Origin of the sequence: Moritella sp. F3 (assembly GCF_015082335.1) — a bacterium.
GTDB lineage: Bacteria > Pseudomonadota > Gammaproteobacteria > Enterobacterales > Moritellaceae > Moritella.
The window spans coordinates 57,672-115,342 of sequence record NZ_BLRL01000003.1 but is presented as its reverse complement, the minus strand read 5'-3'; the positions used below and the strand labels follow the sequence as shown (position 1 = coordinate 115,342).

Here is a 57,671-nt window from a genome sequence, read left to right as displayed (position 1 = left end):
GCTCCACGCGTAGTTTGAAGCTAACTCAAGCAGGTGAACGCCTTTATCAAGAGTGTGAGAAATCCATCAACGGAATAGATCAAGCCTTGATTGCAGCAGTCGATGATACCGAAGAGGTGCGTGGACTTATTAGAGTGAGTTGTGTAGGGGGTTATATTGGTGAAAGTATCATATCTAAGTACCTTGCTGACTTTATGCTGGAATACCCGTATATCCAAGTTCACCTCGATTTTAGTAGCCATCGAATAGACTTGATCCAAGACGATTTTGATATTGCTTTTCGTATGGGACAGCTAGAGGATTCAGGCTTTATTGCCAAGAAATTAATGGATATCGAGATCATAACGCTGGCAAGCCCAAGCTATATCAAGCAATACGGTAACCCTGAACACCCTAAAGAGCTGGGTGATCATCGATGTCTTACAGGCTCTGTTAAGCGTTGGAGTTTCCAATCAGTTGAAGATCAAAATGAACAGCTTGATGTTACCGTCGAGGGGCATTTAGTTACGAAGAACGGCCATGCACTTATTACCAATGCGCTAATAGGAAACGGTATTATCCGAGTGCCTCGCATGTATTGTCGTGATGCGATACGTGACGGGGAACTAGTCGAAATTCTACCTCAATGGCATATACCCTCCGTTTTATTTTCAGCTGTATACCATAGAGATAAATATCAACCTAAGCGGCTCAGAACATTTATTAATTTTATCAAGCAGCGCTTTGAAGCCGATTTATATTGATCGATTTCAAATAAGGCAGCCCTAAGTAGCACAAATTAGAGAGTATAAGTTATATTTATTGTTGAGTTATACTCAACACAGATTTGCATTACCAGCTATATATCAACAATGAAACTCTCCATATAATTCGTCTTGTTTTCAAAACAGCCTGAATTTAATTGGAGAATAAAATGAAAAAGCTTAAATCAATTAGTCTATCTTTAGTAGCAGCAGCGATGCTTAGTGCAACCCCTGTCATGGCTGATACCTTCCTTGGTGCTGAATATCAGCAGGGCAAGAACAAAGTATCTTTTTTAAGTGAAAATGTACGTGTCGCAGGTAACGTATTCTTACCTCCTCACTATGATGCAAATAAGAGCTACCCTGCGATTGTTGTTATCACGCCTGCAAGTGGTGTTAAAGAGCAGACGGCTGGTATTTATGCAGAGAAAATGGCGAAGGAAGGTTACATTACGTTAGCATTCGACCACCGCACATACGGTGCAAGTGGCGGTTATCCTCGCGGCATGGAAAACGCACCAATGAAAGTTGAAGACATTAAGAATGCCATCACTTTCTTAAGTAACTTCCCTGGCGTAGATCCAGAACGAGTGGGTGAACTCGGTATTTGTTCTGGCGCTGGTTACAGTATACAAGTAGCAACACAAGACACGCGTTTAGATTCAGTGGCGACAGTCAGTGGTTTTGTTGATTTTACTGATTATGGCATGGGCGGTGCAACCCAGTACATGGATCAACTCACTGGCGACCCAATCGAGCAATACCGTCAACAAATTCAAATGGCGAGCGATGCACGCCAAAAATACTATGAAACAGGTGAAGTTGTTTTAGTTGATGGTATTCCGTCAGCTGAAAAGGCCAAAACAATGAACGAGTTTTGGGTTCGAGCAGCTGACTATTACCGTAATCCTGAGCGTGGTGCAGCAGCGGTGAACTACACGCCACTGCGAGCAGCGATGTCATTGGATACGCGTTATGCCTATAACCCATCAGAAAACATGAAGCTAATTGGTGATACGCCATTCCTAGCGATTGTTGGTACGGAAGCACTGTCAGCTTACTTTAGTGAAGTAGCTGTAACACGAGGCCTTGAAGCAGGTAAAGATGCAGAACTATTTAAAATTGATGGTGCGCAACACTTCGACCTTTATGACCAAGAGAAATACGTCAACCAAGCGGTTACTAAGCTTGATGAGTTTTTCTCAAAAACACTACGCTAATTAAATTCTGAACGACAAAAAGCCATCGTGACAGACTAAATACATAAAAAAAGCACGCTATAAATAGCGTGCTTTTACTTACCCAATTACTTTTTCATCAACACCCAATTAAGGTGTAACGATATTAAACACACCTTCAGGTTGATCAAGTAATGAGAAGAAGTTAACTAAACCAAGTTTACTGCCTTCAATACTCAAGTCATCTGAAAGTAATACTTCAGATACGCCTGCTACACCAATAACCAAATCAATAAACAACTCATGGCTAATGTTTAGTGTTGCATCCGCAGCCTTATCTTTAGGCGCAAGTTCATGGCGTAATACGGCGTTATCAAGTTTTAACACATAGTTTTTATCTAAATCAGTGAAATTAATGTTCAACGTAAACTCTTCACCAAATGCTTCAGGACCAATCAATCGCGCAGCCATACTTTCAAAGAACTTATCAACTGGCGTTTCTAGCATAATCACTTTCATCGATGCTAAGTCGATCACTTTGTCTGCCGCACCATGACGTAACTCGTAGGCTCCAGATAAGTAAACATCACGCCAAGGCGCTGATTCAGCTTGATAACCTAACTGATCATAACTACTCGCAAGTAATTCTTTTGCAGCTTTATTGTCAGCATCTGCAAACACAAGGTGGTTTAATAGCTCAGCACTCCAACGGTATTCACCTTTATCATAAGCCGCTTGTGCATTAATGATAACCGCTTCTGCACCGCCCATTAATTTCACATACTTAGCCGCAGATTCATATTCAGGTAATGGATCTAAGTTAACAGGGTTTGCATCGTACCAACCAAGATAAGCCTGATAAATGGCTTTAGCATTATGTTTCACTGTACCGTAATAACCACGGCTAGAGAAAGTATTAGCCAGTTTTGGTGGCATTTCGATTTCTTCAGCAATTTCTTTCGGTGTTAAACCTGCATTCATCATACGTACAGACTGATCGTGAATATATTGGTAAGTATCTCGCTGAGTCACCAAGAATTCATTGATATTATCTTGTCCCCAGACAGGCCAGTGGTGAGAGCCAAAGTAAATATCAGCTTCTTTTTGTTCTTCAATGGCTTCATCAATCGACTTACTCCACAACACAGCATCACGTACATGTGCACCACGTAGGGTATACAAGTTATGCATCGTCTTAGATACCATTTCGGCACCACAATATGCTTTCATTGCTGGTAAGTAGAAGGTGAATTCCGATGGCGCTTCTGTGCCAGAGACGATTTGGAATTCAAATTCAACACCATCAATAATTTGTGTTTCATTACTACTAACCGTTAACGTTGGCGCTAAGATACTGAAAGTGCCAAATGGGACTGCTTTACCTAGACCTGCATCAACGTGGCCCCTTTCTGAGCGTGGTAATAAATTACCATACATATAACTTGCACGTTTACTCATTGCAGGACCAGCAATGATATTTTCATTGGTCGCTTCTTCCATAAAGCCACCCGGAGCAACTACTTCAATATCTGCAACATCATTACCAGCCGCTTCAAGTAATCCATTCACACCACCAAAATGATCCATGTGGCTATGGGTAAATACGATGGTCGATACAGGGCGGTAGCCCAGTTGCTTATTCACAAAATCGAGGGCTTTTTTCGCCGTTTCTGACGTTGTTAGCGGATCAACAATGATCCAACCGGATTTACCTTCAATGATTGTCATATTGGCCAAATCGAAACCACGAATTTGGTAAATGCCTTCCGTTACTTTAAACAGACCATTGATATTGTTTAGTTTAGCTTGGCGCCACAGGCTTGGGTTGACACTGTTTGGCGCTTGCCCATTAATAAAGTCATAAGCAGACAAATCCATGATTGTTGTGCCATCTGTGTACTTAACAACAAACTCTGGCAGAGTTGCAATAAAGCCACGGTTAGCATCGGTAAAATCTTGCTTGTTTTCGAAAGGAAGTTCTTCTAATACTGATTGATTCAGTTCAGTGGTATATTCAGAGGCTGGCGTAAAACCGTATTTATCTGGGTTAGTGCTCGCGAATTTCTCATCATCGCTTTGTCCGCAAGCAGCTAAAAATAAACTACCTGAAGCAATAACTGCTAATGGTAAGTGTTTCTTTAAATTACAATTGTTGTAGATCGTGTTTTGAATACGTCTGCTTAAGTTCTTTTTATTAAACATGTCCATCTAGCCATTAGTAGTTATGATAATGACAAGGTATCACAACTTATTAACAAGCTGTTTATCATTTTGCGCCCACTTAGTATTTGAATCTAAGCGCGCTGTCAATGAACTTATTTTTACGATAATTGTTTACGATGATCTTCACGGTATTGCGACGGCGATTGGCCGAACCAGGCTTGGAATGCGCGGGTAAAGTTACCCATATTTTTATAACCTAAGTTTTCTGAAATGATTAAGATTGGCTCTTCTGTTTTCGTCAAATAATGTACTGCCAATTCTTGGCGCTTGTGCTTTAAGATATCTCTAAAACTCAAACCTTCTTCTTTCAAACTACGACTAATTGAACGCACACTCATGTTTAACATCACCGCGATTTCGTCCAGAGTCGGTTCACTATGAGCAATTGAACTGTGTATAAGGCGCTCAATCTTTTCAGTTAATGACATTTTATCGAGGTCAGAATTAATGGCCATTTTCTTTTCAAGCATGAGGCTTTTTACTGAGAACTGCGTTAACACAGATTTATTCAACCACAGACAATTAACTTCCTGAGCAAACTTGGTCTCACAGTTAAAACTATCTGACCAAGGACGTGTACTTTTAGGCTTATTACGCACAAAATCAACGTGATGTATAAACGAATCGGAATCAACAAAGTCATTAATGATACTGACAAAAGAAGAGAAAAACGCATCAATAGACATATCACTGATTTCAACACCTTCCAGTGGTGAGATAGTTACGCCCAGTAAATGCGGGGTATTATTCAACGTAAGACACACTGAATTACTTAACTTACCGTAATAACTCGGCAAGCCTTCAAGGACTTGCAGCAAAGAGTCCGACTTTTTGATAAGGTGATTATAAATATGATTCTTTTTTATATTTGAGTATTGACCGACAATCAGGCCAAAGTGTGGCATCTGCGTGATCAGTGCGACTTCTTTCCACAATGCCGTCATCTGTTTTATATCAAGCAAGGAATTCGGGTCATCCTGTATATCCGTTAATGAGATACCAGCATTTTTAAACACCTCATTAGGATTAAACCCTCTCGCATCTAGCGCATTAGCGATAGATAAACTCCATGCCGCGATCGTTGTATATTTAATTGCTTGATTCATAATCTATAAACCTTTGAAATTACGTATTTATTATTTAAATATAAGTTATTAATACTCATCCGTTTAAATTAACAATTAATATACTAAATTTAAAGGGGCTTACCAACATAATCAAGTTTAGGCCTATACAATCAAGCCAACTGCTTAAAGCATCAGCGTTTCATCCATCAACATTAATACCGAGTACATTAAATAAGTAGTCAATTAACCAATTGCTTCGGTGCTAGAACCAAGTAATTATGTTTAACACCCTAAAAGCTGTCATACTATGGCGATAAAATTTAGTATTTTGATGACGAAGAATAAAGTGAGACAAAAATGATCAATATTTACCGCGTATCTTTTCCTGATGGCAGTGTTTATATCGCAGCAAAGAAAACACCACCAGCAAACGCAATTAAAAGCTACGAGTGGGCAAAAGGTCACGCAGACCCAACACGTCCATTAGTTGCAGCATACTTAAAAAGTAAAGGCCAAAGTACATTAGAATTATTACATTCTGATCTAACTCCAGACATGGCTAAGAAATTAAAAAGAAGATATATCGTTGAAGCAAGACAAGCAAAACAATACGTTGTTGTGTAACGTTTAATGAAGCGATATAGCGTGTAGCGATACACGCTAAAAACACACATAACAATGGATCTGTTTGTGTGTTTCTTATGATGACTACAACTCCCAGCCTTTACACCCGTTTTAGTTAAAGATCTGCAAGCGTTATGTCATCGAATGTATACAGTTGGCCACCGAATTCCTGCACAAAAATCTCCGCATCTGATTTAGCACTAAAACTACCTAACGTCTGCCCCATCGCGCCTTTTTTACTTGAGCCGATGACAAACCAAGCTGCTTTAGCATCGATAAAATGCTCATCGTTCGGTTGACCCCAAGGGGATTTACTCATGTCATGCACAAACACTTCTTTCACTTGGCGTTTGTTTTCAGGCTGTAGAATAAAGCCAAACAGATCCCGCGTAGAACAAAATTTATTAATATTGTCTTGGTTGGCGGTATAACTTTCGCCTTTAGGCCCAGGGAAGTTACTGATTGTCATGCCACATAAATGACAGCTATCCGCTTGTTCAATCTTTACTGCTTGTTGCACCATGACTTGCTGCTCTGTTGGTTCACTGCAGCCGACAGAAAATGCCAGAAATAAACCGAGAGACAACACTTTTAGTTTCGAGTTAAACATAGATATTCCTTCATTAATTTAATGCGATTTAGAGTTTGGGTTATCATGTTGATTATGAATAAAATCTTGGTTATACATAAAACGTTAAGAATAGCTACAGGTTTTTATTGGCAAAGACGACTCTCGCCACTGTCAAAGGCACGAATACCCACGCTACCATGATTGTCATTAATACGGTGATAGACTGGCTGGAGTTAATTGCCACTGCAATCACGCCATTTACATCGCCACTATCGAGCGCCGCTAGGTTAATCAAGCGAAACACATCGGCAGGATTAAACATCATCACATTGACTAATCCCTGCTGGGTCAGCCCATCGTCCACGCCCACTAATGCCGCCAGCAACGCCAAATCAAAAACCAATACAAAGAAAAACCACACCAATAAGGCGATACCTGCGGCTTTAGATTTTTCATTAACAGCAATGCTGATGACGTAAGCCACACTGATAAATACCAGCCCCAGCAAGGTGGCGGTAACAATGAATAATCCAAAAGCAGCAAATACACCATCAAATCCAGATTGAAAACCAATCATAACCGCGGCACTACCAAACCCCAGTACGGTCGCTAAGGTGATAATCGCGCCTTGACCAACAAACTTGCCAAATAACAACTGCCCTTTACTCAGCGGATATGTCAGTAACAACAATAAGGTACCCGCTTCCTGCTCACCGACAAAACTGTCGTAACTCAGTAACAACGCAATGAGCGGGATCAAAAACACTGCCAGACTAGACAAACTAGCAATTGTTGAAGACAGCGAAGCGCCCCCTTCTCCGCCAGAGGCTGCAGCACCGTAATAACTCAAGCCTAACGATAAAATGGCGAACACCGCCGTAATTGACACGAACCAGCGGTTTCTTAAACCATCTTGAAACTCTTTACTGGCAACCGCTAAAATAGCATTCATGATGCGACTCCTTCATTGATTGCTGTCGTCGTGGCGATGGCATTGGATAAGCCTTGAATGACGCTAGCACGAGTACCAGACATGCCTTTAATAGCAGCGGCATGAGATAAATAATACTGATACAACACCTCTAAACTGGCGGCTTCTACACTTATATCAGTCAGCCCGTCATATGACATAACTTGCTTTAACACATTGATCTTTTCATGTTCCTGCACATGCAAACTGCCGTCGCCTTTAATGAAACCGCTTAATAACGGGTCAGCATTTAATTGCGCAGCAATACCTTGCGTCTGAATAATCACAGGTAAACAGGCTTGCTCACGTAACTGCGCCAAACTGCCAATCGCAATAGCTTGCCCGCCCGATAAGATCATCGCCCGTTCGATATGTTGCTCAACACCAGGTAATACATGTGAGCATAAAATAATGCTAGCACCACGCTGCTTTAAACTATCGACAGAGTGATAAAATTCTTGCGTCGCAGTGGGGTCTAAGCCGACTGTAGGCTCGTCAAGTAACAACAATTTAGGCTCACCAAGAAAAGCTTGCGCAAGTCCTAACCGTTGTCGCATGCCTTTAGAGTAGGTTTTTACCTGGCGATTCATCGCATGGTTCAGTCCCACTAACGTCAACAATTCAGTAACTTGTCGGCGTGGCACCGATTTTAACTTGGCAAAGTAACTCAATACTTCGACACCGGTTAGGTGATCATAAAAACTAACGTTTTCAGGTAAGTAACCGATGTGACGACGGTCTTGCCACGCTTGCTTGGATTGCGGATCACGACCAAAAATAGCGACGTCACCACCGCTGGCTTTTTCAATACCTAAGATGATTTTCATCATGGTTGTTTTGCCAGCACCGTTGTGACCAAACAGCCCTAAAACTTCCCCTTCGGCAAGCTGTAATGAGATATTATTTAACGCTTTTAATTGCTGAAAATGCTTACTGACATTGGTCATTGCTACAATTGAAGAGGTCATAATGAGTCTGTTGCCTCGCTAATTTTTGTGGACGTATTGTGAATACTACTCGGGGTCATTAATGGGTGACTATCTTTTACACCGCCGGGTTTTAATATCGGAAATTGATTTTGCACCCAACGTAATAGCAATACCGCCGGACTATCGAGTAACACTTTCGCTTCAGGATATTCCCATATCATCTTATCAATACCGTCATTGGGCTCAAATACAGTATCACCTTTGCCGTCACCATCAAGATCCCAGCCTAGATAGTTGCTCCAGTAATTACCGATACCATCAACACTCCATTCTTGGCGTTTGTTAGATACGTATTTCACTTGGATAGGGTTATTAATAAAGTTGTTACCGTATACCTTTGAATGCTCTGAACCCGCGGTTAAATGAATGCCAATTTCAGCGGTATCAACAGTATTGAATTTTATGGTGTTGTAACCTGAGTTGTAGATGAATAATCCTTTACCATCACGTCCTAATACCTTGTTTTCAGGTTTGGTCCAAACATCTTTTATGTAATTATTGGAAATTTCTGAAAAAGTAATGAAGTTGAGTAAAAATCCATAGTCTTCGGTATTCAAACTGCGGTTACCTGATACAGTTAATTTACGTGAGCTCATTAAGGCATAACCCACTCGGGCGTTATATGAAAAATTATTCAATACCTTGTTATTATGTGAATACATATAGTGGATACCAAAACGCAGATCATGCAGGGTATTGTTTCTAAGTTCATTTTCTTGGCTGGAAATAATATACAAGCCATCACGTGTTTCGCTTACCGTATTGCCTTCTACTAAGGCTTTTTTTACCATAGAAAGCTGAATACCATTACCACGATCTGAGGTGCGTAATGCGGCATTACCCGTCACACTATTATTCTTGATTAATACATTTTGGCTACGTTGGATCCAAATACCGAAGCCATCACCCGTTAACGTATTACCTTGCACTGTGATGTCAGTGGATTTTTTATCGCTATAAATACCTGAGTTCTGCTCTGTTAAGTCATTTCCCCAATTGTTAATGGTCAGGTTTTTAATGGTGATATTTGAATTACGTAACTCAATACCATGACCGCTACCGCTGGCATTAATCACAACATTATTTTTACCCGTCACAGTCCCTATTTCACCAGTAACAGTAATGCGTTTGTTAACGATAAAATTACCTATGTATTCGCCTGCGGCAATAATGACAACATCACCACCATCAGCACCGTTTAATGAGGCTTGGAGATCGTCATCAGGCGTAACATGAATGTTTTTCGCCAAAGCAGCCAACGGCAAACAGATCAATAATATAAACCATGTAAATACGGTAAATGCACTTTTAGCCATTAACATTCTCTTTCAGTCATAAAAAGATAATAACAGAGAGTCTTTGCTGTGCGACTCTCTGTTATTTAATAAGACCTATACCTATTGTGGTCTAAGCCTTATCGCCTTTATTAACGCTACGCTTCAACCAGCATACGACCACGCATTTCCATGTGTAGCGCATGACAGAACCAGTTACAGTAATACCACTGCACGCCGGGTTTATTGGCAATAAAGGTGATTGAAGCAGTCGCTTGTGGACCGATCTCCATTTGTACACCATGGTTGGTCATACAGAAACCATGAGTAACGTCTTCAACCATATCCAAGTTAGTGACGACAACCGTGACTTCATCACCTAATTTAACCCTGAATTCATTCATCCCATACACGGGCGCAACAGAGGTCATGTACACTCGCACCTTGTTACCATCACGAATAACTTTGTTATCGGTCATTGTGTTAACACCATCGGCTTTCGCCATTGCCAGTGTATCGGCGAACATAGGATCATCACGTGTCCACAATTTCTGTGGTTTCACTTTACTACGGTGCACGATCATACAATCATGTGGTTCAGCGAATGTAGGACCATCGTGTACCAGTTTCATTTCATCACCAGAAATATCAATTAACTGATCATTTTCAGGACGTAAAGGACCTACAGGTAAGAAACGGTCTTTCGAGAATTTACATAAAGAAATCAGCCACTTACCATCAGCGTCACGGGTCTCACCTTGTGACGTATGGTTATGCCCTGGTTGATAATGCACATCGAGTTTTTGCTTAAGGTAATTTACTTTTTCGCCGTTGTGCGCACGGATCGCTTCTTCCACATCCCATTTGGCAATTTGGCTATCAAGGAATAACGTTGTATAAGCGTAACCACGGTTATCAAAGGCAGTATGCAGTGGACCTAAACCCAGTTCAGGCTCTGCCACTACGGTATCGCGCGGTTCAATTTTGTTATCGAACAAGGCATCAAGTTTATCAATCGCAATAATCGATACTGTTGGCGATAGCTTACCGTTAGCCACAAAGTATTTACCACTTGGCGAGGTATTCATGCCGTGTGGTGATTTTGGTACAGGGATATAACGCGTAAGCTCTGAACCTTTACGACCATCAAGTACAGGTACGTCATTACCATTATAAGTTTTGAATTTACCGGCCTTTAGCGCCGCTTCACAACGTGCCAAACTGAATACCACAACATGATCACGTTCAGACGCGATCATTTCACCTAAGCTCATGCCCATCTCTGAGTTGTAACAAGTCGAGGCGAAATACTTACCGTCATAATCGGCATCGGTATTATCTAAATTACCGTCGACCATAACTTGGAATGCCATTTCCATGGTGTCGGCATTAATAACATTGAACAGCGAACGATAAGTACTAACGTCTTCCATTGATGCTTTACCATCATTGTTCATTGGAATTTCAAACTCACCATTACAGATCACGTATTTAGTGTACGGTACTTTTTGCACTCGCAGGCCATGTACGGCTTGTACATTGGGCACTGTTAGCATTTTATCTGTTTTCATCACATCACAGCGAATACGTGCAACGCGTGAATTGGCTTTATCATTAATGAACACATATTTACCGTTATAATGGCCATCAGTCATGCTCATGTGAGGATGATGTGAATCTCCCGCTAAGATATGTGCACTTTCGCCTTTAATGCGTTTACTTTCGTTTGTTAAGCCCCAACCTGTCGCGCTATCAATATTAAACACCGGAATACGCATTAATTCACGCATTGAAGGTAAACCCATAATACGGACTTCGCCAGAATGACCACCACTCCAGAAGCCATAATACTCATCCAATTCGCCAGGATGAACCACAGGACTATTGGCATATTCAACACGCTTGGCTTGCGCCATTGATGAGAACATTGCTGCAGACATCGGGGCTAATACCGCGCCAGCGCCTAACATAGCGGTTTTGCTAAATAGACTACGGCGCTCTGCATTTTCTAATGTTGTTTCTTCTGACACTTCAATATTGTCGTTATTTTTATTATCAATCATAAGACTCTCCGTGATATTAAAATTGTTTTATTTTGATTCGACTAGGTGCTTTATTCTATTTTTGATTAAGCGTTCTTTATTCCGTGTTGGTAATAGCAATGATTTGCTCATCACTGATTTTTCTTTTCTTTCTTGCCAGTTTTTTCAATGGTGGACATTTTTCCTCATTAAAATATGTCACCTGACAATCTAGGCAGTAATGACACTCGCGCATATTGATCACGCCGTTTGGCTGTATGGCTTGGATCTCACACTCTTTGGCACAAGTTTTACACGGTTGACCACATTCAGAACGGCGTTTTAGCCACTGGAATAAACTCAATTTGCTCGGCACAGATAAGGCCGCGCCTAACGGACATAAATAACGACAAAATGTTTTGCGGTTAACTAGGCTGGTTAAGATCATCAAGCTTGCCCAGGCAATGAATGGCCACTCCCGATCAAATTTTAATAAGAAGGTTGTTTTGAAGGGTTCGATTTCTGAAAATTGTTCAGCCATCGCTAATGAGTCCAACGAGATACCAAACAAGGCTAATAAAATGAGGTATTTGATTGCCCACAAACGCTCATGCACGGCATAAGGTAATTCCAGTTGCGGTAATTTAATAAACCGACCAAACACATTCACCAATTCCTGCAAAGCGCCAAACGGGCATAACCAGCCGCAATAAACCGCCCGTCCCCATAACAGCATGGTGACAGCTGCGGCACACCACAAAATAAAGATGATCGGATCAAGTAAGAACAGATCCCATGAAAAGTCATGCATCAAGGCTTGTAAAAAAGTGAATACATTGACAATCGATAGCTGACCGCCCCATGACCAACCGATCAATACGACGGTAACAACTAGAAATCCATGACGTAAGTTGTGCATAAATTTAGGGTGTCGAACCAACACATCTTGGAAGAACAAGATCAGTAATAATACGACCAGCAAAGCAATCAGCACCACGACCTCGACATTTTTGTCTTGCCATACTTGCTGGGTGAGGCTTAACTCAGGTTCTGGCATAATTTCTGGCGGCGTATCAACGTATTTTTCCAGCATGTCATACTGACCTTTAAAGCTGTTAAATAAGCTATCGACGGGCCCTGTTTGACGACGAACTAACAACTCAAACGCCCATTCTGCACCAGGGTCAAACTCGTGATGCGCTTCGATTTTAAACACTGACATTTCTTGAAACTGTGGCGCACCAGCAATAAAGATGTCCGTCACCCGTTCATGCTGTAAATCTCGAAACGAAATAGCGTTATCTTGTTGATGGATTTGGATACGATCAAAAATACCGCCACGTACATAACCCGAGCCTTTAAAAGAGTAGCCATTACCGAATACACCGATTAAGTGTTCACCGGGTTTCAAAGGGTCTGTTAACCATTGGTAATCTGCAGCACTAAATAAATTTTTACCTATGGTTGGAATATCAATGAGGGTGTAATAGATCTCGGCAAACATATCTTGTTTTTCATCTGCACTGGCTTCATCTACGTGCTCAGCTGCGGTACCAGCAAAGCTGTTATCTACTGCATTACGATCCAAATATAACTTACGAATAGAGCCATCACCCGTTAACTGAGTCCAACTAGCATCGGTAAATAGTTCCGTTTTAATGGTTGAGATAGGCTGAATTATGCCATTCGACTTTTCGATAATAGCCAATGCTTGCGCAACTTTTTTGGCCGCCTTGGTGATACCAACATTCATCACCATCACAGTCACAGTTGCACCTGAAAGACCATCAATGGCAACGTAGTTTTCGTTTTTATTACCACCGACCTTTAATCTATCGCGCACTGATAGGCCAGCGTATTGCTCGGTAAATGCCCATAATTTACTCTCAGGAATACCAGCTAGAATAATGGGTTCATGATGTTCTAATACTTTGGCAGTGAGGTATGTGCCTTGTGGGTCGATTGCCACCAGCATATTAACGGGCTCACCAGAATAAGCAGGGATCTTAGCAATATCGTTGGTTTCAAACGCATAACCTAAGATTTCATCATTTTTACGCACTGTCCAGATAGGGTAACCACCGACTAGTGTTGGGGTTTTATCCGAGATAGCAGTGGCATCGGGGAATTGCGCCTGAATAAACGGCATGGGATCTTTGGGCGGACTAACAAATAACGCATAACTTGGCGGAATAAAACACGAGATAACCAGCAGCATCATAGTGGTAATAGCTAAGGCTACTTGCTTAAACAAGCCTTGCTGAAATATAGCTTTTTTATTCACTAAAGAGTTAACACTAACCACAATAATCGTCCCCTAATTTACAACTCATCAGGAATAAGTTGCTATCCATTAGGGGGCATAGTAAATAGTCAATGAAGGTGAGCGAATGACTTTAGTCAATTTTGCACTAACAACAGTTTCATTCAATAGAATACATTCAAGTTAATTGATTTCGATCATGTGAGAGCAACACAACGCCAACACCTTGACACCAAACATCACACACAGATGTAACATCAAGGGGCTTGCCGACTAGTGATATTGACCTCGCGCTATAAAACCACCCGTTTGATTTATTTAAAAAACCTGAAAATCTCATACTTTTTTGAGCATTGCCATACCTGAATATATGGGCTAAAGTAGCGCTGAATTTCAACGTAACACACTGTTATTAAGGTTAAAAAGTAATTAACTAACAGTACTTTTGCATGAGACTAATTAGATAAAATCTAATATCGTATAATTAAACAAGGATGTATAAAATGAAAGCAAAATCACTCTACTCGCTATTATTATCGAACTTTCTGTAGCAGGCTGTAGCTCTTCGACAGTAAAGCGTAATGCAGACCAAGTATTCCCACTTGAAGTAACAACAGCAGCACCTGCATTTATCTTCCCAATCAGTCTTCATGGCGTTCCAGGTGATACAGCTGAAGTTGGTTTAGCCATATCTTCAGGTGCGTTAACAGAATACGGTGCATCAGTCATTTCTGGTCAACAGTTATATAGTGTTGTAGGTAACCTTTCTTGGACGCTGGGTGAAAACATGCGTCGTCAAGCAAGCCAAGATAAACTCGAAATGACAGGTTCTGCAGAGCAGTATGCAATTGAACTTGATAAGAAAATGAAAACACTGACCGGAAAACTAAAAGCGTCAGGAGTGCTAACGAATAAAGATTATAACTTCAAATATGTAGTTGTTTTGCACGTTGATTCTGCAGGTGGCATTCCAATTCCGATGATGACGAAAGTAACTGCATTTGGTGGTGTGATGGATATGGATACACGTAAGATTGTGTCTTATATTGAAAAAGACTTAACATTATCTCAAGACGCCATTCTTGCGCAAATGCCTATCGAAATGAACAAAATCATTGCTGAGTTATTAGATAAACCAGAAGAAGCATAATCATTTCGATTTAAATAGCTGCACTTAAAGAGCTGTACTCAATGCCCATTACCTCTGACGACTGTAATGGGCATTTTCAACTAAGTACTTTAGTTATCAAGTAATACTAAGCGTGAGCAACCTTTTTCTCTTCGGCGTGTGGCTGGTCACTTAACACTTCAGCAAGTGCAGTACGACATAAATGCCCTTCCACTTCACCTTCTTCATTTAATACCGGTAGCGGTAAATTATTATCCAGCATCTCAGGAATAACAGATTCGATTAACGCATCACTTTGCACTGCAGGTACATCTTCTAATAAAGAAGCATCAAGCACATTACTGTAATCATTTTTATCGACACCGTCTAAAGTATCTTGGGTGAGCACGCCTTGGTAACCGTCTTCGTTAACGACGTAGCCATAATCTTGTTTTGACTTACGCATTTGTAAAACAGCTTCACCGATTGTTTCTGCTGAAATACGGCAAATTTGCGGCTGCATTACCGTTTCAACCGTTAATGCGCGCGCGCGATTCACGTCTTTAACAAAGGCTTCAACATAGTCATCAACAGGATTTAGTAAGATATCAACCGGCGTACCTTGCTGGACTAATATACCATCACGTAAGATAGCAATACGGTCACCGAGTCTTAATGCTTCATCGAGATCATGGGTAATAAAGACAATGGTTTTATGCAGCTTTTCCTGCAATTGTATTAACTGATCCTGCATTTCACTACGGATAAGCGGATCCAACGCGGAAAATGCTTCGTCCATGAGTAGAATGTCAGCATCGGTACACAAAGCGCGGGCTAAACCGACACGTTGTTGTTGACCACCAGAGAGCTGCCCAGGATACTGTTTAGCATAACCATCCAAGCCAACAGTTTCTAGCCACTGCGTTGCGCTCTTCTTCCATTCTGCCTTTTTGACACCTTGGACTTGAAGACCATAACCAATATTGTCTAATACAGTGCGATGTGGCATTAAACCAAAGCGTTGAAATACCATCGACATCTTATTGCGACGGAAATCTTGTAGGTCTTTACTCGATAATTGCATCACATCGCTGCCAGCAAGTTCGATTTCACCCGCAGTCGGTTCAATAAGGCGGTTAAAGTGACGGATCAATGTTGATTTACCCGACCCCGACAACCCCATTATCACGAATATCTCACCCGGGTATACATCTAAGTTAATATTAGATAAACCAACGGTATGACCTGTTTCAGCTAAAATGGCATCTTTTGATTTACCGGCTTTTACCTGTTCGAGTACCTTTTTTTCATCTTTACCAAAAATTTTATACAAATTCTTAATGCGAATTAGCGGGCTTTTACTCGGACAATTAATGTCATTCGAACTGCTCTTGTTATGCGAATTCATATTAGTGCCCTCCTAAGTTTTGTAGTGTACGTTTTGCGTAGCTTTGCGAGATACGGTCAAAGATAATAGCAAGAACAACAATCGCTAAACCATTCAATAAACCCAGTGTGAAGTATTGGTTGGTAATGGCTTTTAATACTGGCTGACCTAAACCTTTCACACCAATCATCGATGCGATCACAACCATCGCTAGCGCCATCATAATCGTTTGGTTGATACCAGCCATGATATTAGGCATTGCCAGTGGTAACTGCACACCGAACAAGCGTTGCATCGGGCTAGCACCATAAGCGGTTGCGGCCTCTAATACTTCTTTGTCTACAAGACGTATACCTAAATTGGTTAGACGAATAACAGGCGGTACCGCGTAAATAATAACGGCGATAACACCAGGGATTTTACCGATGCCAAGTAACATCACCACAGGGATCAAGTACACAAAGGCAGGCATGGTTTGCATAATATCGAGGATCGGCGTAACGCTTGATTGCACACGATCTGAACGCGACATCCAAATCCCAATTGGGATACCGATTAATACCGCGAGCAAGGTCGAGACCAAAATAATACTCATGGTGCGCATGGTGTTATCCCACATGCCAAAGAAACCGATAAGGAAGAAAGCGACAACAACGCCTAAGGTTAATTTCCAAGAACGACTAGCGGCATAAGCAAAAACTGCTAATACGCCAATCACCAGCCACCAAGGGCTGCCAAGTAATAATTTTTCAAACCAAATAAGAAAAGTAAGTAAAGGATCAAAAAATGCTTCAATACTATCTCCGTATTCACGCGAAAAACTGCGATAAGCACCATCCAATGTTTTTCTAATATCAAGTAATTGGCGGCGGTCTAACTGCGGTATTTCCGAAAGCCATGAACTGTCTGACATAATATGTATTTCCTAAGCTGAAAAAGCCCGAATCGTTCGGGCTATATAATGAAAGGCTATAGTTCTGACACTGCTTTCTTGATTTTTTTTGCGGTAGCTGAATCAACCCACTGAGACCAGGTATCTTCATAGTTTGTTAAGAAATGTTCAACACTGTATTCACCATCTGCTTGCTCGTCTTCCATCCAAGCAAGTAGTTCATTCATTTGCGCATTCTTAAATGCACGCGCATTAAGATAAGCCAGTGCTTCAGGCGCTCTTGCTGCAAACTTTTCAGTCACAACAGTATCAACTGCAGAAGGTGGGAACATGGTCGGTTTAGGATCTAAACAATCGTCTTGAGTAATACATTCTTTAAAATGTTTCTCATCGATGCCTGAACCAAAATCAACTTTAACCATATTGTATTTACCCAATACAGCCGTTGGCGCCCAGTAATAACCAAACCAAGCTTCTTTACGTTCATACGCTTTAGCAATCGAACCTGATAAGCCCGCGCCGGAACCAGGATCAATTAAATCAAAGCCATCATCAGCAAGATTCAATGCTTGGTATAGGTTCGTTGTGGTGATTTGACAATTCCAACCCGATGGACAAATCATAAAGGCTGATTTTTCTGGGTCTTCAGGGTGTTTGAACAGTTTAGCGTTAGCTTTGATCCCTGCAATTGTCGCTAAGCTAGGATCTTTCTCAACCATGTAGGCAGGAACCCAAAAGCCCTCTTCACCACCATCAGTCAATGTCGCACCGGCATAACGAATACGGCCTTCTTCAACACCTTTATCGAGCGCTGATTTCATTGCATTGCTCCAAAACTCAGGGGCAATATCCGGCTGACCTTTTTCAATCATAGCCGTACCTGTTGCCATGGTATCACCAGGGACAAGTTCAGCATCACAGCCAAAGCCATGCTCAAGAATGAAGCGATCAATATTAGCGATAATAGTTGCTGAATTCCAGCTCATGTCGGCAATAGTAACAGTGCCGCATTCACTTGCATTAGCGAAGGTAGAAAGAGAGGTAGAAGCGAGAAATAGAGTCGTAGCGAAAGTCTTCCGCATATAAATAATATCCTTATTATTGTATGAAGTGTCACCAATACTACAGTAATTTGCTGCTAAAATCTTTTAAAGTACTAAAGAAGTACTAAAAACCGTAAATATTCGTAAAAAATGTATACAAAAATTCATGACGATATTCACGGTAATAATGTCTTTTTTTATTATGCATATCAGACAGCTAGTCGTATTATTCTTCGGCCTGTATTTGACCAACTAATAACACTGGCGCAGCATCTAATTTTTCTGCATCCATCATCGAGGCAATACGTTCGACAGCGGATAATAGCTGACTCTGTTCCCACTCTTCAAGGTTTTGATAACGCGTAATGAAGTGGTCCTGTAATGGTTTCGGTGAACTGCTTAGCAAAGTGATACCTGCTTCACTTAATGACAAATGCACTTTCCGTTTATCGGTTTGACTGCGCGTTCTGATCACCAATTCTCGACTCTCAAGGCGATCTATAATCGTCGTCACAGTCGCTGCACTGAGCGCGATTTCTTTGGCAATATCTTTCGCTAGTGGTGCATCGAGTAAAGCAATATTTTGCATTACCATGAGCTGTGGTCCGGTTAAACCCGATTGTTTATTCAACTTGCGAGAATGTATATCAATAGCTCTGATCACTTGGCGTAATGACACTAATAATTCTTCGTACTTTTCCATAAATATAGCCTAATTGGTAACAATATTGATAATTGATAACAGGTAACATGTCATTTTTGCCACCATAACAGAAATTGACACCAGACTCATACTGCAAATAAAAAAAAAGCAAAATAACGCCTAAACGCTATTTTGCTTGTTTCAGAATTAAGCACAATTGATATGCTAGTTAGCTAATTCGATTTTATCGAAATCGATTTCATTCTCTTTTGGTGAATGTTCAATCGCCGCAACCTGTTTATATTTTTTCGCGATAATATACACGAAACAACCCAGAATAAGCGCGATAGCTAATGCACCAACCCATTGAATTTGTAAGAAATCCAATTTGAACAATAACGTTAAGCCACTCATCAGCGCCACGTTACCTATGATGTATTTAGCTTTACCAAAACGTGCTACGGTTAAGTTTAAATTATCAGTATAAAGTCGTACCAATGAATCCAGCGAGTTAATCACAAAGGTGATGCCCACTAATATCATTGCTAAGTTATAGAAACCTGTTGTCGCGATTTCATTAACGCTGTAATAGTAAAGTACCGAGAACCATACTGCGATTGGAATCGACGGGAATACCATCATCGCAATCAGTACTTGATAGGTTTTCATGCCACCAACAAAACGAGACGTGAATTGACCAATCATGATGCTCCAAGAGAACCACCAGAATAAGTAAAATTCATGATAATCATTCATCGGTAGAACAAAGTGATGTAAGTTACCAAAGTAATCCCCCAGTAAAGCAAAAGTAGTGGCAAATTCGCTTACGCTTGAACCTTCAGATAAGAACGCACCCGCCCACATTAAGACAATCAGGCCTAAAAACAACCAGGTACTGGCTAAACTTAAGATACGAACATAACGAATGCTCGTGCTTGAATAAACCGCTGCTGCGATAACGACAAATACAATCAGGTAGAAGCTACCCACTATCGTTTCGCCATCACCTAATTCAGGTAAATACCAAGGTAAGTTAGTCAGTAACAAGTAAGCAGTAAAGGCACACGTACCAATAATGATAAAGTTGTTGATGAATTTAATCAGTGGGATCTCAAAGAATTTAACTCTTGGTTCAATAACGCAAAAATAGAAACACGTTAAAAAGTAGAACGCCCAAATTAAGAATGCCCAGAACCCAAACTCAATCGCCAGTGGATTACTAAAGCTGTATTCAGGACTTGCAGTAAGGTTCGCATAACCAGCAAACTCAGTCAGTGGGAACATGATCAGTCCCACGTCTAGTCCTGAAGTAAACAAAATAGCAATAAAGGTAAATGTACGCACCGGTGTTACACCTACGCACTTAACATTACCCCAACGGTAAATCACAAATGCAATTGCAGCAAAGGTAAACAAAATACCTATCGTAAGCCAAGTAGTCATCATTTAAACTCCATGTAATGGTTTTATACTTTTACATAAAAGAGCTATATAGCTATCTATACAACTCTTCACATAACTATTCATGTAAAAACAATAAAACGATAAAATATAAACGGATGTCCTTGTTTATATTTTATAATTGCCTAGCTCAATGTTTAAGTTAGTCATACTCTTCATCCATTAATAAGGAATTAAGATTGCACTACCCCTCAAACCTTAAATATCGGATTGACGATATTTAAACCCTGATGAATTGAGTTTAGCGTTAAAGACCATTTAGCCAGAACGGCTTAGGCTGGTCAGATACCTAGATAACTAACGCGCTTTTTTCACAGCGCATTAGCAGTACTTTTATCAACCCTATTTTCATAAGGTCGACTCAAACGAAACCTAGCTTTAAGCAGGCTGTCGTTTTGGTTGTTGTAATCGTTGTGTACTCTGCCATTCTGGCGCAACTGTCACTGTCGTCTCATCAGCTTTGAGCATAGTATTACCCAAGATAATATCTGCTGCGCGCTCAGCTAACATGATCGTTGGCGAGTTCAAATTGCCATTTGGAATAGTCGGAAAAATAGAGGAGTCAACCACCCTTAACCCGTCAATACCATGCACCTTGGTGTCTGAATCAACGACAGCCATCGCGTCTTCACCCATCTTGCACGAACAAGAAGGATGGTAAGCACTTTCAACCGTACTTCTCACAAAGCTGTCAATCTCTTCATCTGTTTGGATCGCAGTACCAGGCTGGATCTCTTCACCGCGGAATTCGTCTAGCCCAGGTTGATTGATTATTTCACGTGTTAAGCGTACACACGCTCGAAACGCTTCAATATCTTCGGCTTCAGACAGATAGTTAAACTGAATATGTGGTGCCACGTGCGCATCTTTTGATACGACTTTGACAAAACCACGGCTCTTGGGTTTGTTGTGGCCAACATGCACCTGAAAACCATGACCCGCAAACGCTTCTTTACCGTCATAACGCATTGCAGCTGGTAAAAAATGATACTGTAGATCAGGCCACTCTAAACCCGGTTTTGAACGAATAAAACCACAAGACTCAAAGTGATTCGTCGCGCCTAAACCCGATTTATTAAAGAACCAACGCGCACCAATAAAGAGTTTATTTAATGGGTCTAATTTACCGTTCAATGAAATCGGTTTAAGGCATTTAAATTGGAAGTAAAACTCAAGATGATCCTGTAAGTTCTCACCAACGCCTGGCAGTTCATGTATTTGCTCAATACCCGCATCAGCTAAGGTACTTGCTTTACCGATACCCGATAACTGCAGAATATGCGGTGAACCAACAGAACCAGCAGACAAGATGACTTCTTTATTACAATGTAAAGTCGTTAGTTTGCCCTTACGTTCAAACTCGATACCAACAGCTTGTTTACCTTCAAACACGACTTTGTGTACCAAAGCATGGGTGATCACCGTTAAATTACTACGTTGCATAGCGGGTCTTAAATACGCATTTGCAGTCGACCAACGCACACCTTTTTTAATGGTCATGTGCATTGGGCCAAAACCCTCTTGCTGTTTACCGTTGTAGTCATTCGTTGCCATGTAACCGGCATCAACACCCGCATCAACAAACGCTTTATATAACGGGTTTTTCATGTTGTTACCGTTATTAACGGCAAGTGGTCCATTGTCACCACGGTATTCATCACCGCCAAATGCCCAGCTTTCCGCTTTTTTAAAATAAGGTAAGCAATTGCTATAATCCCAATTTTTCGCGCCTGACTGCTGCCATTCGTCAAAATCACGCGCATGACCACGCACGTAAACCATGCCGTTAATAGAAGATGAGCCGCCTAATACCTTGCCTCGAGGACAATGCATACGACGGTTGTCTAACGTCGGTTCCGCTTGGGTTTCAAACTGCCATGCGTATTTATTACTGTTCATCGGAATAGATAACGCAGTAGGCATTTGAATAAAAATACTCTTGTCACTGCCACCCGTTTCTAGCAGTAATACTTTGTTGGCTGGATCGGCAGATAAACGATTCGCTAATACACAACCAGCACTACCCGCGCCAACAATAATGTAATCGTACAATCCTTGTGATGTAGTCATAACCTTTCCTTAAAATTAAAACTTAAAACAATCTGTTAAAATATAGCCTTAATAAGACGTCTTAAAATGGGCTTTCAAGTGGTTGCATACCAACATACACAGCTTTAATCTGGGTATATGCTTTTAACGTTTCACTGCCATTCTCGCGGCCAATACCTGACATCTTATAACCGCCAACAGGCATTTCTGCAGGTGAAGCGCCATACGCATTAATCCAACAGATACCCGCTTCCATTTGATGAATAACACGGTGAGCACGGGTAATGTCTTGAGTGAATACACCCGCAGCTAAGCCCAAACGCGTGTCATTAGCACGGCGTACGACTTCATCTTCATCTGAGAAGGTAAATACCGACATCACAGGACCAAAAATCTCTTCTTTGCTTAGTGTCATTTCATCAGTGCACTGAGTAAAAATAGTGGGTGCAACAAAATAACCATTTGGTGCATTGTCAGGTTTTAAAGCATGACCACCGGTAAGCAGTTCAGCCCCTTCTGATTTGCCAATTTCGATAAAGTTAAGCACTTTTTCTTGATGATCTTTCGATATTAAGGCACCAAAGTTAGTCTCTGGATCCATCGGATCACCACAGATAATGTTGTTCTCTGTGCGTTGACGTAGTTTTTCGATAAAACGTGGATAAATGGCATCTTGCACAAATACACGCGTACCGTTGGTGCATACTTCACCTTGGGTATAGAAGTTCGCTAACATTGCAGCGGATACAGCGTTATCAATATCGGCGTCATCAAAGATAATTAGCGGTGATTTACCACCGAGTTCCATCGTCACTTCTTTCAATGATCCAGCAGCGGCAGCCATTACTTTTTTGCCTGTACCCACTTCACCTGTGAAAGATACTTTCGCAATCTCGTCATGCGTCGTTAACCAAGCGCCTACGCGGCCATCACCTTGCACAACGTTAAATACGCCATGAGGTACGCCTGCATCGGTAAATACTTCTGCTAATTTTATCGCACCACGTGGTGTTTCTTCTGATGGTTTGAAGATCATGACATTACCACAAGCTAGTGCCGGTGCAGCTTTCCAGCAGGCAATTTGTAGCGGGTAGTTCCAAGCGCCAATACCAGCGCAGATGCCTAGAGGCTCACGACGGGTATAGTAAAAATCATCACCAACCTGCTGTTGATTACCTTCAATGCTTGGTGCAAGACCGGCAAAAAATTCGATTGAATCAGCACCAGTCACGACATCAACTACAGAGGCTTCTTGCCAAGGTTTACCGGTGTCGTGTACTTCGATAGCTGCTAACTCATCATTACGTTCACGTAACAAAGCCACTGCTTTTAATAAAATACGGCTACGCTCCATCGGCGTCATTTTTGACCACGTTGCAAAACCTGCTTTAGCACTGTCAATGGCAGCTTGCTGAACACTTGCATCTGCAACTTCAACTAAATAACTCACCTCTCCGGTGGCAGGATTGATAACGTCAAAGGTTTCACCCGTTTCATTGGCGATAGACTGTCCGTGGACATAATTTTGATAAGTAATTAACGACATTGATTTTCTCCGTGCGGTGTGATCACCGCCTCGATAAAGGCTTTACATAAGATTTGGGCTTGTTCGAATTCTTGTTCAGGATCATGGCTTAATGCACTGCGTAACCAGAAACCATCAATCATCGCTGCAGCTTGTTTAGCACAATTAATAGCAGTCTCCTCTGGCATGAGTTGTTTGAATGAAAAGGCCAGGTTGCTATACAAGCGTTTGCAATTAATATTTTGCAGTCTGGCTAATCCTGGATCATGTACTGCTTGTGACCAGAAACTTAACCAGGTTTTTGTTGCAGCGGTCGAACGTTGAAATTCAGTAAAATTAGATTCGACGATCATTGACAAGCGCTGCGCTGGAGATAAGTTTTTACCTAAGATGCGACTTAACAATGCTTGCTTTAGTTCTTCGAGTAGATATTTGAGTGTTGCTTCAATCAGACCTTGTTTACCACCAAAATAATGGCTGATAAGGCCAGATGATAATCCAGCTAATCCACTAATGGTGTTAATTGTTGTGTGGTGTAAACCGTGACGTTCAACCGAGATCAACGTCGCGTCGATCAGTTGTTGTTGCCTCACAGTTTTCATTTCAGGTCTTGGCATAAAAAGTAACACTCCATGTTCAGCTTAAAGTCATTATCTATGTTTAATTTTTGTGAATAAACGTTATGATAAATAGTTAATTGAACGTTCAATTAACTACAACTATAATAGTTAGAGCTGTAACTATCAACCCCATTCTTAATCACTTAAGCGCTTAGTATAAAATAACGAATACATTAAACCCCAACGAAAAATAGATTAAACCACTGTTTTAAAAGAACAATACACCAAGGTTAAATTTAGGTTAATCATGGGTAATGCAGTGGTAAATAAATTAATAGTTTCAACCATAATCATTATAAAAGTGACTAAATCGGCTAAATTAAAACAATTAAATAACATTGATATCAGGCTTAAGTATTTTAGCTGGGGGAAAGTATTTATATTTTCAATTGGAATATATTGCAGAATTAAATGAAGAAAAATACAGTTTTAAGCACTGATAAAAACATCAAAACAACCCTCCCAATTATAGGTATCTGATCTTCTAATTTATAGTGCAAAAAACGCTAATAACCCATCGATAAATAATGTACTTTATAATACTTTATAACATTGAAATAATAGGGTTTTTTATGCATAAGTGATTATATTTATGTTAGGATTCAGCGCTTTCTTATACTGCTTAGTATTATTTATTTCTTGGGGGAATATTGAAGAAAAATACAAATATTATTTTTTCTATTTTATTGGTTGGATGCTCCTCTACTCAAAGTCATAGCGAGAGTCCATTAAATGATAATTTAAAAGAAAGCGTTCAATTTGAACAAGTAGCTGAACAAGAGCAACAGCCTGAGCAACAACCTGAGCAACAGCCTGAGCAGCAACCTGAGCAACAGCCTGAGCAGCAACCTGAGCAACAGCCTGAGCAGCAACCTGAGCAACAGCCTGAGCAGCAACCTGAGCAACAGCCTGAGCAGCAACCTGAGCAACAGCCTGAGCAGCAACCTGAGCAACAGCCTGAGCAGCAACCTGAGCAACAGCCTGAAAAAAAATCAGAAAAGCTACCAGACTATACAAAATTATTAGCACCACCAGCGCTACCGATTGTAACACCTGAAATTAAAGCGCCTAAAAAATTGAACCATCCTTTAAATAACTCTAATAAGCTTATTTTTATGCTTGGTCAAGATTCCGAAGGGTTTTATTTATACGGTGAAGGGCCGATTATCAAAGGTGCCTTTAATAAATTTAAGCGTTATGTAGCGCATTACGATAATCAAAATATAAAACTAGATAGATTAATGCTGCACAGCCCTGGGGGATTAGTTAATGAGGGCTTACAAATTGGTGGTTACATCCGTCAGAATAAGTGGACGACTGATAGTGATCAATATATGAAATGCTATTCATCCTGTGGATTTATTTTTGCGGCAGGTGTTAAAAAACGGATTCAAGCAGGAGCTGAAGTTGGTTTTCATCGCCCGTATGACCCAAGTAAAACTGACACACCAGAGTTCATTGAAATGGTGTATGAAGAGTACAAACCATACTGGGGGTATATTCAGGGTTCTCCTGAATTATACGATATTTTCATGAAGGGTTATGGTCGAGAAGATATGCTTGTATTAAAAGCAGGTTCAATAAATAAATATATGACTGTTGAGACATATTAATGCTAGAAAAATTTAAATCATTAGAGAATAAATCACTAGATAAACTACCTCTTCAGATTATGCTAATCGTGATGGGAGTCTTGGTAGTATTATTTAATGTTATGGGTTACGAAATATTATTTTATGATGATCCGTGGTTTGGTATTGCATCACCTTTTGGCATTTTATTAGGGGTGACGGAGTTTGCAGTATTACTTTGGACATCAGCAGTAATTAAAGACTGGTGTAACTCCAGCTGGATACTTAAATCCTTAATTTGGCTACTTGTTCCAGCATTCGCGATGCTTTGTTATTTTGGTATAAATAGTTATTTAAATACTTTAGCAACTGCCGATATTAGACAAGTATTAGAGGTCAAAACTCGTAATGCTAATAATGATGAATATTTAGTCAGTGCTAGAAATGAAAAAAATACCATCGAAACTCAATTGTCTAACCTTAGTAATAAAAATGAAGCCATAAGCAATAAAATTAGCGATATTAATAGACAAATAAACACCAATAATAGCGCCGCAAGTGAACGACGTTTAAAAGCAACCGACTGCTCATTAGTCGCGGATTGTGCTTCATCGGTTTTAGCCTTTCAAGATCAAGCAAAACGCTTAAATAATGAATTACCAAACCTTATAAAGTCTCAAAATAAAAATTCAGAACGGATTCATAAACTAGAAAATCAATTAGATGATATTCTAATTGAAATCAAAGAGCTGAAACGTTCTTCTACAATAGCGATCAACCAACACGCAGGTACTGAATCAACATTCATGATGAAAAAGAAAGCTTATGAAGATATTGTATTATCGATCACAGGCTGGTTTAACTGGATACCATCAGATCCATTTAATATTTTTATTGGATTTATTTCAGCTTTAATATACCCAGTTTATTTTATCCTAAATTTATTCTTGGCATTAAACTCAGAGAGTAATATTGCTGCTCGAAATATTCGTAAATCATTACGACAAGAGCGTAAATCGTTACGACAAACTGTATTAAACAAGATATTAAAATATCAGCGAACTCGAGTACTTCGAGCTAAAAAGTCAGTACTAGCTCGAAAATCTAGACGCAATACACTCTATTCAAAATATATAAAATACTTCCGAGTTTGGGCTCACCGACGTAAAAAAGTGATTGAAAAAGAAATAGAAAAAATTATCGAAGTTGAAACATTTGTAGATCGTGACGTTGATAAAATCATTGAAATCGAAGTCGAAAAAGAAGTAGAAATAATCGTTGAAGTCGAAGTTATCAAAGAAATTGAAATTGAGAAAATAGTTGAAAAAATTAAAGAGGTTGAAGTTCGAGTTGAAGTGCCTGTAGAGGTTGATCGTATTGTTAAGGTACCGACAGAAGTACCTGTTTATGTAGATAAGATAAAAAAAGTACCTGAACCTATTTTTATTAAAGATCCACAAATAATCATTCATGAACGTGTTATCCCTGTACCAGAAAATATAACAGGTGCTCAACTTGAGGAATTACTAAATGCGCAGCCTAGACTTAACGAAGATGCACGAACTGCAGAGAGAAACGTTGTTATCCCAAGCAAAGACAAAGGACACTCTAAGACAGCAGAATCAAGACCAGAAAGTGATAGAGCAGCAGCGGCAGACGAGAGAGACAGAACAGCAGAACCAGCTTAAAGAGCAAGATGAAAAAAGACAGCAAAGTTTTGAACAAAGAGAGAATGAAAAAAATACTGAATTAAAAAATAAAATGGATGAGTTGCAAGCTCAATTAGAACGAGATAAAAAGGCTCATCTGGCTGAATTACAAAAACAAAAAGAAGAGCTTGAATCTCAAAAAGAAAACTCAGAAAAAGAACTTGAAATTAAGCAAACTCAATCGACTAAAAGTAATATTGAAAATGATATTGCCGATAAAAATAATAAACGATTGATTCAAAAGGAAGAAACTAAATCTAAAATAGCTAGGGATAAACTGGACGAGGATCGCATGCGTCGTGAAGAAAATGACATGCGTTCAGAATCTCGTAGAAAACGAGTTTGGGGTTGGCTAAAAATGATTTTAATCGGTTTATTGATTATCTTTCTTATTATTTTACTTTTGTTAGGTTTATACAGAACTTATCGATGGGCGGTTGAAGCACCTATTATTAAAACAGTTGAAAAACGTATAGAAATTCCCGTTGAAGTCGAGAAGATAGTTGAAACACGTATAGAAGTACCCGTAGAAATTGAAAAGATTGTGGAAAAAATCGTAGAAAAAGAAGTTGAGGTAATTCCCGATGAATGTACGCAGATCCGCAGAAATGGTAAAGTTTATGTAAGTTGTGATGGCGTGACTGTAAATGGCTCATCAACAATCAGTGAGAGTGGTATTGGTGATATACCTGACTTAGTAACCGAATAACCTCTTCTCAAGTATCTAATATCGAATACCTATTACAATGTTCTGTTGTAATAGGTATTCATCGCTACACCCTTGGTAACTTAAATCAAGTAATCGACTAGGTCGTCAATTTCAGCATCAGATGCGTGAATTGAGATATCAAAACTTTTATAAGTATCACCTCTTAACACACGATCAATCTCGGCTAAACCGTAAATAGTATCCCCCTTGATTGCAAAGCTAAGCTCGAGTTCACCACGACTAAATATACTGCTTTTACGAAATTCTATTTCTTGATATGCACCAGACTCGTTGGTAAATCCAGACATCGAAATACTGCCAGATTCCATGTCAGTTTTAACGAGTTTTAAGTCTTTATCTTCGATAAGTTTACTAATAATACCTGCGATAGTAGGTAAAGGGAGAACATGAATAACGTCCTTATCGCTTGCATCAATAGCATAATCAATATCAAGTTCAGTATCCAACCAAACAGCGCATTGGTTGTTACTCACAGCCAGAGTCGTGATCGGCGCTTCCGGGTGTAAATCAAATTCAAAATCAAAACGATACTCAGTATCTGCCTTAGCATCAAACGCGTCTGCAATACGGTACTGTGCTAATTCATGGTCAACAAATTCAATATTATCATCGATTTCTTGTTTCACTTTAGTCATTAAACAAATCGTGATGGCTTCAATGCTTTGATCTACGTTACCGCCGAGTACTTTTACATGACCTGATACCAGACCACCTTGAAGCACTTCATTATGATCGAGAATGGTATCTACTTTTGCCCCACCAAAACCCAGTGCTGCTGATATATTTTTGAACATACTATCCTCGTTATTTAATTTAATACATGTGAGTAGGTATAATTTAATGCTAGCTCAGAATACCGCTTTATTGACTCGCATAATAGCCTTTAATAAGCGGTTGTTGAAGTGAGAATGAAAAAAGCCTGCGATTAAACAGGCTTCAATTTTATCTATTTTAATCAGAGACTAAGGTACTAATTAAATGCCACTTTCATTTTACTCACTCGATTAATGACCAGCCAATCAATCAGTAATACCAAGGCGATAGTACCACCAGCCAGCGGTAACATAACTGATAGGGCTAAGATCGTAATCAACCCCACTTTCCAAACACCTTCATGCTCAAATCGGGGCGGAGCACCTAGCACTTTTTTACCCTTAGGTCGGCGTATCCACCACATCACGCCACCTGAAATGGCGATGAATACAAAAGCCAAACAAAATAGTACATTCACTATTTTATTCAATACACTGACGTCACCTTGATGCAGGGCGATACCAGCAGCCATAAACTTCGCCATGGGGTTATATTCGTTCCAAGTAACATCGGCTAAAACCTCACCCGAATATTGGTCAATATGGGTAGTCCTATCCAACCGAGGATCGGTAATATCACCGCTCATAGTATTTGCCGCCAAGGTATAAACCCCAGTATCTGCCCCCGGAAAGTTCAGTTTAAACTGGGTAAAGCCAAGGGTTTTAGCTTGCGCCAATACATCATCAACGCGCCATTGAGAAGCCATGTTCATATTCTCAGCTGACATGGCCGCCAACATCGCGGCATGATCATGTGACTTAGGGACTAACGTTTGCTCTAAGTTCCATGGCATTTCTTCTTCACTGCCGTGATTCATTGATGCGTGGTTTTGACTAGAAAGTGGCACATTATCCCATTTCTCTGCTGGAAAACTACTCCACGCCTGCACAAACTTGCCACCCCAGACACTTGCCCATGCTAAACCGGAGATAAAGAAAAACAACAAGACAAAAGACAATAGTCCGCCAATATTGGCATGTAAGTCACGCATCAATATACGAGTGCCATTTGTCGTTCTAATGTGAAGGAAACCGGCTTTGCTGGCTTTATCTCTTGGTATCCATAAATAGACACCTGTCACTAATAAGATCACGCCCAAGCTTGCGGCTATTTCAATCAGATAGTCCCCCCAATCACCTAACAGCAAAGTACCGTGAATATCATTAGCGAGTTGATACCAACTATCACTGCGATCTATCGAACCTATAATGTCGCCACTATATTGATTAACCGTCACAAATATCGTCTTACCTGTATCGAGAGTAATGGAAAATCGATTAGCCAAGTCAGGGCTAGGTGCAGGCACGAACTGCGTCATGGTTGCATCGGGATAAGCGAGTAATACATTATCAATTTGCGTAGAAACAGCCACTGTTGAGGTTTGTGGAACGACTTCCAATACTGACTGGTAACGGCTAAATTCAATCTCATCATCGAACAACATGACCAGACCCGTTAAACTCAACATCAACATAAATGGTACAACAAACAGTCCTGCATAAAAGTGCCAGCGCCACGTTAAAAAGTAACGGTGTTTTGAGCGTACAAGAGCCTCGCTATTCGCTGTAGCGTTATGGTCAAGCGTATTAATTTTCGACATTTTTGTATATTCCTTTCTACAAAATCCCTATCGGTTAACGATGGTCATCCATATAAACTAAATTTTTCGTCATCAATTTCCGATAAGCACAAGCGCCTAACGGTATATTAACCACGTGAATACGCCGTACGCTCACAGTACGATTACAATGAACAGTACTGTTACGAGTACAACGATAATTTGAATTAAGAAAGGACTGCGGGCGGTGCGCGAGGCACTTGCCATTGATGACGTATGCTATACGCTAAAAATGAGTAGTGATCTTGAATTGAAAAGCTAACGCGCACCAATACTGGCGCGGTTAGTAACGCGAGATCATGAAAAGAAGAAAAGTGACTGAATGGGCAAGGTTTTCCCTCATGACTTTGAGGTTTACCTTTTTCGATTTGAACCAGTTCCAGTCCATTGACGGTACACAACGTCGCCCATACACCAACACTATTATTAGCGTTAAGCACGGGCATTAGCGTGACGAGAGCCCAACTAAGCAGGCTAGCAAGCAACATTGATTTTTTAAAATAAGAACTGTGTTTCATACGATACTCTATAGATTTGTATGGAGTGTACATAAATCTATAACATATCGCAAAGAATGTAACATGTGGTTAACGTTGGGGGGGGGGTTAAATTGTAACTGCTTTATAAATAGAACTAAAAAGCAAACGATAGCCCGAAATTCAGTTTATAGTCATCTTTCTGTGGCGTTATATTACTTGAATTTGCTTTAGGGTTAGAAAGGTGATCCCACACAAGTTTAATACTAAAATCTAAGTCCTCTATCATTTCAATATCTAAGCCTAAGTTATTAGTGTGTCTAATCCCACCAGCTGAGTGTGTGGACCAGTTAAGATCGTAAGTATGGCTAAGGTCGATGTTTTCAGATAATTCATAGTCTATTTTAGAACTCATTAATGCAGTCGGGCTCATTTCATCATCAGAGTCGCCCTCTTGCACTGTGTCAAAGAGCGTATATTGAATACCAGGTCCGAGCGACACATCCCATTCAAAATTTGATTGCGTAAACAGAAAATAACCAACCTGCATAGAGCCATTAATACGATAGGCAATGTTTTGAAATTTATCGCTATCTACCGTCATTTTTATAGGTCGGAGAAAGAGACGAGGGCTCAAGTTAATGTCATAAGAGCCATCGACTATATGATTTCTAGCGGTATTTTCACCGGCGCTTTCCGCGATGTTACTTGCGTATCGCAATAGCACCCTTGATTTAACTGTTTTACGTTCAGCATCGACACTAGTGGCGATGGACAATTCATCAGTATTACCTTTACTAAAATTCGCGCCGATAAAAAAATCAACGTCCCAATGTTCTCGCTCAGTATCGACGCCGCGATAAATAGACACGACCTGGTTAACAGGCACCCGAGTTTGAACTTTATTACTGATAATTAAAGTGTCTCCTGTAATTAAAAGAGCGCCGGTGTGCACTTCACCAGAATTCAACAATACCTTGAATGAATGCGCAGTTTTCAGGGTTTTGATATCTTCTAAATCAATTTCCTGATCGCCAAGATCATCACTATCAAACTCAATCGTTTGATCGAAAGAATTTTGATTTTTCTCAATCGTACCAATTAATTCGCCTTTGAGTGTTTCGCCGGAAATCAGTTGAACCCAATCATCTGTCGCTTTAATCGTGATAGGCAAAGGCGCATCATTGGATGATAGTGTGGAAAGAGTTGAAGGACTGGAAAGTTGAGCAAAGCTCGGACTCGTCATACTCAGAGCAGTAATAAATAAAGCAATGGGATAAGCATAATTCGTCATAATTTAATGCACCTAATAATAGCAATGAGACCACAATACAAAGTCTAACTTATAATAAAGTCCATTTACATATCAATACGTTGAGTTAGTACCCAATTATAGCCTATTCATACAGATAAAAAAGACCCTCAACAGTTGGTTAGCCAGCTATTGAGGGTCACTTCAAAAGATTCAATAAACTAAAAGTTAAGCCATCACAGTGTCAATTTTATTACTCTTCAATACAGCCTCGGATAACACCACAGGAATCGCTTTCGAAATTGGCGTATCACTCAAATCCCCTTTGCCATCGATAGATACCAAGGGGTTAGTTTCAGGGAAATAAGCAGCAATATTACCTGCTGGTATATCATAAGCAACAAGTTTAAAACCAAATACTTTACGTTCGACGCCATCAGGCCACAGCGATTCAATATCGACTAATTGGCCATTAACCATACCTAATGCTGTAATGTCCTTTTCGTTAACAAAAAGGACTCGACGTTCACCAGAAATACCGCGATAACGATCATCAAATCCATAAATAGTGGTGTTGTATTGATCGTGTGAACGCATGGTTTGCAATACAAATACCGGGTCGTTACTAAGCTCACGTAAATTTGCAGGCAGTAAGTGAACTGGCAAATCATGTCGCATGAATTGTGCTTTTTTCGATGCTGTGTTCCATTGCCTCTGCGCTGCACTATTACCAAGGTAGAAACCACCGGGCTGCTTGACCTTATCGTTGAAGTCACTAAAACCAGGGATGCTTTTTGCAATGAGTTCGCGTATTTGGGCATAGTCTTCAATAACCCAATCCCAATCAATCGGTTGCTTACCCAGTGTCGCAGATGCTATACCGGCAATAATCGCAGGTTCAGAACGCATTTCACCAATATCCCCTGCGACGACACCAGCAGAAGCATGCACCATGCTAAACGAATCCTCGACCGTGATGCTTTGCGGCCCTGAGACTTGCATATCAATATCTGTACGTCCTAAACAAGGTAATATGAGCGAGTCTTTACCCGCGATAAGATGTGTACGGTTTAGTTTTGTGGCGATATTAACCGTCAGATTACAGTTGGATAGCGCTTGCTTTGTTAACACTGTATCAGGTGTCGCAGCAGCAAAGTTTCCGCCTAAACCAATAAATACCTTACTCTCGCCAGCAAGCATCGCTTTGATCGCTTCAACGGTATTGTGCCCCGCTTCTGTCGGCGCTTTGAAATCAAATTCATCGGATATACTTTTAATAAATGCAGCGGTTGGCTTTTCATCAATCCCCATCGTGCGATCGCCCTGCACATTACTGTGCCCTCGCACTGGACACAATCCAGCGCCTTGCTGACCCAACTGGCCAAACAATAGCTGTAAGTTAGCGATTTCTTGAATGGTCTTAACAGAATGTTTATGCTGCGTAATACCCATCGCCCAGGTAATAATTACCCGCTTTGCTTGGCGATAAATGTTGGCTGCGTGCTCAATTTCAGATTGTAATAAGCCAGCTTGCTCGGTGATGTCATGCCATGATGTTTCTTTAACAGCGTTTAAGTACTCATCGAGGCCTTGGGTATGATCGGCTATAAATGCATGCTCAAATATAGATGCCCGCCCTACCGCTAATTCAGCTTCATCAATCTTGCAAAGCGCTTTAACCATGCCACGAACAACCGCCATATCACCACCGAGTTTAGGCGTAAAATAACATTGGCTAATTTGCGTCGAGCCATCGGTTAGCATTTCAGTCACTGACTGTGGGTTGGTAAAACGCTCTAAGCCTCTTTCTTTTAGCGTATTGAACGTAACGACAGCAGCACCGCGACGGGATGCCTGTCGCAACGTATCCAACATGCGTGGATGGTTTGTTCCGGGGTTTTGACCAAACACAAAAATAGCATCAGCATGCTCAAAATCTTCCAGTGTCACCGTGCCTTTACCGATACCTATAGCTTGCTTTAGCCCTACACCACTGGCTTCATGACACATGTTAGAACAATCAGGAAAGTTATTGGTACCAAACTTACGAACAAAAAGTTGATATAAAAAAGCCGCTTCATTACTCGCCCTGCCTGAGGTATAAAACTCAGCTTGATTAGGGCTTTCAAGCGCATTTAAATGTGCTGCAATAAGCGTAAATGCTTGCTGCCAACTCACGCCTTCATAGCAGTCCGTCACACGATTATACTTAACAGGGTGACTAAGCCGACCTTGGGATTCTAAAAAGTAATCACTTTGCTGTGTTAACCAGTTTACCGGATGTTTAGCAAAAAAATCGGGAGTAACACGCCTGCTTGTCGCTTCCCAGTTAACCGCTTTAGCACCATTTTCGCAGAACTTAAACCGCGTTTGTTCTTTCGATTCGCCCCAAGCACAACCAGGGCAATCAAAACCTTTGTCTTGATTGGTTTTAAGTAAGTTTCGAATATTACGTGATACATTCTCACTTTTGACCAAATGCTTCGTCGTACTTAATAGCGCGCCCCAGCCACCAGCCGAACCTTCATATTTTTTAATTGTCATTGTGATCCTCTATATCAATTATCTATTACAGGCGTCGATTTCAGGCGCTAACTTAAGATTCTGCATTATCATTAAGCAGGTTTAAACGGAAAGCACCATGATAGATATTGAACCCACCATCACGGCTAAAGCCTATCAGAGTAAGGTTAAAGCGTTTTGCCATGTTGATTGCAAGGTTTGAGGGTGCGCCGACAGCCACTAATATAGAGATACCCGACACCAGTACTTTTTGAACTAACTCGAAGCTGATCCGCCCGCTTAGAAATACAATTTTGTTCTGCACATTAAGTTCTGTGCTTCTTGCCAATTCACCCATCAACTTGTCTAAGGCATTGTGACGACCGACATCTTCACTGCTCAGCAATAACTGGCATTTTTCATCGAATAAGGCGCAGCCATGTACCCCTCCGGTTTGATTAAACATTGATTGATATTGGCGAAGTTGCTCACTGAAATGAGGTATCATATGACCAGATAACCACCCTTCGCTCGCATCTAAATCAGCAATATTACGCAGTTCTAAAGACTTTATAGACGACTTGCCACATACGCCGCAGCTGGAAAATGAGGTGGTATCTCGACTTATTAATGCCCAATCGACTACAACACTTGGTGATAGTTGTACATGTATTTCATTTTGGTTTGCTTTATTTTGGTGAATGTCATTGTGCTCAATGTCATCTAAATCAAACTGTTCGTTAATGCCAACAATATCATTAGCACTGTTGATAATGCCTTCAGCCAATAATAACCCTGTGACCAAATTACGATCGTCACCGGGTGTTCGCATCGTCACTAAGTAAACTCGTTCTTGCTCTTTGCCTTCAAAGTTACTATAAATAAGCCTGATCTCTAAAGGTTCTTCGATAATCACGGAATCAATGGCAAGGCGAATATTCACGCCATTTATCTGCTGCAAAGAACACATCGCCACACCCGTTGTACTTGACGCTGGGTTTGACATTACCTGTGGCATACGCACCTGACGGCTATCTTTTAAAGTCGAGCGCTGATAAGCAACATGAAAGGCATCACTTTTATTCGCGAACGTATCGTTTCGATGAACTAACGTATTGCCTTTGGGATTTATCTTTGGTTCAGCCATTGGTACGCCTCACTCGACTAGATCTCGGTTAAAAATGGATATGCGCAAAACAAGATCATTACACTACCGCTTACTAAGCAATAAACATATCGAGAAAATTTGTTCATTTGATAAGAAAAACTTATCAGTTTACGTCATGTAGGATAAACAAAGGGGTCATCAAACAGCTGCAGTGAAAGTGCGCTTTAAACATTTCGTTATTCTGTGATGTCAGTCTAAGGAGATAACTATCGTTGGTAAGGCTCACGGGGATTAATGGCTGCATAATTATATACAGTATTAGTCATAAATACCCATTACCTCTACTTGATGCAATGGGTATCATGTAAATATGTTAGTTAACAGAAGTAAAACTGACACACTCAATTCGATTGACCTCTAGCCAATCTTTTAACGCTTGCGAAGTGAGAATATTAAACTCATCAACACGCTTATCAACATAACTCGATAACGTCGGTAATAACGTATCCCCAGCTAATGTTGTATGACTCATTAGCTCTAACGTCCCATCTGGGATCTCTGCATTAAACTCAAGAATCAATGCTTGCAGTTGCACTAATGTGACCCCTTCAGCATAAAATCGAGCACTAAATCGTTCTGTTGTCGGAACCGTCAACCCCTCACTGCCAGATGTAACATGGTCAACACGACGTACTGGTATCCCGGTATCATTGGCAAAAGCAATAAATGCTTTTTTGTACGGAGGGAATACCGCAGCAAAATGATGACTATCAATATGGGTTAATTTAATTCCCGCATTGATGGCTTTATCATATTGCGCTTTAAACTCGCTATAAGCTTGGTCAAAACTGAGAGTCTCAGATGCGATCACTTTATCTTGCTTTAAAAAGAAGCCATCACTGTCAACTAAATCAGGGACAAGGCTCGGGTCTAAAATTGGCTTACCACTGGTAAGCGTGACATGTAGACCAACATTCGGTATCAAGCCCAGCTTAATTAATTCAATCGCATGATCGGTTGCAGGTTGGTTCATCATGATCGTGGTTGACTGAACAACACCGATTTTAAAACACGCTACAACAGACTCATTTACTTTTTCAGTTAGACCTAAATCATCTATGTTTACGATTAGTTTCATAAATCACTCTGCTACTTAGTGTTAAACTGAGGTACATACTTCGCATTCAGTTCAATCATTTCATCTAATATTTGTTTTGTTACTGTGCCTTTACGTACAAGCGGATTAATTGTTAAGGCTTGTAATGCCGCGCCATAATCACCAAATACACCCGCTTCAACAGCCAGTTCTTCAAATGCTTTTTGCAGTTGTAACGTGCCACGAATTGCCGGATTGGTAATAGGTGCAACGTTAAGAGGCTGTGGCCCACATGAAGTGATCACAGACGTTGCTTCAATTGCGCAATCATTTGGTAATTCAGAAATAGTACCGTTGTTGCGAATGTTTACGTGCATTAATGTACGCTTATCATTGTGAATGGCATTAATTAATTCACACGCAGCTTCCGAATAATGTGCGCCGCCACGCTCTTCTAATTGTGCAGGTTTAACATTCAGATTTACATCTTCGTACAATTTGAATAGTGCGGTTTCAATTTCTTGAACCTGCTCACCACGAGTAACATAACCTTCTGACTTAACTTCTTTTTGCTCTAAATCATCTTGCTTGTAATAATACTGATGATAACCACACGGTAATACACCCAGATGTTTTAACTGCTCAGGCACCCAAGTCACTTCGCCTAAGTTTTTAGGCAATGCAAAGTCTTCACCAGAACACACTTTATCGATTAATTCACCAATGCGATCTTTACCGTGGTCCCAAATATGGAAGGCGTGAATAAAGTGATTTAGACCTGCAAATTGCACCTGTAGATCTTTCGTGCCCATCAACTCTTCAATACCAAACTGCGTACATACTGGCACATTACATAGGCCAATTACTTTTATGTTTGTATGTTTAAGTACCGTTTCAGTGATGATACCCGATGGGTTAGTGAAGTTAATCAACCAAGCGTCAGGACAGATTTCTTCCATGTCTTTACACAAAGAAAGCGTCACTGGAATAGTACGCATTGCTTTAGCAAAACCAGCGATACCATTGGTTTCTTGACCAATCATGCCGTATTTATTACCCAGTAATTCATCTTGTACACGCGCAGGGATCATACCAACACGCATTTGTGAGCAAACATAATGCGCACCGGTTAATGCTTTGCGACGATCAAATTCAATGTTCAATTCAATATCAACACCAGCATTCTCGATCATACGTTTCGCTAATGCGCCAACAGTCTCAACTTTGTAACGGCCGTCTTCAATATCAAACAGATCAATGTGTGTGACAGGTAGTTCGTGATGGCGATTAATGAAGCCTTCGATAATTTCAGGTGTGTAACTAGAACCACCACCGATAATTGTAATTTTTAACATGATTTAGTCCTCGTTTTGAATTCGTCTTTGCAGTTCAATTATTTCGAATGCTAGGTCTTTACACAACATGGCATTCATAATGTGATCTTGAATATGCGTTAAGATAAGCGTCATTTTGACTTTACCTTCACCTTCGTCGAAGCTAATAAGCTCAGTCTGCGATTTATGTACTTCTTCTAATGCTTCATCTGCCGCTTTAAGTGATGCTTTTGCTGATTCGAAATCACCTTGCCTTGCTTCTACCATTGCTTGCATTACAGCAGAACGCGCAGCACCAGCTTGGCATAAAAGTGTCATCAAAAACTCTTCTGTAATTTCCATCATCCGTTCCTTCATCTTGCATTATAATTTGAGACTTTAATTGGCCATCTCTTACCCTAAATTGGGATGTAAAAGATGGCCATTGTAAATACTTACTACTTGTTATTAACCTGCAGTTGCTGGTGATAGTACTTTTTCATCAGCCTTTTCTTCAAATTTTTCTTGTGCTAACAATTCTTTTTCATACGCTTTGAAGAATGGGTAGAAGATTAAACCACTCACGGTGAAACAAGTTGCAACGATAACGGCAGCGAACATCGAGTTAGTCGACATTACAGCACCGATTGGCGCAGGCATTGTCCATGGTGGTAAAGCAACAACTTTAGATACTAGGTCTAGTTTGAATGCACCCCAAACGATACATGCGTTAACTAATGGTGCAGCAATCCAAGGGATAAAGAAGGTTGGGTTCATTACAATTGGTGTACCAAACGTCACAGGTTCGTTAATGTTGAAACAACCAGGGATGAATGACATTTTACCAATCGTACGTAAGTGAGCAGATTTAGAACGAGCCATCATACAAACAAGTGCTAATGTACCGCCTGAACCACCAACGAATACGAAGAAGTCCATCACAGGGTTAATGAAGATAGCTGGTAACTCTCTACCTGCTTCAAGTGCTTCTTGGTTTGCACCTAGGTTGATTAATAGTAGTGGACCAATGATGCCACCAACAACTGATGCACCATGAATACCAGCAAACCATAATAATTGGATTAATAAGATAGCGAGTGCAAAGGCAAAGAATGTATCAGACGCAGCAACAAGCGGCTTGAATAATGCCATGATGCCGGTTGCAATGTTAAGGTCAAAGTTACCTAATAAACCATTGATGATTTGTACAATTAAGATCATCACAACAACAGGGATAAGAAGATCAAACGACGCTGATATTTTTTCTGGCACCGCTTCTGGCATTTTGATACGAATGTTCTTTTCAACAAGGAAAGTTTGTAGTGTTGGTACTAATAAACCACAAATGATGGCAGTAAATGCACCTGCACCACCTAAGTAAGCCATCGGGATCACACTACCTAATTCACCACCAACCCAAACAGCTGGAGCAACTGCGAGTAGGAAAGAGAACATAGACAGCATACCTGAGTTCATTGGGCTAACACCTTTCGTGTTAAGCGTCTCTGCTAAGTTGTATGCAATACCATAAGCAGAGTACATAGCGAAAATACCCATACTGACAAAGAATGGACCAACAATATTGTCACGACCGATACCTTGTACAACTGAATTCCAGCCATCTAAGAACCAGTTACCTGTACCTGGAGGGTTAGCGAATACCAGCAGTAAAGAACCAACAATCAAGAACGGCATTGTTGAAATGAAACCATCTTTGATGGCGCAAATATGCTTTTGACTAGCGACCTTACCTGCAATAGGTGCGATAACACGCTCGACAAAATTCATGGTCGAATTGATAAGTGACATAAAAAACTTCCTTATTTATAAAAATATGTATTGAATCACTGTAAAAAAATGCGCAGCGACAGCACTACGCATAAATTAATTATTTAACTCGCTTTTAAATCAATCGCTTGCTGTAAAATTTCTTTTCCCTTCATCATGCCGTATTGCATCATGTCAATTTGTCCGCACGCCACATTTTCTTCTTCACAGCGCTTGCTGAATTCAGCGAATTTGTATTTAACCTGTGGAGCAACCAAACAAACATCGTTTTTCTTCAGTTCTGTCTCAAATGCAGAAATAGAGTAAGCATTAATTTCTGCAGCAACACCTGACGCCTCCGCAGCTTGACGCATTTTATTAACAACCATAGACGTTGACATACCAGCTGCACAGCAAAGGAAAATTTTAATCATTTTATATAGCCTCTTGATTTTAAAACTTAAAATTAATTTTAGGATGTGTTGTAAATTTATTTTCAATCGAATTCACGCATCCCCTTTTGAGGTATATGTTGCGCCAATGTTTTTTTATTTACAAACCATAAAAACTTAATTTGTGATCTGAAATATGTTTCAGGTACAATTATTTAGTACGCGTAAAAAACAGATTATAATATATATTACAGATACATAATTTAATGCGTGGTATTTACTAAAATCAATCAAAAACAAAAAACAAGCAAATACAGCACCTTAAGTGCAAATCGATAACATTGAATTAATATCCCTACTATCAATTAGAATTTAAGCTCTAGGTTGAAATTAAAAATATAAAAAAATCACTAAAAACGATTAAGTAACACAAACCTTAATTTTTATTGCGAATTAACTTTGATATAGATCACCCTATTTGGAAACAGGCATCAAATAGGAAGTAAAAACGAGGATAAACTTAGATCAAAAAAGACGCCTAACTGGCGCCTTTTTCTATGTATATTAACCGGGGGAATTACGTATAAATAGACATTTTACGGGGTTGTAATGTTAAATATACCTGAATAACATAGACTAGTGTTAGCATTTGAATTAGACACTCATAAACATGATCACACACTTGGTATAGATCAAGCTCACAAACATAAAATTAACTCACACAAGTTAACGATTACGCTGCTACTTCATTGTTATTAAACTAAATTAATAAGTAGCACGCTGAATAACACAGCAATAGCGTTACTCGCTTTCAACTCTAAATTAACATATGGATATTCTATGTTTAGTGTAAAAAAAGATCTCTCTTTAAAGCTTAACCGTCAGCACGCGAGATTTAACTATTGGAAAAAACACCCTGTGTTATATGTAAACAAACTAGGTATCTTTGACTTTTTCAGGATAACGATTGAAGTTGAGAATATATCTGAATCAGGACTACTTGCAAAAGTAACCACGAAAGGTAAATTCACTGCTGGTGAGAAGCTAATTCTTGAGTTTGATAATTATTTTACCGAAGTGATCCCTGCATCTGTCATTCGCTGGGAACCAGATAATCAGTTACTTGCTGTGGCATTTAATCGAGAAATAAAACTGATCGAAAGAATTGCACTGAACATTTCATGATATTTATTCACCTAATGAACTAAAAATCTCAACATGCTCTTTTAACTAAAGCATGTATGAGATTTTTACCTGAGTCATATCACCGTGAGTTAAGCCGCTTGTACTGCTTTTAACCACCCTTCAATTTCTGCTGGTGACATAACATTAGGATCACCTAACTGAGAGTCAGGCGTGTCAGCTAAGGCTTGTGGCAAGGTATCAATAATCCTTTCAAGCACTTCATGCGATAAGATCTGCTGTTCAAATACAGCTGCCATCTCTTGGTTATGTACCGCATTGCGTACTCTTACCGCTTTAATCAGACCATCAAGCAGCGTAAACCAAGTCGTCATAGGCCCCTGTACAATTGATGCTGATTCTGCAGCTGAATCGATAAAGGCAAATGGCACCGTGACAATCTCCGTTTCCAACTCCATTGCCGCTAAAATCCAATCGGTATCAAACGAGAAGTCATAGACGGTAGGTGACGCCATGATTTTAATGAGTACTTCACGGCTATAAAGCTTGAACGCAGCTTGCGTATCCTTAATACCTTGGCTAAATATCTGCTGACCAATCATGCGCTGCATATGACGTAAGGTTTTAATACCAACACCCCAACGCTCTTCCTGCTTCACTAAGATTGAGTCTGCGTGTTTACGGTTACCCAGTATGACTTCATAGTTTTCAGTGATAAATGGTTTTAACAATAAGCCAAGCTGGCCAAGGTGTACTGAATTATCTGCGTCGGTATAAACAACACAATCAACGTCATGAGCAAGTGCTCGCTGACAACCATAGACAATGGCGCCGCCCTTACGTGAATCGTCCACATGCTTTAAATTTTTCAGCGGTCCGGTCGCAGCAGGAATAACATCCGCTAAACGTAGTACTGACACCGTGTACCTATCAGGATGGTCGACTAATATGTTACTGGCAATACTGGCGCTACCATGTGGGCAACCATCATCGACAGGATAAAGACGCCAGCTTACAGGTGTGCCATTCGTGATCCAATTGAGTTGATTAATTTTGACATTCAGTGAGTCTTCACCATGGGGATTATCACTACTTTTTTGTAGTAGACGGTGATGTTCACCCCACATCGCAAAAACGACACCAACCACCATAGGCTTAGATACAGTCAATAGATAGCGCTTAGATTCCACCAGTTTAATCGCTAAACGAAATTCCAGAGGGCAATCACTTTCTCTTGCTAATGTTTGATAATAAGTAGTCGGGATATCTCTCAAACAATACAGCGTATTAGCTAAATTCAAGAGATTTTTTTGATGTGAAGCTTCCGTTAAATCAAACTCGTTGCTTGAATTTAGCAGTACTTGTTGTACTAGTTCATGTGATGTTTTCATCGCTAATCCTTTATTATCATGGGTCCTTAGTCTTAATAATAAAGGTAGTATTTGAATAGTGATTAGACACAGGGTAAGTGTCAAAGTTTGATGTGAATCGACTTTATTCTTTAATTACTGGGGCAAAGCTACGGCGCTGTAAAGCCTCAACATTTTCATCTTTTATTGTTGCCATATTGCCTCTTGCAAGTGGGTTTTCCTGAAATTGTTTAACGTCCGGTTCCCCCGTCAGCTTTGGCGTCGGTGTTAAGACTGGTTTAACATTAATTTCAGGTTCGATTTCATTAATTTCAAGCTCTATCTCATTAATGTCCACGAGAGGCTCATGCTCTATCGCTGGCTCATCTATAACAATAGGTAACGATAATCCAGCAGCAGGAATACGTGATGAGACACCTTTTGGAACACCCGCCTTAGGAACCGTACTTTCAGAACTCACGGATTCAGTGAGCATCTCTTCAGTCGTTGTTTCAGGAATAGTTGTTTCTGTCATCATCAGTTCTTGCACATTCTGCTGTTCGTTAATGTCACTGTTTATCACCACAGGCGTGATCTGGTTACCTCTGAAAGTGGCGGTTCCCAAACCTGATAACTTTTTATTCGGCTGAAAAGCACCTTTATAATTAACAATAGGTTGCTGCTGATTAACAGCCGTAACATGACGCTTGCTACTGAGTCCGAGCTTAGGAGAGCTAAATGTGAAAACCGCTAATTTATCATTCCAAACCTGTAAAATAGACAAATCTTGCTGCCATTTATCAGAGTCATTAGCCGTCAGATCATTAACCTGCATAAATGCCGACAACTGCGTATTCGTGGTTTCAAATCGTTGATGCAACTGCTTTTGAACTAAGGGCCAATTCGTCCCTCCAGTCATTAAATAGCGGCCACTATCCGCCCAATACTGATAAGCAATAACATCATTGGTTTTCTCTGCAGACATAGCAGCAAGCGCTTCAGCCAATCCTGCGTATTGCCACATGTGACGATTACCCAACTTAGCTTCGGAACGTAAAAATACCAAGCTTAATTGATGCCATTGCTTAGCGGCCAATTTATACTTTCCCTGACCAAGGTAATGGTTGGCTTTACTGTAATATTTTAATTCAACATTAACCGGTTGCGCATACGCGGTAACTTGATAACAACAGCAATATATAACCAGTACTTGCCTGCCTATTTTTATCATTCAAATGTCTCCACGTGACATTTCCCAGGATGATTAAAGCGAGAATTAAAGCGTACGTCTCGATGCTCTTTTTCTTTGCCTGGTTGATATAGCTTACCATTGGCTTTATACAATAATGCCTCAAGTACACCTGCATTGGTTTTTAGTGTAATACTCTTTTCATAACTGGCATTTAATTCATAACGACCTTCGTACCAACCTCGTGTAGGATCATACAGCTCCCTGACTAAAACCAGCAGGCGATCAGTATAATCTGTTTTCCACAATGCCCACATTTGAAAGGCAACCCGAGTCGACACTAACGCAAGTTCATCATAAACATTACCGTCTTCGGCAACAGTTAACCACGGCGTACCTAAAGCATAGATACTGTCATAGACAAAATAAGGTTCGCCCTCAACGACATGATCACCACGAGCCGTGTAAATTCGCTCTTCATCCCAACGCGACTCTTGTACACGGTAAACAGCGTCAGCCATTGCCGAAAGAACGTCATCTGAATGATAACTATCGAGAGACCCCGTATCAGTAATACCATCCCAGTTAAATTCTAATCCAAGCTGTAAATAAGGCGTGCTCATCACCGGTCTTAAAACGTTGTAGTGACGGGGATCTCGACCGTCAAAGAGCAAGTCTATGCCGTTGATAGTCGCGACATCATAAGGATCCACTCGCATACTTTTTGATGGCACGATCTGCCAGTCTAAATAGCCGTATGAACTGTACTCTTCAACACCTAGACGCCCTTCTTGAAAGCGTTGTGGCTGACCGTTCACAATAGAGCCGCCAAATAACGACCCCTCTTCATTCACCAATTCACAAAAATTCCAACGTAATACTGCTTTGTCTACATATTCCGAAAACTCTTGGTTACGTTGCTTAACCAGCGCTAATGCAATTAATATTCGACCAACATCAACCGACGACCAACCAATATCATTTGGTTGCATGCCATAATCAACCATCTCACCCGTGCTTGTTGAATACGCTAAATTAGGCACTGATAATTGACTTAAAGGCATCTCAACCAAAAAGCTAATGACCAGCGACAAGCGTTCATCATGCTCTTTAGTCGTGATCAATTCGAATTCTTGCGCGGCCATCAACGCAATTAAATAATCGGCAATCGCGCTCATATTCGTACTAGGATAATTATCCATAGAATTGACTAGGCCGGTTTTTAGTTGGGTATTATTCTCTACGTAGAGCCAGGCTGTTTGCGCCCACTGCATCTCGTCTTCGCTTAATGCACCGAAGCGCCCCTGACGGATAACTTGAGATGCACTAAATGATGTAATCCCCTCTTCCACGCTTTGGTACACAACCCCACATGAGGTTAATAATACTGCAGAGCATGCCACCATTAGTTTGCTCAACATTGACACTCATTCCTTAAGTAACCCACCATGATGTTAGATTTTACGAGGTAAGCACTTTCCCTCATAACCAAATGGTGATTCTAATGCTTTATCCCATAAACTTGGTAACGGCTTACTTTGGTAACGCATCAATTTACCTTGTTGTTTGAATAATAATATTTCCAGTAAAATACCGTTATTATTTGATGTGAAAGTATTAATTAAGCCAGTGCCATTTTCAAAGATACCTTCATAGAAGCCTTTTTCACGGTCATAAAGATGAGAAATGTGATCAAACAACAGGTCTGTATATTCTGTATCCCACAATGCCCAGATGCCCATTGCACCTTTCACTGCTACCGCAGAGTATTGTGGTAGGTATTCACCGGTTTCGGATATCGTATTCCATGCATAACCGTCAGTATAAAGCGTGTCATAGACAAAATAAGGTGCACTCGCTAACTGATGTTCAGTACGGGCAGTAATAATACCCGTGGCTTCATAGCGAGCTTCTTGAACACGATAAATCTGCAGGGCAAATTCAGCCATCCAACCATTTGAATAGGAAGTATCAGGTCCAGAATGATCTGTCGATAAATCCCAACCTAATTCGATACCATCGAGTACATAACTTTCAGTTACCACATAGCTGTGAGCTTTTAATTTACGCGGATCACGGGTATCGTAAGGGACATCATAACCAAATAAATTAATGGTACTATAAGGTTCTGGCATTGACGCAGTTTTCGTATCAAACCCCCATAACTGGAACCCTTTTGCCGCGTATTCTTCATAACCTAAGCGGCCTTCTTGTAAGTACTGAACAGGTTTACCCGGCTCTAATAATGCACCAAACATCAAACCGTCTTCATCAACAATATTACAAAAATTCCAACGTAATACTGCAGAATCAATACCCGTCGCATATTCAGGGTAGCGATTTTTAATAAGGTGTAGCCAAATTAACAAACGCCCTAAATCCAATGCTGAATAACCAATTTCACCAGGCTGATTGGCATAATCTACTTTCGCAGCATTTTGTGTGTTATAGGCTTTATTCGGCATCTCACCACGGAATAAATCCATGGTATTTAACGTGGTAATAAAACGGATAAGACGGCGATCATATTCTTCTTTTTCGATTATACCCAGTTCTAGCGCACTCGTCATACCCGCTAAATATGACGCCGCATCCCACCATGTAACTGACGGGTAATTGTTTACCGCATTCACCAAGCCTGTAGACTCTTGGTAATTATTCTCAAAATATTTCCATGCGATACGCGCCATATCCATTTCTTTTTCAGTCAAATCCCCCTGTCTTGCAGGTGGGATTGACCAATGGCTTTTTCTATCAACGATGTCTTCTGAAAAACTATTATATTTACTGCCACAACCAGAGACCAGTAATCCAGCCAGGCAAACCATCGCTATGCGCATATAAAACTCCCTGTGATATGCAAACTATTTCGCACCAACACGTAATAATGTACCATTTTGAACATAAGCAAGAGACTCTAAAATAATACCATTGGTATTCGCAGTAATCGCTTTATTAAGGCTGCCATCACTTTCGTAACGACCTGAATACCAACCTTTTTGTGCTGAATACAGGCTTTTAACATCACCCATTAACAGGCTTGTATACTCAGTATCGTACAATGCGTACCAACCGAAGGATGCTTTTGTAGATAATGTCTTTAAATGTGACGCATCTTCACCTGAGTCAGAAATAGCGTTCCATTCTTTACCGTCAGAAAACACCGTGTTATAGACAAAATAAGGCGCTACATCGACATTATCTTCACTCACTGCGGTTAAGATACCAGAGCGCTCATAACGGTTTTCCTGCGCTTTATAAACGCGATAAGCAAAGATTTCTGAAATACTATCAGCACCAAATTCTAAGCTATCTAAAATATATGATTCACTCACCACGTAGTTATGTGCATGGTACTTAGCTGGATCGCGTCTATCGGTAGGAATATCAACACCATCAATATTAATCAGTTCTAAGTAGTCGATATATTTCATCGCATTAAATACATCGAGACCCATTAGCGATAATGCTTTAGATGCATATTCTTCATAGCCAATTCGACCTTCTTGAACAAGTTCTAGACCACCCGATTTAGCAGGACGAGAACCATACAGATACCCTTTATCGATTAAAGCACCAACATCCCAGTGGTTCAAAATATCGTTAACGTGCTTGTTGTAATTTGGGTATTGCCAGATAAGAATGTTTAATGGCACTAAAATACGACCAATATCAATGGCAGACCAACCGATGCCATCAGCAACAGGATTATTAGCATAATCCACCATTTCCAATGTTTGCGTGTTATAGGCTTTATTCGGCAATTTACCTTCAATTAGCGGTAACCTTGCTAGCGTGTGTAATATTTTCTCCATCTTCAAATCAAAATCTGCCTGGCTAACAATATTCAATTTTTCAGCGGCAATCAATCCCATAAGATAAGATGCAGTATCCCACATCGTCGTCGAAGGATAACCATCAACGGAGTTTACAAGTCCGGTATTCTGCTGCACATTATTATCAAAATAACGCCAAGCTGTCTTTGCCCACTCATATTCTTCTTCTGTTAAAATACGGCTTTCACGCATTGGAATAGGCTCTTCCGTCGTAAACGATAGATTACCTAATACTTGTGTGTACTCACGAGTTTCAATTGTAAAAGCAATGACTAACGCAGTCACTAGACCACCAATAAATACAAAATGGTGACGCGCTTTAATTAAGTTTTGTTTAAACGCCATATTCAAATCCCTCTGATTCTTGTTCTTGTTTTTTTTCTGTTGGTGGAGTCCAAAATGCGGCGGCAATCATGCCCCACATCGCCATCATATTATTCACAATCCAAAAACTATTCAGTACTAAACCACCAAATGAGTAATCACCAAAACTGCCCGTGACATAGCTAAACCAAGCAAAACACATACTAAATAAACTTAATACGAACACCCCTATTTGCGGTGATACTAGCTTCCAAAAAGTACCGGTTTGACGTTCTTTGGGGGTTGTAGGAAAGCTGATTTTACGGCCTCTAAGCACCGTCCATAGCGCCCGTAGATTGACCGGGAAGAAAGACAAGAAATTGGTTTTACCTTTATAACCTGCGACCCCCCAAGTACCCAACATCATGGCAAGTTCAGCGGTAATAACAAATGGCAAGAAGTGCATATAGAATGTCGTATCATAAGCACTTACTGGCGCAAGGCTGGTAAGGAAATAAACGATAGGACAAAGTAAAAAGATAATGTTCCATACAGCCGACAAGTTTGACCAGAAACTGGCTAAATACATCGCTTTTTGTTTTAACGACATGCCTTTTTTAAACAGTGGATTATCATTCATAAAGATATCAATCGAACCACCAGCATATTTGAAACGCTGCACAGTCCAAGTCTGTAGATCCTGTGGCGATAGCATTTTACTTTCCACTTCAGGATGTTGTACAGAACGCCAATTACGTTCCGTATCTGAATGTAAAACAATCGAGGTATAGATATCTTCTGATACATGAAATTTATACGGTGTAAAATCGGTATCAAACAAGATCTCTTGACGTAAATTAGCCGAAATATCTTTATCTACTTCTTTTTCTTTAGTTAATTTACGAATTTGCTTTTCAATATCTTCTTGTGACTGGCTTATTTGCGTGCTGTAGCTTCGTAGTGCAGCTTCCATTACGGCTTCACGACGGTGAATAGAACCCGCGCCACAACAGAAAGAAGCATTAACCCAATTACGACGGCGCTGGATCACGTCATAAAACATTTGTGGATCATTAACAAACGGGTCTTCGCCTAATTTGACTGGTCCATAGCACTTTTCAATTAAGCGACCTAATCCGCCCCCTACACGCCCTATTTTCCCCTGTAACCAATCAGGTAAACGTTGGCCTTCAGGTAAGTCAAAGAACCACTGCGGTGTTTGTACCCAAGCCACATCAGGATCACGGAAGTAACCGAGAGTGTGCTCTAGTATTGTAGAGAATGGACGAGTATCAGCGTCACAAATAACGATAAAATCGCCATAGCTTTGCTCTAACGCATTTTTAAGATTGCCCGCTTTAAAACCTTCGTTGTTATCACGAGTAATATATTCAACATTATATTCCGCTGCTAACGCGGCCATTGCTGGGCGACGACCGTCATCGAGGATGTATATTTTAGTTTCAATTTCAAATGGATAAGTGATGTTTAATGCGTCACGAATACTCAAGCGAACCAACTCTGGATCTTCATCATAAGTAGGGAAGAAAATATCAACACTGATCGGTCTATCTTCTTCTGTATCCGTAACACATTCTGCGAGTTTAAATGGCGGTGATTGCTTCGGCTCGTCTTGGGTTTTCCACAAATTAAAGGTAAATAATACCGAGCCAATAAATGCACAAGATTCAGCAAATGCTAATGGTAGCGAGAACCACAACGCATCATAATTTAACGCAAAGCTCCAACGCCACCATAGATACCACACACCGAGAGTCAGGTTACAAGTCGCTAAATATTGATAGGCAAGCTCACGGCTAAAACTATATTCGGATGGTTTTGGTGGCTTACGATGCTCAAACTCTTTGAAATAAAAATCCATCTTCTTTCGCTCCAAGTAACTTTAATTAAAATAGCTATTATGTACAGCTAATAAACCTATTAGACTGGCGTTATAATCAATTGCAAATTCATTCACTGCATATGATTTTTCACTGTCCACATAACTCATCATCCCTTCATTTTTCGGGGCAATCCCTGCTTGTGCTTTTTCGTTAGGCCCACCAACTAAGAAACCAGGTAAGCTAATACCCGTAGATATCCGGTATAAGTGATGTAGGTTACGCACCGCATAAGTGCCAGTATGAGTAACAAAACTCATGTTAAATGCGTTAGCACCTAATAAGTAATCAATCTGCGACTGCACTGCACCACGATAATTACTCGTCTGTGACGAAGCATCGGCAGCCGCCATTAACACCCCAGCCTCTGCTGTCATTTTATTTGATCCCCAAATAAAACGTTGGTTAGCAATGGCAAAAGGCGCTATTGCAGCTTGGTCTGAATAACGTTTGGCTACGTCCTCGACGTCTTTACGTAATTGCACTGTTAGATCAGTATCAACAGATTCGATAAGATGGGAAATCCCCATTAACGCCGGATTTTTCCATTCAAAAATGGCCACAAATTTTTTATCGTATAAATCATCAAATTCGGCAAGATACTTGGCTTGTTCTGTACTTAAATACAGCTCTGCGAGCGCCCATAAACGGTCATCTACATCCGTTTCTAATGATGCTTCATTGTCTTCAGGGTTTTGAACATAAGGTCCTGAGCCACTATCATCACCTTTTTGCCAATCTATATATTGTTCTGGCTGTTGCTCTAAATAGCGCCATGCATGAATCGCAGACTTTAAATAATCACGTGCTAAATTTGGTCGCAAAGGTTTCAATACACGAGAAGCGAATGCCATCGTGGCTGCAAATTTAGCAGTTTCAGGCGTACTAACACCGTAGATATAGCGCACCTGCTGATCTTGCCAAGGGACTATTTTATCCGGCCATTTAGCACCTGAGACCTTGCGATACACAGCGCCATCTTCGCGCTGCATTTTACCTAACCAGTCCAAGCCATATACCGCTTCTTCCAAGATGGCTGGTAATGCACTGTTGGCATTATTGCCAGCCATAAATAACGCTGGCGATTGACTGTAGGCTTCCAGTAAACGCGCAACCGTGATCGTGGTCGTCGCAACATATTTACCGTAATCCCCCGCATCATACCAACCCCCCGTCATATCTAATTGCTCTCCCGCTTGATGATAATCATCACTGCGGAAAATAACAGCATCTTGAACATGACTTTGTGGTCGATTCATACCTGTTGTTTGATCGAAGATTGCACTACCAGAACGTTGTAAATACAATGCTTTAACAAGTCGAGCAGCCAGTCCCTTATAAACATTATCGGCGATCTGAAACGGTGCAGAGGTAGCCGATTTACTTTGCAGTTGATACCAACCAGGCTGGGTAACATTGGAGAAATTAATTGCTTTAGATCCAGATTCAATCGTTACGCTGAAAACACCCGCGTCATTTTCTCTTGTTCCATTGCCTGTAAGTGGCTCTGCACCAGCTGTATCCATTGAGATTAAACTGACTAATTCTTCTGAAGGGTTTAACCAGTAGGCTTTTTTATCGCCGTCAGGTAGATAACCAAGTTGATTAACAACGAGTTGATTACTGCTTTGCTCACTCATAGCTGCACTAGAAAAAGCTAAACTTAATAATGTAACAACGACAATCCTTGCCATAATTATCTCCTAACGATCTTGGGGTAAATAGTCATTTCTACTTACTTCATTATCATGCTGGTCATATAAAATTATCGTCACGGCGTCAGATAGACCTGCTAATAACTGTTTCTTTAAAATGATACTTGAAGTATTGGCATCGATATTGATGCTATTCATGATCCAGGAATCACCATCTTCATTATCTTTAATCATCATTTTCATATCTTGGTAAGCAAGTAAACTATCATTGATAACGGTGATCGTTATCGGCTTATTCAAGCTGTTACGATCACGTTCTAAAATAGCTAACAACGGCTGATAAGCACTTTGCATAGCAATAAATCCAGGTTTTGCAATTCGGTCTACATCGAGTACCGACCACGTGATGGCATTCCAACTATCGTTAAACATAAATTGATAAATTGCAGCCAACCCCGACCCTTTATTTAATCTTAGTTGCTCGATTGCCGACTTGGTTATTAATCGTTGATATTCCTGACTATTACTCACGAATTGTGACAGAGATTCACCTTCATCAATTTTGGCTATTTGCAGGGTTTCGCGGGGTTGATAATTGTGGTAATTGAGTTGCTCAATAACCTTGGCAGAAAGCGGCCACGTCGGCACTTCAGCCAACATCTCAAGAACGGCGCTATAATTTGGCATTGCTTGCGCACCAAACTCACTGACAATCGCTGTCTTCGGTTTATTACTATAATCGCTATAATGCCCTGAGTACCAGCCTAGCCAAGGGTGCTCTGCAGTATAAGATGCCTTACGCACGATCCTGTTATCATTGATAGTAAGCAACTGCTGGTAGACAGCCTCTGTTAATGCAATATTTTTATCTGTTTTATAGCTCGGGTATTTATATTTCATCCAAGTCGCATCCCAAGGCGGTTCATTTTGACCGCACCAAAACGCAATGGATGCATGGTTATATAACATGTCGGTCATATCTTTAGCTTGAGAGACCGCTTCAGCCCTAAATTCAACGCTATCGCTATAGCCCCATTGCAATGGGAAATCTTGCCAGACAATCATGCCAAGTTTATCCGCTTGCTGATAAAATGCTTTTCCAGCGACATGAGCATGCACCCGAATGCTATTGATATTAGCCTGACGCATTAAGGCTATATCGTCAGCATAATCCTGTTCGCTCACACCACCTAACCACTGGCTAGCAATATAATTAGTACCACGAATAAAATAAGCGCGATCATTAATATAAAAAACACCTTTGCCTTCATCAAAAGCCACTTTTCTAAATCCGATATTTTGCTTAGTGACATCGGATGTTTCATTATTCATGCTTACTTGTACTGATAACTGGTATAAATTCGGATTGCCCCAATCCCACGGCCACCACAATGCACGCTTAACGAGTGGTAACTGCCAATCAACAACCTGTTTTCCGGTCACGACTTGTGTGGTTAATTTATAGGTTTCAACCTTACCACTTAGCACTTGTTCTTCATCACCGCCATCACTCGTGATCCGGTTTAACCTAAACTCCAATGTTACATCGCCGGTATATAGACTATCTAACGTAATGGCTACCTGCCCCGCTGTTTTTTGGTGACTGACATCGAGCACCTCCGCATTCACCTTAATATTATTAATCGCCACTAAACCGGTTGTACGTAATGCGACATTCCCCCAAATACCACCGGAGTTCCGTTCTTGACCGCGGTCAGACCATGCGCCACCAGGACGAGTATCATGATGATTCAGCACGCCTTTAATTAAGGTTTTATTTAAAGACCAATCTTGGATTAAGGTTTCATTAGGGCTATTCACCAATACTTCTAATTGATTATTCTCGCCGTTAATCGCCTTTGATACGTCTAACGAAAATGGCGCAAAATAACCTTGGTGTGAGCCGACGTCGATATTATTTAAACGTACTGTCGCCGCGTAATCGACCGCGGTAAAATCCAGCCAATAACGTTTAGCTAAAGATGACGATAGACCGACATTTTGAAGTGTAAATTGGCGACTATAAATAGCTTTACCAGCATGGTCGATCCCTTCATTGTTCCAATTGTTTGGTACTGAGATAGAGGTGACTTCGGTAGCGCCTACGGATTGATTATTACTGAGTGAAGTAACTGTTGGAGGGATTAGTTCGAACTGCCAATCACCGTTAAGTGATTGGCTATAAGGGTTGACATCATGACTGTATTTAAATGTACTGCAAGAAGTAATTAACAACATGTTCAACAAAATAAATACAGTTTTTATGCTCACGATGTTCCTCTTATTGCGTCCACAATTTCTTGTGAAATTCAAACGTATTTTTATTATCTTCGCAAGTATAAATAAGGCTATCCGTGAGCTGAACAATAATAATGAAACCACGTCCTGATGTGGTCCAGGTGGCCTCATCATCCGGATCGGGTACAACAAACTCAGCATTCACAGCCGCTTTAAATGCATTGCGATCCATTGCTTGACCAAAATCAGAAATTTCAATCACTAATTCTGCATCATCTTTTAAGTAACAGATCACTTCAATTGGGCAGCCATCCGTTAACTCGTATGCATGTTCGTAAGCATTATTAACTAACTCTGCAATACATAGTTCAACCTGCCCCATGATACTTTCTTCAATGTCATTGGCGAGGGCGAAAACATTTATATCTTCTGCTATCACTCTCGCGACATCATTAGAGCTTTGATAATTTTGCTTAAAAAGCTGCTGAGTGTTCGTCATCAGTAAGCTCCTTATGCTCATTACTTTTTATTTCACCGTTACTATTATTAGTAGCTGTATCCGATGCTTTTTTTGTTTGTTCTTCTTGTTTAATTTGCTCGCGAATTTGCGGAAGATACAAAGCAACTTCATTACGAATAGGGATCGGATGCTGTGTGAGACGACGGTCTTTAACGATGTTAATGGCGCCCATTTCTAATAGCGATTGCGAGAATCCATCATGGCTAATAAAATAATCACCAAACACGGTTTTATTCTCAATATGTGCCGCGCTCGCAATATGGATGTAATCCCGTAATAGACTATGTTTAACAACAGCCTCAGACTCAATCGTACAATTGGCCCCTATAACAGCAGGGCCGACGATCTTACAACCCGGTCTAATATCACAGCCACTACCCACAATAATTGGTGGCGTGACATCACAGGCATCGATATCAAACACAGTATTAATCCCTAGCCACACACCCGGTCTAACCTGCGTACCAGGGATTGGATAACCAGACACTTCGCCATTAAGAATATCTTTTGTCACCTGCCAAATATCACTGATATTACCGACATCAAGCCACTGAAAGTTCATATCAACAGCACTAAACTTCACTTTATTTTCAACTAATAAAGGGAATAATTGACTACCGATATCAAACTCTTCATCGTTAGGAATATAATCAAAAATTGCTGGTTCAAAAATATAAATACCGGTATTAATACGATTAGACAGTGCTTCTTCTACTGCTGGTTTTTCTTGGAAACAAGTCACCATGTCAAAGTCGTCGGTAACAACCACACCATATTTATCGACCTCTTCAGGTTCGACCTGACGGGTGATAATAGTCGCGATAACACCCTTTTCTTTATGTCTGCGCACTGCTTCTGTTAGATCCAAATCAATCCAAGCATCACCACAAACAACAACAAATGTTTCATCAAAAAAACCAGAGAATTGCTGAATTTTATTCATGCCACCAGCAGAACCCATGGCTTTAGTTTCAAACTTGCCATCGCGTACCTCACCTTCGTACGAATAAGTTAACTGCACATTAAAATGATGACCGTCGCCGAAATAGTTTTCGATAATTTCAGCTAAGTGGCTGGTATTAACCGCGATTTTATCGATGCCATGAGCGGCAAATAATTGGATCATAGACTCCATTACCGGTTTCCCTAAAATAGGGATCATCGGTTTTGGGATCATCTGTGTAATCGGCCTAACGCGAGTACCTTTACCTGCGGCAAGAATCATTCCCTTCATTTCAAACCTCCATTAAGCATCAACAGAAATAGCATCATCAATGCTGTCGTAACACGTGATTAATTGGTCCATTCGAGTCAACTTTAACAATTCTTTAACTGCTCGCTGTGGATTAACAACGCTCATTTTTTTACCACGTAACATTTTATAACCGGCCATCACAGCGCCTAGTCCACTGCTATCCATAAACCTTACCTGTGTTAAATCAATAATCAGGTGTGCATCAACACTCTGAGAGAGCTCGGTTAATTGAGTTCTAAAATCAGGCGCTAAGCGAGCGTCAAAACGTTCCTCATTTATTTGAAGAACTGTGCATTGACCTTGGTTGATAATTTTGTGTTGCATGTGTGTTTCCCTTCTGAGTAGCCTGTCCATTCGACTGCTAATACACTGACATCGTCATCAAATTGAGCGGATTCTTGCCATTCTCTGACTCTACCAACGAGCAATTCGGTTTGAATCGTGGTTGGATGGTGTTGAAAATCAATTACTGCGTTTCTAAGACCTTCTTCTGAAAATTGTGTTTTATCTTTTTCTGCCTCGGTTAAACCATCTGAATACATCCATATTTTATCGCCGGGTTCCAACTGGATCTGCGCCGTTTTATATTCGACAAAATCAAAGGCGCCGACAACAAAGCTATCCTGACCAATAAACTCTGCACTGCATTGATCATTGTGCAGCCACACGAGTGGTGGATGCCCCCCGACGGAAAATGATAATAAGCCTGTTTTTACATTTAATACTGAATAGATCATCGTGAAATACAGTAGATTTTGTTCATCTGTCACATAGATGTCATTCAGCTGCTTAATGACTTCATGAGGCGGTGTTATTTCGTAATATGGTGGTGTGTTTATCGTTCTTTTTAATAACGCACCTTTGTCATTATTTGCAGTAATACTTTGCTGAATAGAAAACGACATTAATGCAGAAGACACACCATGACCTGCCACATCGAGCAGGTAGAAAGCGATATGTTCTTCATCTAATTGCATGTAGCCCAGCATATCACCACCGATTTGGGCGCTAGGAATAGACACATAACTTAACTCGACGCCTGTATACTTCCGCTTGGTCGGCAATAATCGTTTAACTAGCTCTCCAGCAGATTCCAAATCTTTTTTGATCGTCGCGTAAGCGGTATCTAATTTAATATTTTTATCGGTTATTTCATTATGCAGGTCCAGTGTTCTAAAACCTGCTTTAACACGAGCATCTACTTCATTAATGTCTGCGTTTTTAACAAAAAAATCATCAGCGCCCGCATTAATCCCTTCAATTATCGAATGCTGATCATCTTTT

General features: G+C 40.4%; 47 protein-coding genes (2 of these 47 cut by a window edge). 8 read left to right on the top strand and 39 right to left on the bottom strand.

Going from position 1 to position 57,671, the window contains the following annotated elements; genetic code table 11:
* Positions 1-743: the 3' portion of a LysR family transcriptional regulator gene (locus JFU56_RS06770; RefSeq protein WP_198436540.1), read on the top strand. It extends 160 nt beyond the left edge of the window; only the last 743 of its 903 coding nucleotides appear in the window; its start codon lies off the left edge, out of view; its stop codon occupies positions 741-743.
* A gap of 170 nt (positions 744-913) precedes the next feature.
* A complete protein-coding gene (locus tag JFU56_RS06765; RefSeq protein WP_198436539.1) occupies positions 914-1,963 on the top strand; it encodes an alpha/beta hydrolase in 1,050 nt (349 codons plus the stop codon).
* 108 nt (positions 1,964-2,071) lie between these two features.
* On the opposite strand, the gene JFU56_RS06760 is transcribed toward JFU56_RS06765, so the two are convergent.
* Both JFU56_RS06760 and JFU56_RS06755 read right to left on the bottom strand, forming a co-directional pair.
* Entirely contained in the window at positions 2,072-4,123 is a 2,052-nt protein-coding gene (locus JFU56_RS06760) for an alkyl/aryl-sulfatase (RefSeq protein ID WP_198436538.1), read from the bottom strand.
* Positions 4,124-4,242: 119 nt separating this feature from the next.
* A complete protein-coding gene (locus tag JFU56_RS06755) occupies positions 4,243-5,250 on the bottom strand; it encodes an AraC family transcriptional regulator (protein ID WP_198436537.1) in 1,008 nt (335 codons plus the stop codon).
* Positions 5,251-5,568: 318 nt separating this feature from the next.
* Here JFU56_RS06755 and JFU56_RS06750 point away from each other — a divergent pair, with 318 nt between their 5' ends.
* Complete coding sequence (locus JFU56_RS06750) at positions 5,569-5,835, top strand: hypothetical protein (protein WP_198436536.1); 267 nt, start codon at positions 5,569-5,571, stop codon at positions 5,833-5,835.
* Between the two features lie 115 nt (positions 5,836-5,950).
* Here the strand turns inward: JFU56_RS06750 and JFU56_RS06745 are convergent, their stop codons facing one another.
* The 6 genes from JFU56_RS06745 to nosR form a co-directional block, all read right to left on the bottom strand.
* Positions 5,951-6,445: a nitrous oxide reductase accessory protein NosL gene (locus JFU56_RS06745; RefSeq protein WP_198436535.1), complete on the bottom strand. Its 495-nt coding sequence runs from the start codon at positions 6,443-6,445 to the stop codon at positions 5,951-5,953.
* A 94-nt stretch (positions 6,446-6,539) separates the two neighbouring features.
* Positions 6,540-7,358 carry an ABC transporter permease gene (locus JFU56_RS06740; RefSeq protein ID WP_198436534.1) on the bottom strand — a complete coding sequence of 273 codons (819 nt, stop codon included), beginning with the start codon at positions 7,356-7,358 and terminating at the stop codon, positions 6,540-6,542.
* A complete protein-coding gene (locus JFU56_RS06735; protein ID WP_198436533.1) occupies positions 7,355-8,344 on the bottom strand; it encodes an ABC transporter ATP-binding protein in 990 nt (329 codons plus the stop codon). The genes JFU56_RS06740 and JFU56_RS06735 overlap by 4 nt, the downstream gene beginning before the upstream one ends.
* Positions 8,341-9,681, bottom strand: coding sequence for a nitrous oxide reductase family maturation protein NosD (locus JFU56_RS06730; protein WP_198436532.1), 1,341 nt, complete (start codon positions 9,679-9,681; stop codon positions 8,341-8,343). The genes JFU56_RS06735 and JFU56_RS06730 overlap by 4 nt, the downstream gene beginning before the upstream one ends.
* A 116-nt stretch (positions 9,682-9,797) precedes the next feature.
* Positions 9,798-11,702, bottom strand: coding sequence for a TAT-dependent nitrous-oxide reductase (gene nosZ, locus JFU56_RS06725; protein ID WP_198436531.1), 1,905 nt, complete (start codon positions 11,700-11,702; stop codon positions 9,798-9,800).
* Between the two features lie 76 nt (positions 11,703-11,778).
* Positions 11,779-13,965 carry a transcriptional regulator NosR gene (gene nosR / locus JFU56_RS06720; protein WP_198436530.1) on the bottom strand — a complete coding sequence of 729 codons (2,187 nt, stop codon included), beginning with the start codon at positions 13,963-13,965 and terminating at the stop codon, positions 11,779-11,781.
* A 745-nt stretch (positions 13,966-14,710) separates the two neighbouring features.
* Between nosR and JFU56_RS23035 the strand changes: the two genes are divergently transcribed.
* Complete coding sequence (locus JFU56_RS23035) at positions 14,711-15,073, top strand: hypothetical protein (RefSeq protein WP_242065891.1); 363 nt, start codon at positions 14,711-14,713, stop codon at positions 15,071-15,073.
* Between the two features lie 106 nt (positions 15,074-15,179).
* Here JFU56_RS23035 and JFU56_RS06710 read toward each other — a convergent pair whose 3' ends face one another.
* The 8 genes from JFU56_RS06710 to betI all read right to left on the bottom strand — a co-directional run bounded on the left by JFU56_RS06710 (position 15,180) and on the right by betI (position 24,648).
* Positions 15,180-16,439, bottom strand: a complete 1,260-nt coding sequence (locus tag JFU56_RS06710; protein ID WP_198436529.1) for a glycine betaine/L-proline ABC transporter ATP-binding protein — start codon at positions 16,437-16,439, stop codon at positions 15,180-15,182.
* A 1-nt stretch (position 16,440) separates the two neighbouring features.
* Entirely contained in the window at positions 16,441-17,331 is an 891-nt protein-coding gene (locus JFU56_RS06705) for a proline/glycine betaine ABC transporter permease (RefSeq protein ID WP_198436528.1), read from the bottom strand.
* A gap of 56 nt (positions 17,332-17,387) precedes the next feature.
* On the bottom strand, positions 17,388-18,392 hold the full coding sequence (locus JFU56_RS06700; RefSeq protein WP_198436527.1) for an ABC transporter substrate-binding protein: 1,005 nt from the start codon (positions 18,390-18,392) through the stop codon (positions 17,388-17,390).
* Positions 18,393-18,579: 187 nt separating this feature from the next.
* Positions 18,580-19,056, bottom strand: a complete 477-nt coding sequence (locus JFU56_RS06695; protein WP_198436526.1) for a MarR family winged helix-turn-helix transcriptional regulator — start codon at positions 19,054-19,056, stop codon at positions 18,580-18,582.
* Positions 19,057-19,221: 165 nt separating this feature from the next.
* The gene (locus JFU56_RS06690) at positions 19,222-20,439 is read right to left on the bottom strand and encodes a BCCT family transporter (RefSeq protein ID WP_198436858.1); all 1,218 of its coding nucleotides are present in this window, start codon (positions 20,437-20,439) and stop codon (positions 19,222-19,224) included.
* 396 nt (positions 20,440-20,835) lie between these two features.
* Positions 20,836-22,527, bottom strand: a complete 1,692-nt coding sequence (betA, locus tag JFU56_RS06685; protein ID WP_198436525.1) for a choline dehydrogenase — start codon at positions 22,525-22,527, stop codon at positions 20,836-20,838.
* A 61-nt stretch (positions 22,528-22,588) separates the two neighbouring features.
* Positions 22,589-24,052 (bottom strand): betaine-aldehyde dehydrogenase, encoded by a 1,464-nt coding sequence (betB, locus tag JFU56_RS06680; RefSeq protein ID WP_198436524.1) that lies wholly within the window; start codon positions 24,050-24,052, stop codon positions 22,589-22,591.
* Positions 24,043-24,648: a transcriptional regulator BetI gene (gene betI / locus JFU56_RS06675; protein ID WP_198436523.1), complete on the bottom strand. Its 606-nt coding sequence runs from the start codon at positions 24,646-24,648 to the stop codon at positions 24,043-24,045. Before betI ends, betB begins: the two co-directional genes overlap by 10 nt.
* Before the next feature lie 653 nt (positions 24,649-25,301).
* Between betI and JFU56_RS06670 the strand changes: the two genes are divergently transcribed.
* The 3 genes from JFU56_RS06670 to JFU56_RS06660 are packed head-to-tail and all read left to right on the top strand — an operon-like array spanning position 25,302 to position 28,640.
* Positions 25,302-26,264, top strand: coding sequence for a hypothetical protein (locus JFU56_RS06670; protein WP_198436522.1), 963 nt, complete (start codon positions 25,302-25,304; stop codon positions 26,262-26,264).
* Positions 26,264-27,910, top strand: coding sequence for a hypothetical protein (locus tag JFU56_RS06665; RefSeq protein WP_198436521.1), 1,647 nt, complete (start codon positions 26,264-26,266; stop codon positions 27,908-27,910). The genes JFU56_RS06670 and JFU56_RS06665 overlap by 1 nt, the downstream gene beginning before the upstream one ends.
* Positions 27,858-28,640: a hypothetical protein gene (locus JFU56_RS06660; protein ID WP_198436520.1), complete on the top strand. Its 783-nt coding sequence runs from the start codon at positions 27,858-27,860 to the stop codon at positions 28,638-28,640. The genes JFU56_RS06665 and JFU56_RS06660 overlap by 53 nt, the downstream gene beginning before the upstream one ends.
* Before the next feature lie 80 nt (positions 28,641-28,720).
* On the opposite strand, the gene JFU56_RS06655 is transcribed toward JFU56_RS06660, so the two are convergent.
* The 11 genes from JFU56_RS06655 to JFU56_RS06605 all read right to left on the bottom strand — a co-directional run bounded on the left by JFU56_RS06655 (position 28,721) and on the right by JFU56_RS06605 (position 41,040).
* The gene (locus tag JFU56_RS06655; RefSeq protein WP_198436519.1) at positions 28,721-29,455 is read right to left on the bottom strand and encodes a sporulation protein; all 735 of its coding nucleotides are present in this window, start codon (positions 29,453-29,455) and stop codon (positions 28,721-28,723) included.
* A gap of 176 nt (positions 29,456-29,631) precedes the next feature.
* A complete protein-coding gene (locus JFU56_RS06650) occupies positions 29,632-31,074 on the bottom strand; it encodes a PepSY domain-containing protein (protein WP_198436518.1) in 1,443 nt (480 codons plus the stop codon).
* A 185-nt stretch (positions 31,075-31,259) separates the two neighbouring features.
* On the bottom strand, positions 31,260-31,610 hold the full coding sequence (locus JFU56_RS06645) for a hypothetical protein (RefSeq protein WP_198436517.1): 351 nt from the start codon (positions 31,608-31,610) through the stop codon (positions 31,260-31,262).
* A gap of 115 nt (positions 31,611-31,725) precedes the next feature.
* On the bottom strand, positions 31,726-32,862 hold the full coding sequence (locus tag JFU56_RS06640; protein ID WP_198436516.1) for a YdiY family protein: 1,137 nt from the start codon (positions 32,860-32,862) through the stop codon (positions 31,726-31,728).
* A gap of 186 nt (positions 32,863-33,048) precedes the next feature.
* Positions 33,049-35,364 (bottom strand): FdhF/YdeP family oxidoreductase, encoded by a 2,316-nt coding sequence (locus JFU56_RS06635; protein ID WP_198436515.1) that lies wholly within the window; start codon positions 35,362-35,364, stop codon positions 33,049-33,051.
* Between the two features lie 52 nt (positions 35,365-35,416).
* Positions 35,417-36,469, bottom strand: a complete 1,053-nt coding sequence (fdhD, locus tag JFU56_RS06630) for a formate dehydrogenase accessory sulfurtransferase FdhD (protein WP_198436514.1) — start codon at positions 36,467-36,469, stop codon at positions 35,417-35,419.
* A 334-nt stretch (positions 36,470-36,803) separates the two neighbouring features.
* Positions 36,804-37,568 carry a carbohydrate deacetylase gene (locus tag JFU56_RS06625; protein WP_198436513.1) on the bottom strand — a complete coding sequence of 255 codons (765 nt, stop codon included), beginning with the start codon at positions 37,566-37,568 and terminating at the stop codon, positions 36,804-36,806.
* Positions 37,569-37,579: 11 nt separating this feature from the next.
* On the bottom strand, positions 37,580-38,881 hold the full coding sequence (locus JFU56_RS06620; RefSeq protein WP_198436512.1) for a 6-phospho-beta-glucosidase: 1,302 nt from the start codon (positions 38,879-38,881) through the stop codon (positions 37,580-37,582).
* A 3-nt stretch (positions 38,882-38,884) separates the two neighbouring features.
* The gene (locus JFU56_RS06615) at positions 38,885-39,205 is read right to left on the bottom strand and encodes a PTS lactose/cellobiose transporter subunit IIA (RefSeq protein WP_242065890.1); all 321 of its coding nucleotides are present in this window, start codon (positions 39,203-39,205) and stop codon (positions 38,885-38,887) included.
* 102 nt (positions 39,206-39,307) lie between these two features.
* Complete coding sequence (locus JFU56_RS06610) at positions 39,308-40,648, bottom strand: PTS sugar transporter subunit IIC (protein WP_198436511.1); 1,341 nt, start codon at positions 40,646-40,648, stop codon at positions 39,308-39,310.
* Positions 40,649-40,731: 83 nt separating this feature from the next.
* Positions 40,732-41,040 (bottom strand): PTS sugar transporter subunit IIB, encoded by a 309-nt coding sequence (locus JFU56_RS06605; protein WP_198436510.1) that lies wholly within the window; start codon positions 41,038-41,040, stop codon positions 40,732-40,734.
* Positions 41,041-41,838: 798 nt separating this feature from the next.
* On the opposite strand from JFU56_RS06605, the gene JFU56_RS06600 reads away from it, so the two are divergent.
* Positions 41,839-42,183, top strand: a complete 345-nt coding sequence (locus tag JFU56_RS06600) for a PilZ domain-containing protein (protein ID WP_198436509.1) — start codon at positions 41,839-41,841, stop codon at positions 42,181-42,183.
* A gap of 89 nt (positions 42,184-42,272) precedes the next feature.
* Here the strand turns inward: JFU56_RS06600 and JFU56_RS06595 are convergent, their stop codons facing one another.
* From JFU56_RS06595 to JFU56_RS06540, 12 genes are all read right to left on the bottom strand, one after another.
* On the bottom strand, positions 42,273-43,532 hold the full coding sequence (locus tag JFU56_RS06595; protein ID WP_198436508.1) for a glycosyltransferase: 1,260 nt from the start codon (positions 43,530-43,532) through the stop codon (positions 42,273-42,275).
* Positions 43,533-43,635: 103 nt separating this feature from the next.
* On the bottom strand, positions 43,636-44,721 hold the full coding sequence (locus tag JFU56_RS06590) for a hypothetical protein (protein ID WP_198436507.1): 1,086 nt from the start codon (positions 44,719-44,721) through the stop codon (positions 43,636-43,638).
* Positions 44,718-46,100, bottom strand: a complete 1,383-nt coding sequence (locus tag JFU56_RS06585) for a DUF3131 domain-containing protein (protein WP_198436506.1) — start codon at positions 46,098-46,100, stop codon at positions 44,718-44,720. Before JFU56_RS06585 ends, JFU56_RS06590 begins: the two co-directional genes overlap by 4 nt.
* Positions 46,101-46,133: 33 nt before the next feature.
* The gene (locus tag JFU56_RS06580) at positions 46,134-47,519 is read right to left on the bottom strand and encodes a DUF3131 domain-containing protein (protein WP_198436505.1); all 1,386 of its coding nucleotides are present in this window, start codon (positions 47,517-47,519) and stop codon (positions 46,134-46,136) included.
* 24 nt (positions 47,520-47,543) lie between these two features.
* The gene (locus tag JFU56_RS06575; RefSeq protein WP_198436504.1) at positions 47,544-48,860 is read right to left on the bottom strand and encodes a DUF3131 domain-containing protein; all 1,317 of its coding nucleotides are present in this window, start codon (positions 48,858-48,860) and stop codon (positions 47,544-47,546) included.
* Positions 48,850-50,700, bottom strand: coding sequence for a glycosyltransferase (locus JFU56_RS06570; protein ID WP_198436503.1), 1,851 nt, complete (start codon positions 50,698-50,700; stop codon positions 48,850-48,852). The genes JFU56_RS06575 and JFU56_RS06570 overlap by 11 nt, the downstream gene beginning before the upstream one ends.
* 21 nt (positions 50,701-50,721) lie before the next feature.
* Complete coding sequence (locus JFU56_RS06565; protein WP_198436502.1) at positions 50,722-52,413, bottom strand: glycoside hydrolase family 9 protein; 1,692 nt, start codon at positions 52,411-52,413, stop codon at positions 50,722-50,724.
* A 9-nt stretch (positions 52,414-52,422) separates the two neighbouring features.
* Positions 52,423-54,645: a glycoside hydrolase family 2 protein gene (locus JFU56_RS06560; protein WP_198436501.1), complete on the bottom strand. Its 2,223-nt coding sequence runs from the start codon at positions 54,643-54,645 to the stop codon at positions 52,423-52,425.
* 10 nt (positions 54,646-54,655) lie between these two features.
* A complete protein-coding gene (locus JFU56_RS06555) occupies positions 54,656-55,111 on the bottom strand; it encodes an ATP-binding protein (RefSeq protein ID WP_198436500.1) in 456 nt (151 codons plus the stop codon).
* Complete coding sequence (locus JFU56_RS06550; protein ID WP_198436499.1) at positions 55,086-56,366, bottom strand: sugar phosphate nucleotidyltransferase; 1,281 nt, start codon at positions 56,364-56,366, stop codon at positions 55,086-55,088. The genes JFU56_RS06555 and JFU56_RS06550 overlap by 26 nt, the downstream gene beginning before the upstream one ends.
* Before the next feature lie 12 nt (positions 56,367-56,378).
* Entirely contained in the window at positions 56,379-56,711 is a 333-nt protein-coding gene (locus JFU56_RS06545; RefSeq protein ID WP_198436498.1) for an STAS domain-containing protein, read from the bottom strand.
* Positions 56,663-57,671: the 3' portion of a PP2C family protein-serine/threonine phosphatase gene (locus tag JFU56_RS06540; RefSeq protein ID WP_198436497.1), read on the bottom strand. It continues 251 nt past the right edge of the window; only the last 1,009 of its 1,260 coding nucleotides appear in the window; the start codon falls outside the window, past its right edge; it ends in the stop codon at positions 56,663-56,665. The genes JFU56_RS06545 and JFU56_RS06540 overlap by 49 nt, the downstream gene beginning before the upstream one ends.

Excerpts from the sequence above, each read along its gene's own strand:
- JFU56_RS23035 (WP_242065891.1), top strand. The coding sequence starts at position 14,711 with ATGCGTCGTCAAGCAAGCCAAGATAAACTCGAAATGACAGGTTCTGCA.
- JFU56_RS06750 (WP_198436536.1), top strand. The coding sequence starts at position 5,569 with ATGATCAATATTTACCGCGTATCTTTTCCTGATGGCAGTGTTTATATC.
- JFU56_RS06550 (WP_198436499.1), bottom strand. The coding sequence starts at position 56,366 with ATGAAGGGAATGATTCTTGCCGCAGGTAAAGGTACTCGCGTTAGGCCG.
- JFU56_RS06760 (WP_198436538.1), bottom strand. The coding sequence starts at position 4,123 with ATGTTTAATAAAAAGAACTTAAGCAGACGTATTCAAAACACGATCTAC.
- JFU56_RS06590 (WP_198436507.1), bottom strand. The coding sequence starts at position 44,721 with ATGATAAAAATAGGCAGGCAAGTACTGGTTATATATTGCTGTTGTTAT.
- JFU56_RS06700 (WP_198436527.1), bottom strand. The coding sequence starts at position 18,392 with ATGCGGAAGACTTTCGCTACGACTCTATTTCTCGCTTCTACCTCTCTT.
- JFU56_RS06765 (WP_198436539.1), top strand. The coding sequence starts at position 914 with ATGAAAAAGCTTAAATCAATTAGTCTATCTTTAGTAGCAGCAGCGATG.
- JFU56_RS06585 (WP_198436506.1), bottom strand. The coding sequence starts at position 46,100 with ATGTTGAGCAAACTAATGGTGGCATGCTCTGCAGTATTATTAACCTCA.
- betI (WP_198436523.1), bottom strand. The coding sequence starts at position 24,648 with ATGCCAAGACCTGAAATGAAAACTGTGAGGCAACAACAACTGATCGAC.
- JFU56_RS06580 (WP_198436505.1), bottom strand. The coding sequence starts at position 47,519 with ATGCGCATAGCGATGGTTTGCCTGGCTGGATTACTGGTCTCTGGTTGT.
- JFU56_RS06695 (WP_198436526.1), bottom strand. The coding sequence starts at position 19,056 with ATGGAAAAGTACGAAGAATTATTAGTGTCATTACGCCAAGTGATCAGA.
- JFU56_RS06595 (WP_198436508.1), bottom strand. The coding sequence starts at position 43,532 with ATGAAAACATCACATGAACTAGTACAACAAGTACTGCTAAATTCAAGC.
- JFU56_RS06610 (WP_198436511.1), bottom strand. The coding sequence starts at position 40,648 with ATGTCACTTATCAATTCGACCATGAATTTTGTCGAGCGTGTTATCGCA.
- JFU56_RS06745 (WP_198436535.1), bottom strand. The coding sequence starts at position 6,445 with ATGTTTAACTCGAAACTAAAAGTGTTGTCTCTCGGTTTATTTCTGGCA.
- JFU56_RS06710 (WP_198436529.1), bottom strand. The coding sequence starts at position 16,439 with ATGAATTCGCATAACAAGAGCAGTTCGAATGACATTAATTGTCCGAGT.
- JFU56_RS06635 (WP_198436515.1), bottom strand. The coding sequence starts at position 35,364 with ATGACAATTAAAAAATATGAAGGTTCGGCTGGTGGCTGGGGCGCGCTA.
- JFU56_RS06640 (WP_198436516.1), bottom strand. The coding sequence starts at position 32,862 with ATGACGAATTATGCTTATCCCATTGCTTTATTTATTACTGCTCTGAGT.
- JFU56_RS06740 (WP_198436534.1), bottom strand. The coding sequence starts at position 7,358 with ATGAATGCTATTTTAGCGGTTGCCAGTAAAGAGTTTCAAGATGGTTTA.
- nosZ (WP_198436531.1), bottom strand. The coding sequence starts at position 11,702 with ATGATTGATAATAAAAATAACGACAATATTGAAGTGTCAGAAGAAACA.
- JFU56_RS06655 (WP_198436519.1), bottom strand. The coding sequence starts at position 29,455 with ATGTTCAAAAATATATCAGCAGCACTGGGTTTTGGTGGGGCAAAAGTA.
- JFU56_RS06570 (WP_198436503.1), bottom strand. The coding sequence starts at position 50,700 with ATGGATTTTTATTTCAAAGAGTTTGAGCATCGTAAGCCACCAAAACCA.
- JFU56_RS06620 (WP_198436512.1), bottom strand. The coding sequence starts at position 38,881 with ATGTTAAAAATTACAATTATCGGTGGTGGTTCTAGTTACACACCTGAA.
- JFU56_RS06735 (WP_198436533.1), bottom strand. The coding sequence starts at position 8,344 with ATGACCTCTTCAATTGTAGCAATGACCAATGTCAGTAAGCATTTTCAG.
- JFU56_RS06650 (WP_198436518.1), bottom strand. The coding sequence starts at position 31,074 with ATGTCGAAAATTAATACGCTTGACCATAACGCTACAGCGAATAGCGAG.
- betB (WP_198436524.1), bottom strand. The coding sequence starts at position 24,052 with ATGTCGTTAATTACTTATCAAAATTATGTCCACGGACAGTCTATCGCC.
- JFU56_RS06575 (WP_198436504.1), bottom strand. The coding sequence starts at position 48,860 with ATGGCGTTTAAACAAAACTTAATTAAAGCGCGTCACCATTTTGTATTT.
- JFU56_RS06755 (WP_198436537.1), bottom strand. The coding sequence starts at position 5,250 with ATGAATCAAGCAATTAAATATACAACGATCGCGGCATGGAGTTTATCT.
- JFU56_RS06605 (WP_198436510.1), bottom strand. The coding sequence starts at position 41,040 with ATGATTAAAATTTTCCTTTGCTGTGCAGCTGGTATGTCAACGTCTATG.
- JFU56_RS06615 (WP_242065890.1), bottom strand. The coding sequence starts at position 39,205 with ATGATGGAAATTACAGAAGAGTTTTTGATGACACTTTTATGCCAAGCT.
- JFU56_RS06625 (WP_198436513.1), bottom strand. The coding sequence starts at position 37,568 with ATGAAACTAATCGTAAACATAGATGATTTAGGTCTAACTGAAAAAGTA.
- fdhD (WP_198436514.1), bottom strand. The coding sequence starts at position 36,469 with ATGGCTGAACCAAAGATAAATCCCAAAGGCAATACGTTAGTTCATCGA.
- JFU56_RS06600 (WP_198436509.1), top strand. The coding sequence starts at position 41,839 with ATGTTTAGTGTAAAAAAAGATCTCTCTTTAAAGCTTAACCGTCAGCAC.
- betA (WP_198436525.1), bottom strand. The coding sequence starts at position 22,527 with ATGACTACATCACAAGGATTGTACGATTACATTATTGTTGGCGCGGGT.
- JFU56_RS06545 (WP_198436498.1), bottom strand. The coding sequence starts at position 56,711 with ATGCAACACAAAATTATCAACCAAGGTCAATGCACAGTTCTTCAAATA.
- JFU56_RS06645 (WP_198436517.1), bottom strand. The coding sequence starts at position 31,610 with ATGAAACACAGTTCTTATTTTAAAAAATCAATGTTGCTTGCTAGCCTG.
- JFU56_RS06730 (WP_198436532.1), bottom strand. The coding sequence starts at position 9,681 with ATGGCTAAAAGTGCATTTACCGTATTTACATGGTTTATATTATTGATC.
- JFU56_RS06690 (WP_198436858.1), bottom strand. The coding sequence starts at position 20,439 with ATGACTACTTGGCTTACGATAGGTATTTTGTTTACCTTTGCTGCAATT.
- JFU56_RS06665 (WP_198436521.1), top strand. The coding sequence starts at position 26,264 with ATGCTAGAAAAATTTAAATCATTAGAGAATAAATCACTAGATAAACTA.
- JFU56_RS06565 (WP_198436502.1), bottom strand. The coding sequence starts at position 52,413 with ATGGCAAGGATTGTCGTTGTTACATTATTAAGTTTAGCTTTTTCTAGT.
- JFU56_RS06705 (WP_198436528.1), bottom strand. The coding sequence starts at position 17,331 with ATGTCAGACAGTTCATGGCTTTCGGAAATACCGCAGTTAGACCGCCGC.
- JFU56_RS06555 (WP_198436500.1), bottom strand. The coding sequence starts at position 55,111 with ATGACGAACACTCAGCAGCTTTTTAAGCAAAATTATCAAAGCTCTAAT.